40 protein-coding genes and 1 pseudogene are annotated in these 52,718 nt (G+C 58.0%); 31 read left to right on the forward strand and 10 right to left on the reverse strand.

The window, feature by feature from the left end:
* Positions 1–102, forward strand: a 102-nt coding sequence (locus EPN96_02895) for an IS1595 family transposase (protein TAL18078.1), incomplete at its 5' end; no start/stop codon positions are given.
* Between the two features lie 362 nt (positions 103–464).
* Complete coding sequence (locus EPN96_02900; GenBank protein ID TAL18079.1) at positions 465–2,018, forward strand: tetratricopeptide repeat protein; 1,554 nt, start codon at positions 465–467, stop codon at positions 2,016–2,018.
* 75 nt (positions 2,019–2,093) lie between these two features.
* Here the strand turns inward: EPN96_02900 and EPN96_02905 are convergent, their stop codons facing one another.
* Positions 2,094–4,418: an EAL domain-containing protein gene (locus tag EPN96_02905; protein TAL18080.1), complete on the reverse strand. Its 2,325-nt coding sequence runs from the start codon at positions 4,416–4,418 to the stop codon at positions 2,094–2,096.
* Between the two features lie 434 nt (positions 4,419–4,852).
* Between EPN96_02905 and EPN96_02910 the strand changes: the two genes are divergently transcribed.
* From EPN96_02910 to EPN96_02965, 12 genes are all read left to right on the forward strand, one after another.
* Positions 4,853–6,076, forward strand: a complete 1,224-nt coding sequence (locus tag EPN96_02910; protein TAL18081.1) for a hypothetical protein — start codon at positions 4,853–4,855, stop codon at positions 6,074–6,076.
* 319 nt (positions 6,077–6,395) lie between these two features.
* Positions 6,396–7,442 carry a hypothetical protein gene (locus tag EPN96_02915; GenBank protein TAL18082.1) on the forward strand — a complete coding sequence of 349 codons (1,047 nt, stop codon included), beginning with the start codon at positions 6,396–6,398 and terminating at the stop codon, positions 7,440–7,442.
* Positions 7,443–7,451: 9 nt separating this feature from the next.
* Positions 7,452–8,504, forward strand: a complete 1,053-nt coding sequence (locus EPN96_02920; protein TAL18083.1) for a DUF2334 domain-containing protein — start codon at positions 7,452–7,454, stop codon at positions 8,502–8,504.
* 11 nt (positions 8,505–8,515) lie between these two features.
* Positions 8,516–9,091 carry a peptidyl-prolyl cis-trans isomerase gene (locus tag EPN96_02925; protein ID TAL18084.1) on the forward strand — a complete coding sequence of 192 codons (576 nt, stop codon included), beginning with the start codon at positions 8,516–8,518 and terminating at the stop codon, positions 9,089–9,091.
* A 227-nt stretch (positions 9,092–9,318) separates the two neighbouring features.
* Positions 9,319–9,591, forward strand: a complete 273-nt coding sequence (locus EPN96_02930) for a DUF1844 domain-containing protein (protein TAL18116.1) — start codon at positions 9,319–9,321, stop codon at positions 9,589–9,591.
* A complete protein-coding gene (locus tag EPN96_02935) occupies positions 9,581–11,401 on the forward strand; it encodes a tetratricopeptide repeat protein (GenBank protein TAL18085.1) in 1,821 nt (606 codons plus the stop codon). The genes EPN96_02930 and EPN96_02935 overlap by 11 nt, the downstream gene beginning before the upstream one ends.
* A gap of 12 nt (positions 11,402–11,413) precedes the next feature.
* Positions 11,414–12,388: a DUF4388 domain-containing protein gene (locus EPN96_02940; protein ID TAL18086.1), complete on the forward strand. Its 975-nt coding sequence runs from the start codon at positions 11,414–11,416 to the stop codon at positions 12,386–12,388.
* Positions 12,389–12,433: 45 nt separating this feature from the next.
* Positions 12,434–13,207 (forward strand): hypothetical protein, encoded by a 774-nt coding sequence (locus tag EPN96_02945; GenBank protein ID TAL18087.1) that lies wholly within the window; start codon positions 12,434–12,436, stop codon positions 13,205–13,207.
* Positions 13,207–14,139 carry a hypothetical protein gene (locus EPN96_02950; protein TAL18088.1) on the forward strand — a complete coding sequence of 311 codons (933 nt, stop codon included), beginning with the start codon at positions 13,207–13,209 and terminating at the stop codon, positions 14,137–14,139. The genes EPN96_02945 and EPN96_02950 overlap by 1 nt, the downstream gene beginning before the upstream one ends.
* Positions 14,140–14,377: 238 nt before the next feature.
* On the forward strand, positions 14,378–15,652 hold the full coding sequence (locus EPN96_02955) for a S41 family peptidase (protein TAL18089.1): 1,275 nt from the start codon (positions 14,378–14,380) through the stop codon (positions 15,650–15,652).
* On the forward strand, positions 15,649–16,713 hold the full coding sequence (locus EPN96_02960) for a divergent polysaccharide deacetylase family protein (GenBank protein ID TAL18090.1): 1,065 nt from the start codon (positions 15,649–15,651) through the stop codon (positions 16,711–16,713). Before EPN96_02955 ends, EPN96_02960 begins: the two co-directional genes overlap by 4 nt.
* Positions 16,714–16,880: 167 nt before the next feature.
* Positions 16,881–18,149, forward strand: coding sequence for a serine--tRNA ligase (locus tag EPN96_02965; GenBank protein ID TAL18091.1), 1,269 nt, complete (start codon positions 16,881–16,883; stop codon positions 18,147–18,149).
* Positions 18,150–18,356: 207 nt separating this feature from the next.
* Here EPN96_02965 and EPN96_02970 read toward each other — a convergent pair whose 3' ends face one another.
* The 5 genes from EPN96_02970 to EPN96_02990 form a co-directional block, all read right to left on the reverse strand.
* A complete protein-coding gene (locus EPN96_02970; protein ID TAL18092.1) occupies positions 18,357–19,103 on the reverse strand; it encodes a hypothetical protein in 747 nt (248 codons plus the stop codon).
* Entirely contained in the window at positions 19,087–19,617 is a 531-nt protein-coding gene (locus EPN96_02975) for a hypothetical protein (GenBank protein TAL18093.1), read from the reverse strand. Before EPN96_02975 ends, EPN96_02970 begins: the two co-directional genes overlap by 17 nt.
* Positions 19,618–20,121: 504 nt before the next feature.
* Positions 20,122–21,372 (reverse strand): hypothetical protein, encoded by a 1,251-nt coding sequence (locus EPN96_02980; GenBank protein TAL18094.1) that lies wholly within the window; start codon positions 21,370–21,372, stop codon positions 20,122–20,124.
* A gap of 117 nt (positions 21,373–21,489) precedes the next feature.
* A complete protein-coding gene (locus tag EPN96_02985; protein TAL18095.1) occupies positions 21,490–22,650 on the reverse strand; it encodes an HD domain-containing protein in 1,161 nt (386 codons plus the stop codon).
* A 214-nt stretch (positions 22,651–22,864) separates the two neighbouring features.
* Complete coding sequence (locus EPN96_02990) at positions 22,865–24,379, reverse strand: tetratricopeptide repeat protein (protein ID TAL18096.1); 1,515 nt, start codon at positions 24,377–24,379, stop codon at positions 22,865–22,867.
* Between the two features lie 193 nt (positions 24,380–24,572).
* Here EPN96_02990 and EPN96_02995 point away from each other — a divergent pair, with 193 nt between their 5' ends.
* The 4 genes and pseudogenes from EPN96_02995 to EPN96_03010 all read left to right on the forward strand — a co-directional run bounded on the left by EPN96_02995 (position 24,573) and on the right by EPN96_03010 (position 29,201).
* On the forward strand, positions 24,573–27,155 hold the full coding sequence (locus EPN96_02995; GenBank protein ID TAL18097.1) for a leucine--tRNA ligase: 2,583 nt from the start codon (positions 24,573–24,575) through the stop codon (positions 27,153–27,155).
* Positions 27,152–27,643, forward strand: a complete 492-nt coding sequence (locus EPN96_03000) for a hypothetical protein (protein ID TAL18098.1) — start codon at positions 27,152–27,154, stop codon at positions 27,641–27,643. The genes EPN96_02995 and EPN96_03000 overlap by 4 nt, the downstream gene beginning before the upstream one ends.
* A complete protein-coding gene (holA, locus tag EPN96_03005) occupies positions 27,508–28,599 on the forward strand; it encodes a DNA polymerase III subunit delta (protein TAL18099.1) in 1,092 nt (363 codons plus the stop codon). Before EPN96_03000 ends, holA begins: the two co-directional genes overlap by 136 nt.
* Positions 28,600–29,039: 440 nt before the next feature.
* A pseudogene (locus EPN96_03010) lies at positions 29,040–29,201 on the forward strand (transposase).
* A 712-nt stretch (positions 29,202–29,913) separates the two neighbouring features.
* Here EPN96_03010 and EPN96_03015 read toward each other — a convergent pair.
* A complete protein-coding gene (locus EPN96_03015) occupies positions 29,914–30,579 on the reverse strand; it encodes a hypothetical protein (GenBank protein ID TAL18100.1) in 666 nt (221 codons plus the stop codon).
* Positions 30,580–30,669: 90 nt separating this feature from the next.
* Complete coding sequence (gene rsmI / locus EPN96_03020) at positions 30,670–31,536, reverse strand: 16S rRNA (cytidine(1402)-2'-O)-methyltransferase (protein ID TAL18101.1); 867 nt, start codon at positions 31,534–31,536, stop codon at positions 30,670–30,672.
* 254 nt (positions 31,537–31,790) lie between these two features.
* Here rsmI and EPN96_03025 point away from each other — a divergent pair, with 254 nt between their 5' ends.
* The 5 genes from EPN96_03025 to EPN96_03045 all read left to right on the forward strand — a co-directional run bounded on the left by EPN96_03025 (position 31,791) and on the right by EPN96_03045 (position 37,000).
* On the forward strand, positions 31,791–33,320 hold the full coding sequence (locus EPN96_03025; protein ID TAL18102.1) for an ATP-binding protein: 1,530 nt from the start codon (positions 31,791–31,793) through the stop codon (positions 33,318–33,320).
* Positions 33,321–33,389: 69 nt separating this feature from the next.
* Positions 33,390–33,758 (forward strand): hypothetical protein, encoded by a 369-nt coding sequence (locus tag EPN96_03030; GenBank protein TAL18103.1) that lies wholly within the window; start codon positions 33,390–33,392, stop codon positions 33,756–33,758.
* Between the two features lie 6 nt (positions 33,759–33,764).
* On the forward strand, positions 33,765–34,490 hold the full coding sequence (locus EPN96_03035) for a TIGR00730 family Rossman fold protein (protein TAL18104.1): 726 nt from the start codon (positions 33,765–33,767) through the stop codon (positions 34,488–34,490).
* 16 nt (positions 34,491–34,506) lie between these two features.
* Positions 34,507–36,456 carry a transketolase gene (locus tag EPN96_03040; protein TAL18105.1) on the forward strand — a complete coding sequence of 650 codons (1,950 nt, stop codon included), beginning with the start codon at positions 34,507–34,509 and terminating at the stop codon, positions 36,454–36,456.
* Positions 36,457–36,466: 10 nt separating this feature from the next.
* Complete coding sequence (locus EPN96_03045) at positions 36,467–37,000, forward strand: HDIG domain-containing protein (protein ID TAL18106.1); 534 nt, start codon at positions 36,467–36,469, stop codon at positions 36,998–37,000.
* Between the two features lie 74 nt (positions 37,001–37,074).
* On the opposite strand, the gene EPN96_03050 is transcribed toward EPN96_03045, so the two are convergent.
* Both EPN96_03050 and EPN96_03055 read right to left on the reverse strand, forming a co-directional pair.
* A complete protein-coding gene (locus EPN96_03050) occupies positions 37,075–37,623 on the reverse strand; it encodes a TlpA family protein disulfide reductase (GenBank protein TAL18107.1) in 549 nt (182 codons plus the stop codon).
* Positions 37,624–37,708: 85 nt separating this feature from the next.
* A complete protein-coding gene (locus EPN96_03055; protein TAL18108.1) occupies positions 37,709–38,305 on the reverse strand; it encodes a TlpA family protein disulfide reductase in 597 nt (198 codons plus the stop codon).
* Between the two features lie 221 nt (positions 38,306–38,526).
* Here EPN96_03055 and EPN96_03060 point away from each other — a divergent pair, with 221 nt between their 5' ends.
* From EPN96_03060 to EPN96_03095, 8 genes are all read left to right on the forward strand, one after another.
* Entirely contained in the window at positions 38,527–39,102 is a 576-nt protein-coding gene (locus EPN96_03060) for an RNA polymerase sigma factor (GenBank protein ID TAL18109.1), read from the forward strand.
* Positions 39,099–39,692, forward strand: a complete 594-nt coding sequence (locus EPN96_03065) for a hypothetical protein (GenBank protein TAL18110.1) — start codon at positions 39,099–39,101, stop codon at positions 39,690–39,692. Before EPN96_03060 ends, EPN96_03065 begins: the two co-directional genes overlap by 4 nt.
* Before the next feature lie 64 nt (positions 39,693–39,756).
* On the forward strand, positions 39,757–40,410 hold the full coding sequence (locus EPN96_03070; protein TAL18117.1) for a hypothetical protein: 654 nt from the start codon (positions 39,757–39,759) through the stop codon (positions 40,408–40,410).
* A gap of 61 nt (positions 40,411–40,471) precedes the next feature.
* Positions 40,472–42,109 (forward strand): hypothetical protein, encoded by a 1,638-nt coding sequence (locus EPN96_03075; protein ID TAL18111.1) that lies wholly within the window; start codon positions 40,472–40,474, stop codon positions 42,107–42,109.
* Between the two features lie 144 nt (positions 42,110–42,253).
* Positions 42,254–43,138, forward strand: a complete 885-nt coding sequence (locus EPN96_03080; GenBank protein ID TAL18112.1) for a hypothetical protein — start codon at positions 42,254–42,256, stop codon at positions 43,136–43,138.
* Positions 43,139–43,149: 11 nt separating this feature from the next.
* Positions 43,150–44,592, forward strand: a complete 1,443-nt coding sequence (locus tag EPN96_03085) for a hypothetical protein (protein ID TAL18113.1) — start codon at positions 43,150–43,152, stop codon at positions 44,590–44,592.
* Positions 44,593–44,609: 17 nt separating this feature from the next.
* The gene (locus EPN96_03090; protein TAL18114.1) at positions 44,610–49,448 is read left to right on the forward strand and encodes a hypothetical protein; all 4,839 of its coding nucleotides are present in this window, start codon (positions 44,610–44,612) and stop codon (positions 49,446–49,448) included.
* Between the two features lie 135 nt (positions 49,449–49,583).
* Positions 49,584–52,718, forward strand: a 3,135-nt coding sequence (locus EPN96_03095; GenBank protein TAL18115.1) for a CxxxxCH/CxxCH domain-containing protein, incomplete at its 3' end; no start/stop codon positions are given.

The raw sequence follows: 52,718 nt of genomic DNA on the forward strand, positions 1-52,718 counted from the left end.
TTTCACCTGTTTTTGAAGGAATGCGAATGGCGTTTCAATAACCCTGACCCAAAAGTTCAATTAGCTCAGGTAAAACAACTGGTTAGAGACTATTTAGGCTGATTATCTAGGACAGCCCCTTAAAAAAAGTGCCCAAAAAGTCGGCCCGGGAGGTTCCGCTCGCTCTACGAGCGACCGGTCGCTACGGCGGGGGCGTGAGGGGGCACCCGTTCGCTGCGCTCACTAAGACCCCCCCGCCGCCCTTCCGCCTCCGCTCCCTGCGTCACCTACGGGCCACGGGGAGGACGGAAGGATGGCTCGTCCAAAAACAAGTTAATGGAATGTTTTTGGACTCGAAGGCAAATTGTTTACAACTGTGGGTGCCGTAACAATCGTTCTGGCGCGGCTGCCCGGTCTTGCTGGCCCGAGCGGGTATTTTTTTATACAATGCACGGCTGTAATTAATGTCAGTGAAGGAGCCGCGCTTGCCGAAGTCTACGAAAGCCGCAGGATTTTTCGCCGGGTTTAAGACCGAGACGGGGAAGGCCGCGCTTCTTGCGCTGGCGCTTGCGGTGCTGACGGCAGTAATCTACGGTCAGACGGCGGAGTTTTCATTCATTTCGCTCGACGACATGAGCCATGTGTTCACCAACCCGCTTTTACAGGACGGCGTCACCTGGCAGGGGCTTAAAACCGCTTTCACCGATTACCGCAGCAATTTCTCCGCCCCTCTAACCATGGCGTCGTACATGGCGGATATTCAGGCCTGGGGGATGGATCCGGGTGCGATGCACCGCACCAACGCTTTTCTCTTCGGGCTGAACGCAATCGTACTCTTTCTCGCCCTCCGTTACGCCACCGGCTCTACCTGGAAGAGCTTTTTCGCCGCCGCGCTCTGGGCGGCGCACCCGCTTCGCGTGGAATCGATCGCGTGGATAACCGAGCGCAAGGATGTGCTGGCGGGGCTCTTTTTCATGCTGGCTCTGTGGTCGCACGCCGCCTTCGCAAAGACCGGCAAGCTGCGCTGGCAGGTTTCTACCTTTCTGGCGATGCTGCTCGGGGTGACGGCGAAGCCTGTCGCGGTGGTCATCCCCGCCGCGCTCCTTCTGCTGGATTTCTGGCCGCTGGGGAGGTTCTACGGGGAGGGCGACGGAATCTTCCTCCGGCGGGCCGGAAAACTGCTCCTTGAAAAGGCCCACCTCTTCGCCCTTTCAGCGGTCTTTGCCGGGCTCACCGTCTACGGCCAGACCGCGCAGTATTCCATCGAGTCCCAAAGGTCTCTTTCAAACGTTCTGGGAGCGTCGATCACCTATTGGAGGTATCTGGCGAGAACATTCCTGCCCGGAGAGATGGTGCTGGAGAACGCTCCTAAGTGGGCTCCGGATCAAATCGGTCTGGCCGCGCTGGCCCTAACGGGGCTTCTGGCGGTAAGCGTCGCGGCGTGGCTGCTCCGGAAGAAAAGCCCTGAGTTCTCCTTCGGCTGGTTCTGGTTTCTCGTGATCCTCACCCCCAACAGCGGCCTTATTTCCGTCGGCGTGCAGGGTTATTCCGACCGCTACTCCTACCTTCCGCACGTCGGCCTTTTTATCGGACTCGTTTGGGCCGCCGCCAGGCTTGGGAAACGGTATCTTCCCGATCCGCGCCTCGCCGCCCTCCCCGGAGCCCTCCTGCTGGCCCTTATGACGTATGCGAGCTGGAATCTCACCGGCTACTGGCAGGACACCCTCACTCTCTTTAGCCACGTAGACGAGGTGTACGAAGGCAAAAACGCGCTCGCCAAAAACAGCCTCGCGAGCGAATACGTCATCCGCAACGAACCGGAAAAGGCCCTTGCGTACTATCTGGAGGTCAGAAAGCTGAATCCCCACTACCCGTACCTGAAGTTCAACGTGGCGGTCGCGCTGCACAGGCTGGGAAGGGGGCAGGAAGCCCTAAGGGTGCTGGACACGGATTTGAGCACGAACGAAAGGGACAAACAGAGGGTGAACCTGCTGAGGGAAGAGATAATCAGGAGTATCGGAGAAGGGAAGAGAGGCTAATTGGAAAAATTAAGTATACTGAGTCATCCCCCCTCTCTTCAATAGATGCGTTACGCTACATCGCACCCTGCCCGGCTATACAAGATTGAGGCGGCGGTCTTCGCGGAGGAGTGTCTCCATCTCTTTCGTCGGCACGGGGCGGCTGAAGTAAGAGCCCTGTATCTCGTCGCAGTCCTGTTTGCGCATGAGATCAACCTGCTCCCTGGTTTCCACGCCTTCGGCGACGACTTTTAAATGCAGGCTATGGGACATGGCGATTATTGCCCTGGCTATCGCTTCGTTGTCGCGTTTGGTGGTTATGTCACGCATAAAGGACTGGTCTATTTTCAGCTTATCGAAGTGAAAACGCGACAGGTAACTTAGACTGGAGTAACCTGTGCCGAAATCGTCCATCGTAAGGCATACCCCCAGCCTTTTCAGCTCATCAAGTATTGCGGCGGCCTCGTCCGCGCCCCGCAGTACCATGCTCTCGGTTATTTCTATATCCAGGCAGCAAGGATCGAGACCGGTTTGCCGCAAAACGAGGTCTACCAGACCGGCGATGTTGATATGTCTCAATTGCCTGACCGAGAGGTTGACCGCGACGGGGATGGGCGGCAATCCTGCTTCCTGCCAGGCTTTGTTCTGAGCGCAGGCGGTCCTCAGCACCCATTCCCCTATGGGCTCGATCAGGCCGGTCTCCTCGGCAAGAGGAATAAAGTTTCCGGGAGATACAATGCCCAGCTCCGGGTTTCGCCAACGTACCAGGGCCTCCATGCCGGTTATTCTGCCGGTACCGAGATCGACCTTGGGTTGATAGAAAAGTATCAGCTCTTCACGTTCGAGAGCGCGACGCAAATGTTTTTCCATGGTCATGCGGGCAAAAGAAGTAACATTCATGTCTTCTGTGAAGAAACCGTAGGAATTGCGGCCCTGCTCTTTTGCCCTGTACATGGCCACGTCGGCGTTTTTTAGAAGCGTTTGCACGTCTTCGCCGTCTTTGGGAAAGATGCTGATGCCAACGCTGCAAGTGACAATGATCTCGTGCTCTTTTATCTTGATGGGCGCGGACACCTTTTCCAGTATCTTGGCCGCGATCTGCGGGATATGGGCGGTCACCTCATGCTGGGTGATGACCGCGACAAACTCGTCGCCTCCCTGACGGGCCACAGTGTCACCGGATCTGATGCAGCTCGTCAGGCGTTTGGCCACTTGTTGCAGGAGCAGGTCGCCGTGATCGTGGCCCAGGCTGTCGTTGATAATTTTGAAATTGTCGATATCGATGAAGAGTACGGCCACCTCCTGATGGTTTCGGTGCGAGACGAGAAGCGCCTGGCGGATACGGTCCGTGAGCAGGTTACGGTTGGGGAGATCGGTCAGTTCGTCGTGTGTTGACAGGTATTCCAGTTGCTCCTCGTATCGCTTGCGATCGGTTATGTCCTCCAGAGTCTCCATTACCGCTACCAATTCCCCTTCGGGGTTGCGTGCCGGAGCGGCTTTGAAATTGATGTAGCGCCTTCGCCCGTTGAGGTTCTCGAACCATTCCTCGGCCCGAAGACCGCCCGGTATGAAGCTGGATTTTTCGATGGAGCCGTATTGATGGTGCGAGGCCACAACGTCGCCGTCTGCGACCAAATCGGCCAGGACAGGCCTTTTTTGCACGTAAAATGCTTTCCACGGCTCATCAAGGCCCATCATCGCCTCCGCACGGACTCCGGTGAGCTCTTCACATGCCTTGTTCCATATAAGGATCTTGTGTTCCGGACTTATGACGAATAGGGGAACCTCGCTGGTCTGCAAAATATTTTCAAAGAACATCTTTTGTTCGGCCAAGAGCCTCTCTGCGGTTTTTCTCTCGGTGATGTCGTGTATTATGGCGATGAACATCGTCACCCCACCCTGGCTGAGCTTGCTTATCGAAACCTCGGTAAGGAAACATACTCCTCCCTTGCGGCAGCCGGTGGACTCCCTCCTCGTCGTGCCGCTTCTACCCGTCCCCTGCGCCAGAAAGGGGAAATCCCCGAAGCCGGGGATGATCCGGGTGATTTTCTGTCCCATCACTTCTCCCGGTGCGTAGCCGAACATTTTTTCGGCGGCAGAGTTCAGAGACTCGATGTTTCCCCGCTCGTCGAAATAAATCACCGCGTCTTCAATGTAACCCAGAGCGGCTTTGGTGCGGGCCACCTCCGTCAGGGCTTCGGTTCTTATCGGCATGACAATAAGGCGCCAGATGAAGGGAGCACTCAAAGTAGCCAGCAAGGCTGAATCGCCTAGACTCGACAGGTAAACGGAATCCTGCTCTACCAGGTGAGGGAGAAGCACCATTACGATTGACTCCGCCACCATTATTATCAAGAGCAGTTTGGTCAACAGCACCAACGGGTTAGGAGACCGTTGGTGAAGCACTGCATTTGTTTCCATAAAGAGCCTCCGGCCCTGACTTGTACCCCACGCATTCGGTCTCACCAACCATCAGTTAAACCATACCGCTAAATTCCGGCATGTCACGTTTCCCTTGATCGCCATGGGCGTTTGGAGTCAGCCAAGTCGCGTAGGATGAGCTTAAGCCCATCAACTCTACGTTTTTATTGATTAATTTGATGGGCTTAAGCCCATCCTATCAATCTGACCCAAAGTACATACCCTAGTTATTTTATTCTGAAGTGCTATTATTTATTTTGGCGGTAAAAGTAAGGTTGTAGAAGGCGGCTCAACTGTGAGGGCTCTGTTCGTGAAAGTCCCTATTGCAGAGGGCAGCTTACCATCTGAGCTATGGTGCCGCCTACCTTGCGGTGAAAAAGTGGGCGGTGCAATGTTGCTCCCTTGACGAAGGAGAAACAAAAGGAGGGGCGGATATGAGAAAAAAAATTAATATATTTGTGGCGTTATTTATTTGCATTATCTTATTAATGCTCCAAGGTTGCAACGAAAGGGTAAGCGTCCCTCCTTGGGAACAAGATAACAATCCTGAGGTAAAAATAACAGCAACACCACAAGTCGGTGGAAGTGGAATAGAATACTCATTAGTTCCTGACCAGTGCCCTAGTCCTTGCCGAGTCTATGTTCCCGTTGGAGCAGAGTTTGGCATCTCAGTGAATGCTTACAACCCCGGCGGAGTAAAGAGTTTATCAATATTGGCAACAAATGACGCCGATGGACAGATTCTCTATTCAGTTGAAGAAACATCCTCCCCAGATTCTAATAACAAAGTCCCAAAATCTCTTTTCATTATTGGCCATAATGGAGCGGGTGGTTTTGGCAACCAGAGAATACATTTTAAACTAGATAGCATGTCAAGTAATGTGACGGTAAAAGCGACTGCATTAAATTATAATGGCATGTCAACTACCATGATAGCTTACTATCGTCCTCTAGGGAGGATTAAGGCGACACTCGAGGTATCTAAGAAAATTATACAACCTGGCGAAGAAGTGAGGTTAACTTGGGATACTGAATATGCCCACTGGCCGATAGAGTTAGTAGATGCAACCCAAGGAATCTCGCTCAATCCGCCTAACGAATCACATTTTATGACTATCCATCCAAGCGCACCACAGACAAAATATGTTCTAAGGGCTAGTAATTTTATATATGAACATTGTGCCGCTGAGGATAAGATGACTTGTCCAGGTGCAGAACATATAGAGAAAAGTGTTGTTGTAGCTCAAGGAAGCCAACCACCGGATACCTCTCAAAACAATGAGCCGATACGTATTGAGCTCATAGGTCAACCCACGGCCCCTGGTATCAATATCCAAATTCGACCCTATAAAAGCGAACCATTCATGAGCACTGTCAAACTCCAGCAAATTGAGTTTCCGTTAGACAATATTAGTATCTTCTTGGTTGGAGGGATCAAGCTACCTAAGCTATACCAAACTACAAATGATTGCCTTGACCCTGCCAAGTACGTATATTTGCCTCCAGGCGGTCGCACGACACCGCAACAGATGAAGGAGGTCTATGGATCGGAAACACCAACGTTTTATTCTGGCAGTTATCTAATTGCCTGTGTTGAACCAAAAGATATAGACCAAAAAATTGATTCCGTGGGTGTGCTTATCACTCGTGCCCCTTGAAAATGGTTGGTAGATGTCGGTGCCGTGGTCGGATTGAGGAACGAAAATCCGACGCAACACATTGTATTTGTTGGATTTTCGCTATGCTCAATCCGGCCTGCAATTGTTATTGCCCTCGGCGGTTGGGACGGCCGTTTGAACAAGACCTCTCGCATAACGAAAAAAATCTGTTAAGTTATTCATAACGGAAGAGGTTTGACAGCGCCCGGCGGGCGTTTTCCCGAGGCCGGGACGGGGCCGGACCGGAAAATATTGACTTATCCGTCTTTTCGTGCATAATACGAAATCCTTTAAAGCGGCTGAAAGGCCCGGAGGTTTTTTGGATTCGAGGATAAGTGAAGGGGCAAAGAAGCCGGGCAGGTTAATGACCGCCCTTAGGCCCCTTGTGATAATTATCGGAATGGCGCTGGTCCTTTACATCGCCGCGCCCGAAAAAAGCATCCCGGTCGCCGAGCCGGAGGCGGCCGGAGTTCCCGTCGCAGCCGTAGTTTACGAGCCGCAAAGGGATTTTTTCGGTCTGCACCCCTCCGATCTCTGGACGCTCGACAAACTCGTCGCTTCCGTCTGGTCGAAGGTGGAGGACAAGAACGGCGTTCCGGGTTTCGCGCCCCTTTCGATTCCCAGGGGCATCGACGAACTCCCCGCCAAGAAGCGCAAATCTCTCTTCATCCAGTCCCTCATCCCCCACATCGTCGCCGCAAACGAGAAGATCTTCGAGCGCAGGCAAGGCCTGCTGGAGATACTTGGCCACCTCGAAAAGGGAAACGTGCTGGGCGAGGTGGAGAAGGTTTTTCTGGAGGAGAGCGCCAGATGCTACGAGATGGTCTCTTTCAGCGCCAGATGGCTTAAGAACGACCCGAAGAAGGTCATAAACGGCCTTTTGAAGAGGGTGGACGTTGTTCCCCCGAGTCTCGTCGTCGCCCAGGCCGCCAGCGAATCCGGCTGGGGGGGCTCGCGCTTCGCCATAGAGGGGAACAACCTCTTCGGCCAGTGGTCTTTTTCCCCGACCAAGGGAATCATCCCCGCCGGTCTCGACGCCGGAGCGAATATCTCTCTCGCAAAATACCCCTCCATAGCCAAGTCTCTGGATTCCTATCTCACGAACATAAACACCTTCACCGCCTACAACGATTTTCGGGAGATACGCCACAAGCTGCGGCAGAAGGGCGAAAAGCTCGACCCCGAGGCGCTGGCGCAGGGCCTTTTGAATTACAGCACCCGGCGCGAGGGGTACGTCTCGGACATACTGAAAATCATCCGCCAGAACGACCTTGCCCGCTACGACGATGCCTATCTGGTTCCCCTGCTGCCGCACAGCATCCCCGGCTCGGTGGCTGTCAGTGAGCACGGCTACCAGAATCTCTAAAGGTTCTTCTTGCGCGCCTTTGTAAGGGGTCTATCCTCCCTCATCCTCCTGTTTCTCTTCGCTTCCGGCGCTTTTGCGGGCGGGGACGTGCGCGTCCTCATTTATCACCGCGTCGGAGACAGCCGCTATCCCTCGACAAACGTCGCTACAGAGCTTTTCAAGACCCAGATGGAGTGGCTCCGGGAGGCGGGCTTCACCGTCATTCCCACCAAAAAGCTCGAAGGATTTTTGCTTCGGGGAGAAGATATCCCGGAAAAGAGCGTCGTAATCCATTTCGACGACGGCTACCGCTCCGTCTACCGCAACGCCTGGCCGGTGCTCAGGAAGATGGGTTATCCCTTCGCCGTGACCGTGCCGGTTTACCCCGTCGAGCGGGGGTGGAGCGACTACGCCACCTGGGGAATGCTCCGCGAGATGGCGAAGGACGGAGTGGAAATTGCCGCCCACGGCTCGGAGCACTCGCGCCTCGGCTCGCCGAAAAAGGGAGAGAGCGGGGACGGTTATCTGGCCAGAGTCCGCGACGAGGCCGAGGCTTCGATGAGGGTGCTGAAGCGGGAAGGATTCGATCCCGCCTGGATAGCCTACCCCTACGGCGAATTCAACGAGACGGTGACAAAAGCCGCGAAGAGCGCCGGGTACAGTTACGCCTTTACGCAGGACCCTGGCCCCGTCGCGCGGAACGTGGACAAATTCGAGATACCGCGCTTCGCGGTTGTCGGAGCGGTCTCCGATTTTGGCCTCTTCAAGGAGAGGATGGGGTACGAGCCCCTCGTACTCAAGAGTTTCGACCCCGTTCCGGGAACGGCCGCGGGCGGGAGGGTGAAAGGGTTTTCGGCGGCCGTCGAAAGCCCTGAAAAATACCTTCCCGGCGAAGTAAACGTCTTCCTCAGCGAGGCCGGAAGGCTGAAGGCTTCCTTCGACCCCTCCACGGGGATTGTAAAAGCCGAAGGAGCGGTATTGACGAAGCGGATAAACAGGTTGATTATTACCCTTAAATCGAGAACCTCGGGCCGTTACGCTTTCGCTTCCCGGCTGGTTCTCAACCCTGAAAAAAACGATTAAAGAGGTTGAAAATGAAGAGAATTCTGTCGGCGGTCCTTTTCTGTTTCCTTGTCTCCTCCGTTGTCTTCGCCGCGGAAGGCGCAAACCCGAAGGTAGCCCTCGATACCAGCCACGGCAAAATAGTCATCGAACTCTATCAGGACAAGGCTCCGGTCTCGGTGAAGAACTTCCTCGATTACGTCGATTCGGGTTTCTACGATTCCACCGTCTTTCACCGCGTCATCAAGGGCTTCATGATACAGGGCGGCGGGTTCACCGCCGATATCACCCCAAAGAGCGGCCAGAAGCCCGCGATAAAGAACGAAGCCGGTAACGGCCTTAAAAACCTGCGCGGAACCCTCGCGATGGCCCGCACCGGAGTCGTAGACAGCGCCACAAGCCAGTTTTTCATCAACTCCGTCGACAATGCGTTTCTTGACCACAAGAACGAGTCTGTGCAGGGCTTCGGCTACGCCGTCTTCGGGAAGGTAATCGAGGGGCTCGACGTGGTGGACAAGATTTCCAGCGTGCCGACGGCGACGGTCAAGGGGTTCAAGGATGTGCCGTCGCAGGAAGTGGTTATCAAGAAGGCAGAAAGGCTGAAATAGGACCGGCTTCCTCTTTCGGCGAAGGGCGGCGTTGCGCCGGATACGTTCCGGATTCAGTAAGGGCGCATACCCGGTAATCCGGCGGCCTTGTAAAGGCCCTTCCGGTGTGCTACCCTGACTGGGTGGTAAAATGCCGTAAAATCAGGAAATTCCGGCTTTTTTGAACGCTGGAGGGCAATGTGTCTCCGGACAACGACGCTTCTGACAGGGATACAAAAAAGGGTTCTTTGCCGCCGGCTGATTTCTCCGGTTTCATCGTCAGCCTCGCGCAGGCGGCCGCGATACACCTCGGAGAGGTTCCAGACCCCTCCACGGGCGTAAAATCGCGCAATATCGCCCAAGCCCGTTACTCCATAGACCTTCTGGACATGATCGCCGAAAAGACCCGCGGCAATCTCGACACGGAAGAGCAGATGCTCATCGAACGGCTCCGCAGCGATCTGAAGATCATGTTCGTGCGGGCTTCCAAAAGCCTGGCCGGGGTAAAAAGTGAGCCATAAGGCGGCCGGAGGAGCCAAAATCAACCGAATCCGGCTTAACTGGCTGAAACCGGCTTTGGTTATGGCGGCTCTTTTCCTCGGAGCAAACGCCCTTGCGCTGCCGGCGGAGTGGAAGAGACTCGCCGAGGACCCCGGCGACGAGGCGAAGCTCGCCCTGGCGATAAGCCACGAAAAGGTGAGGGGCGGCTTCTCCGACATGGTTCCCCTCGCCAACGCCTTTCTCGAAGAGGCGAAGTCCGCGCCGTCTCCGGAGATAGCGGCGAAGTATCTCAAGGGAGCCGTCCTTTGCGCCCCCTCGGAGCCTCTGGTTCACGCCGCCACCCTTAAAAACGCCGTCGCCCTTTCGGACTGGGATACCGCCTTTCGCTCCGGAAAGCACCTTTTCGACACCCTCTGGTCCGACCCCTGGTTTCTTATCGCCCTGCCGGTCCGTCTTTCTCTCGCCTTTTGCCTTGCGGGCACGATAGCGGCGGCAGGTTTTCTCATAACCCTTTTCCCCTACTATTTTTCGATATTTTTCCACGATTACAGAGATCTCTTCCCCGTGCGGTTCAGGCGGTACCTGCCTAACGCTTCCCTGGCCCTCGGGGTTTCCGTGGTGCTTGCGTTCGTGCCGGGGATACTGGCGCTCTTTTTGCTGGCGGCTTTCCTTATCGCCGTCTACCTGCCCAGAAAAATTCTAGTCCTCTTCACCGCGGTCCTTGTCGTTTCGGTCCTCTCCCTCTCCGTGCTGAATTACACCGCGCGCCTTACCGGAGCGCCCGGGGAGAGAAGCTTTCTGCTTTACAGGGTTTCCAAGGGGGATTTCGGGAGCGACCTCGAAAGAGAGGTGGCGGCCGCTTTCTCCGAGAACGAGTCCGAAAGGATGCTTTTGGATTCCATTCTCGCAAGAAGAAGGGGCGACCTGGATTCGGCGCTTCAAAGCGCGCGGTTCCTTTTGATTAAAGAGCCTGAAAACGACCTTGCCCTAATGTACGTCGGCAACATACTTCACAGGCAAAAAGACCCCGTCGGCGCAATAGGGGTCTACGAGGAGGCCGTAAAAGCCGCACCTGATAACTGGATGGCTTTCTACAACCTTTCGATGCTCTACACGCTGCGCCTGAATCTCGTCAACAGCCAGACGGCCATGCAGGCGGCGGAGGCTCTCGACGCCAGGGCCATGCAGAAGTATGAGATAAGCGCGCCGGTGATACCGGGAGAGATAAACCTGGCCGAGCCTCACCTGCCTGTCAGCCTCATCTACAGCCAGCTTTCCCGGCCGGTGGAGACCTCCGGCTGGCTTTCCGACGCCTGGCGTCTCTTCGGCGTCTCAAAGTTCAAATTCACACCCTATTATCTCGCCGGACTCATCCTTGTGGTGATGGGGCTCGCCTGGGGGGCGAATCGCAGCCGTCTTTCGGTGCGGTGCATAAGCTGCGGCTCGATAAAGTGCCAGAAATGCCACCCGCGCGGCAGGTCGCCGCTCCTTTGCGACGCCTGCTGGTCGCTTAAAAACGCTTCAAACATGGATGAGACGAACTTAAAGAGAAGACGCGAGGCCGTGCAGGCCTGGACCCGGAAGTTTTCGAGGTTCAGGAAGGCCGGTTCCATCCTTTTTCCGGGATTCAGCAGGTTCATCGCCGAAGGAGGAGGGGTTTTCAACGTTATCCTCGGCCTCGTCTGGGCGTTTTCCCTGGCCTGGTTCCTCTTCTCCCTGTTTGCCCCGCTTCCGGTTTATTTCTACGGCGCAGCCTCCTTCCCGTGGGGCGCTTTCGTCATACTGACGCTTTGCCACGTCATTTCCATCCGCACCGGCGAACGGCTCTAGAGGTAAAAAGCCATGTCCTTTGAAGGCTCACTGGAATCATTCGGAATAGGCGAGATATTCCAGCTCATAGCCAGTCAGGCCAAGACGGGCGTCCTGGAGATAACCACGGAAGAGGGTTCCGCGATAATCCGCTTCGTGCGCGGCCAGATCTTCGACGCAATCCCGCCGACCAAGGACCCAAACAGCGCCATCGGCGTGATGCTGGTGCGGGCGGATCTGATCACCAAAAAGCAGCTCGATTACGCGCTGGACCTCCAGCACAGGAATCTGAGGAGGCTCGGCGATACCCTCATCAGGATGGGAGCGATACGCACCAGCGAGTTTCAGGCGATGCTGGCCCTCCAGAGAAGGGAACTGGCCTTCGGTTTCCTTCGGCTCCGGCGCGGCCATTACAAGTTCACCCCCTCGGACGTGGATTACGAGGAGGGAGTCGATACCCTGATGAACGTCGACGCCGTCCTCATGGAGGGGTCAAGGCAGCTTGACGAGTGGCCTGCGGTACTGAAAAGAATTCCCTCCGACAAACTCGTCTTCAGGGTGGTCGAGGGGAAGACTCCTCCCGAAGGGTCGCCCGAGGAGGACGTAGAAGTCTTCCAACTCGTCAACGGCGAGCGCACGGTAAGAAAGATTATCGACGTAAGCAGGCTCGGGGAGTTCTCCGCCTGGGATTCCATGGCCAACCTCTATGACGGCGGTATCATAGAGGCGGTGCGCGAAACCCGCGCGGCCAAGCCGCAGGCGGAAAAAAAGCCCGTCAAGCTGCTCGAAGCCACCTTCGCGGATACCGCCCTCTCGGCCGTGGCGCTTTTCGCCACCCTCTTTTTTCTCGCCACCGCCATCTTCAGGGGAGGTCTCCTCAACCTCTCCATATTCTCCATACCTGTGGACGCGGCGAGGGAGTACCATTCGCTCGAAGCCAGAAGCCTCAACTGGAGCCAGAGAATGCCGGCGAAATATCCCCCGGCGAACGTTCCCGAGCGCAAGTAAAACCAGCTTGTCTGACGGCGCAGGGACGCAAGAACCCCACCGGACATGATAACCGTAGCCGAAAACCTCACAGTAACCGATCCCCGCGTGCAAAGGGGCGTCCTGGAAAGGGACGCCGGTCTCATAGCGGCCGTCGCCCGCGAATGCGCCGGGACCGACTTTCTGGACGTGAACCTGGGCCCCGGCTCGCGCGACTTTGCCGGGAAACTCGACTTCGTACTCTCGGCCCTTGAGGGTGTCTGGGAGGGCGGCATCTTTATCGATTCCACCGACGCGAAGCTCATGGAACTGGCAGCGAAGAGATGGGGCGGCCCGGTGGTGCTGAACGGCTACGCCGGAGGAGGCGGCAGGGAAGGGGTTCTTGAGGTATCCGCCCGGTACGGTCTGCCTCTGGTGATTTTCCTGATGGACAAAACCGTTCCCGCGAGCGTCGAAGAGAGGCTCGCCCTTCTGGCCGTCCTCGTCGGCAACTGCCAGAGCGCGGGGATACCCCTTGAGAGGATTATAGTGGACCCGGTGGTCGCCCCGATGGGGTGGATGGACGGTCAGGCCAGAAACGCCGGGCTCATCGAAGTCCTCCGGCAGATTCCGCAGCTTTTCGGCGAGCAATTGCAGAGCATCGTGGGCCTCTCGAACCTCGTCACGCGCTCCACGGGGGGAAAGAGGGTGGATTTCATGATGGAGGTCTTCCTGTCCATGACGGCGGGGGCGGGACTTACCCACGTAATGCTCGACGCCCGGAGCGAGAGTCTTCTTCGCACGGCAAAGGCCATTTCCGTTCTCAGGGGGGAGCGCGCCTTCGCTCCCGGAGAATTCTGATGGCCCTTTTTGCGTCGGTCGATCTCGGCTCAAACACCTTCCGCCTTCTGGTTGCCGAAACGGAATCCCCCTCCCGCCTGAGAACAGTTGAAATCAGGCAAAAGGTGGTGAGACTCGCCGAAGGGCTGGCGAAAAGCGGGATTCTTTCGGAGGAGGCGCTTTACCGCGCGCGGGAATGCCTGAAAGAGTTTTCCGGCTTTCTCGACGGCCTGGGAGTAAAAAACCGCGTGGCCGCTCTTGCCGCCTCCGGGAGAAGGGCGGCGAACGGCGAAGAATTCCGCGCCGAAGCCGAAAGGATTCTCGGCGGAAGGGTGATAATTCCGGCTGGAAGGGAGGAGGCTCTGCTCTCCTTCAGGGGCGCCCTTTCGCTCTGCCCGGATTTGGGAGAGGAAATTCTCTTTCTGGACATCGGGGGCGGCTCCACCGAAATAGTGCGGGGAAAGAAGGGGGAGCAGCCCCTTGCCGAGAGCGTCCCGGTAGGCATCGTAGGCTTCTGGGAGGAGCTCGGCCTCCCGGAGACGCTGAAATCCGAAGACAGGAAAAAACTCCTGGAGGCTGCGCGTCTCACGGCCTCCGGTTTTCCGCCGGGGGAGGTTTTCGGCGTGGATTTTCGCCGGGGAAAGCTCGTCGCCAACGCCGGCACCCCCATGACGCTGGCTGCCCTCTTCGCGGGCGCCGATATATCCAAAGCCGGAGCTCTCAGCGGCGCCGAAATCCCGCTCGCCTTTGTTTCCGCTACCCTCGTTTCCCTTTCAGGGATGAGAAGCGAGGAGCGAAGGGCGCTAAGGGAGATGGAGCCGGGCAGGGAAGACCTTGTCCTGGGCGGTATCGCCCTCCTTATCGCACTTATGGAGCGCTACGGAGCGGAGTCTTTTGTCGCGAGCGACGGGGGGCTGGCGGAGGGGTTGCTTCTAAATGCTTTTGCGGAGTAAAACTGTTTGGGTCCGGCTTCCTCTTTCGGCGAAGGGCGGTGTCGTTTCTCGGGCGCGGGTCTTGGCGTATAAACGATACTGCCTGCGACCGCGCGCCCTGCGGACTCCTTGCCCTTCACCGAAATAGATTGCCGGAAGAATAATCTTCCCATTGCTGACATCGTTTAACTCGGTCCTATAGCGTCGTCTCGGTCAACCAGTTGAACGATGATTTCTTACGGAAAGAGAAAACCTCAAATTGTCCGGTTCCCGTAAAAAGTTTTTCTTAATCCTCCTCGTTCCCGCTCTCGGAGCCGCCCTAGCGGGCGGCGCTTCGCTGGCGGGCTCAACCGCGTTTCGCCAGAAGCCGCCGATGGAGATGCCGTCGGGACCGCCGCTTGGCCTTGAGCTTATCGACGAGGTGATGGAGATAGCCCGGAGCCAGTACGTAACCGAGCCCGACAGAGGCAAGATGGTGCGCGACGCGCTGGCGGGAATGGTCGGCGGGCTCGACCCCTATTCCGCCTACCTGACCCCGGAACTTCTGGACGAGGAGGAGGGGTGGATAGATGGCTCCTTCGTGGGCATAGGCATAGAGGTCGCGCCGGAGGGAAGGGGCATCACCATAATCACCCCGATAGAAGGCGGTTCCGCCAGGAAGGCGGGAATACTGGCCGGTGACGTTATCGAGGAGATAAACGGCGACCCGGTGGCCGAAATGTCTTACGACGAGGCTATGGTGAAGCTCCGGGGGCCGGAGGACACCAGAATCGATCTGGGCATCCGGCGGGGCGAGGAAGAAAAGCTCAGAAACTACAAGCTCGCCCGCGTGAAGATAAACCTGAGGAGCGTCTACCTCGAAAGCGCCGGAGGAGTTGACATTATCCGCCTTACCTCCTTCCAGCGCACGACCGTCGAAGAGTTCACGAAAGCGATTGACGAGCTGCGCGAAAAAGGCGGGCTGAAGGGGCTGGTTCTGGATCTTCGGGACAATCCGGGCGGGCTGGTCGATCAGGCAGTCAAGGTGGCCGATATCTTCCTGAAAGAGGGAACCATAGTCTCCACAAAGGGAAGGGTCGAGCGGGAAAACGCCCTCTACGTCGCGAGGCGGGAGGGGAGCGAGCCTGACTGGCCGCTTGCGGTAATCATAAACAGGGGGTCGGCGTCGGCGGCGGAGATACTCGCGGGAGCGCTCAAAGACAGGGGAAGGGGGCTGGTCACCGGGGAGAAGAGCTTCGGAAAAGGCAGCGTCCAGTCGATAATCGACCTCTCCGACGGCAGCGCCCTCCGGCTCACCACGGCCCACTATTTCACCCCTTCGGGAACCTCCATCCACAAGAACGGCATTCCACCCGACGTTGTAGCCCAGTGGCAAAGGGGCGGCGAGGACGCTCCGGGGGACTCCTCCGAAAGTTTTGAGGGCGCGGGGAATTTCAAGGGCTACGACCTTGAAGGCGACCCCCAGCTTAAAACCGCCGTGACTCTCCTTCTGGAAGGGCGCTGCCCCACCTTTGAAACGGCCTGGGTACAATGAAAACGGGAAAGAAAAAGAAGGGCGGGGCAAGGCCGAAAAAGCGAAGGGGCGGAAGGTTCCTGAAATTCCTGCTTTTCCTCGCGCTCGCCGGAGCCGCGCTCTACTTTTCCTCCGGCTACCTTAAAGGTCTCTACGTCTCCGCTCTTCAGCGCGACGTGGAGGATATAGTGGGGACCCTTACCGACGACGGGATACTGCTTGACGTTGGCGACGAGAAGGCGGCCGGGGAGATTGTGGACGGCCTGAAATCCATTCAGCGCCGCTCCTTCGGGCTGATGAAGGTGAGGACGGGCAAGCCCCGGCCAAACCGCGTCTCGGGCTTTATCGAGTTCGGCAAGAGTTCCTACGGCTTTTCGATAATCATCGAGGGGAAGAGAGTTTACGAGGGAAAGCCGAAACTCGCGGTAATCATCGATGATATGGGCGGCAGTTTCGAGCGCGATAAAAAGTTCTTCGACCTCGGAATACCCGTCACTCCGTCTGTCCTGCCCTTTCTCAGGAGCAGCGAGGCCACGGCGAAGCTGGCGGCGCAGAAGGGGCGGCCCTTCCTCCTCCACATGCCGATGGAGCCAAATCCCAAAACCGAGGCGAACCCCGGCGAGGGAGCGATTCTAAAGGGAATGGGGGAGCAAAAGACCCGCGAGCTTGTCGGCGCGGCGCTCTTGTCCGTAAGGGGCGCGGCGGGGGTGAACAACCACATGGGCAGCAGGGCCACGGAAGACGAGCAGGTCATGGACTACCTTATGAGCGAGCTTTCCGTGCGGGGGCTTTTCTTCGTGGACAGCCTCACCACGGGGGGAAGCGCCGGGGCGAGGTCGGCGAAGCGCTACGGAGTTCCCTTCTCCAAGCGGGACGTTTTTCTGGACAACTCGCAGGAGGAAGAGGCGATAGGCGAGAAGATAGAAGAGGCGGTGGACATCGCCCTCCGGACCGGCAGCGCCATAGCCATCGGCCATTCCCACGATTCCACCCTCGAAGCCCTGCGCAGGTGGACCCCGATGATAAAGAGCGCAGGCGTAGAAGTGGTAACGGTAGACCGGCTTGTAAAGGCAGATAATTAGGAGGTTGTTTAAAACGACAGCCGAAATCCTTGACTGTAAAAACCTCTTTCCTATATACCATTTGCGGCTCCCTGTTTGCCTTTCCACCAAAAAAACAATCAGGGCTGCTTGAAAAACGTCGCTCGCAGCAGTTTTTTGAGCAGCCTCTCAAAGGCGGAGAATTCACCATGCTTCCCATAAAACTGATCAAAAGCGAACCCGAAAAACTTCGCAAGGCGCTCAAGGACCGCAATAACGATTTCGACCTCGACGGCCTTCTGGCGCTCGACGCCGAGAGAAGGGACATACTCGGCGAGCTGGAAACCCTCCGCAACCGCCGCAACGTGGTATCCAGAGAGGTCGGCAGGATTAAAAAAGAGGGCGGCGACGCGGCGGCCCTTCTTGAAGAGATGAAGGGCGTAGGCGAGAGGTCGAAGGCGCTTGAGGAGCGGCTCAGGGAGGTCGAACCCCTCGTCAGCGACGCCATCGAGAGGATTCCAAACATCCCCCACGTCAGCGTCCCCGCCGGGGCCGACGAGAGCTGCAACGCCGTCGCCCGCTTCTGGGGCGAGCCGGGGAAGTTCTCCTTCGAGCCGAGGCCCCACTGGGAAATAGGCGAGGGTCTCGGGATACTAGACTTCGAGCGAGCCGCGAAGATTACCGGGGCGCGGTTCGTGGTGATGAAGGGGCTCGGGGCGCGCATGGAGCGGGCGCTGATAAGCTTCATGCTCGATCTGCACACCCGGGAGCACGGCTACACCGAGATGCTGCCGCCCTTCATGTGCAACTCGAAGGCGATGCGCGGCACCGGGCAGCTTCCGAAGTTCGAGGAAGACCTCTTCAAGCTCCGCGACACCGACTATTACCTCGTTCCCACCGCCGAAGTCCCCGTGACCAACTACCACATGGACGAGGTGCTCGACGAGGCGCAGCTAACGCTCAAGTACACCGCCTACACCCCCTGCTTCCGCGCCGAGGCCGGCGCGGCGGGGCGCGACACCCGGGGTATGATACGCCAGCACCAGTTCGACAAGGTCGAGCTGGTCAAGTTCTCCCACCCGGACAATTCCTACGCCGAACTGGAAAACCTCACCGCCAACGCCGAAGAGGTCTTGAAGAGGCTCGGGCTTCCCTACCGCGTCGTCGCCCTCTGCACCGGCGATCTCGGCTTCTCCTCCGCAAAGACCTACGACATAGAGGTCTGGCTCCCCAGCCAGAACACCTACCGCGAAATCTCCTCCTGCTCCAACTTCGAGGATTTTCAGGCGAGGCGGGCCAACATCCGCTACCGCCCCAAGGGCGGCACAGGGACGGAACTCGTCCACACACTCAACGGCTCAGGCCTGGCCGTGGGCCGTACCCTCGTCGCCATTCTCGAAAACTACCAGCAGGAGGACGGCAGCGTGATAGTCCCGGAGGTACTCCGGCCCTTTATGGGAGTGGACGTAATCAGGTAGACATGGCTTCGGCTTTTGCCGCGGGGCGAAGCCTGCCCTCGGAATCTTTTACCGGGGGTCGCTTCTCGCTCGCGCTCTTCGCCCGGCGGCAAAAATCCTGTGCCGTAGGTAGAAATAGTAAGTAGAGGGTTGGCTCGGCCCGTCGATACGATAAAATCTTGATTGTGTAATGTTATAGTTGCGGCGACCAGAAACCATAGAACATGGTTAATGTTGTATTGAGTCTGAGAGTAAATGCACCCCGAGGAGTCTTCGCACCGTTTTTTCGCGTTCTATCCCTATGCGTTTTTTAATATTATCATACCGACCAATATAAGATTTAATGAGCCCGTCTATTATAGGGTCTATATGTTCTATTGCTTGTCGATCTGTGCAAAATGAGTACTGGTTTCCCCATCCTTTAATAATATTGTTTACATGGTATAGGGTATCAACAAGTGTCGTACGGTTTATTGCTAAATTAGCAGGGTTCTTGCGCATATCAGCAATGCTATTATTGAATAGGTCGGTTACTGTTTTTACCATCCTAGCTCTTGATTCTCTTGATGGTGCGATAAGACCCGGTGCTATTTCGCAACCCAGAAAGCGAAACTTTTTACTTGTGGCCCCACACTCTGTTTTCGATCTATCATCAAGGCCATACGCCTCTAACCCGTGCCCTTGCAATATTTTAAGTGCTTTGTTGTATGCCTTATGTCCATCATCCTTACTTTTAGCAAGTATTATAAAATCATCGACATATCTAAGGCAGGCTACATTGTCTTTATTCATTTCTATGTCAAAATCATGAAGTAAGACATTACCCAAAAATGGAGACAAACAACATCCTTGAGCGACTCCAATTTCATTTATGGGAAAAAGGTTTGCATTTTTGCCAAGTTGGTCAAGATTAGACAATTCTGTAGTGATGGCGTGCTCTAAGAGCACCAAAAATTTTTCATCGTCCGGTAGTATTTTTTTTTAAAACTTCCAAAACGGTAGGCTTTGGAATCTTGCAAAAAAATGATTTTATATCGGAACGAATAAAATAGGATGCACCATCTTGGACATGACGGTAGGACGACAGAACAGCGTCCCTAGTTGATATTTTTTGATCTGGTATCTTTATACATCCAAAACTGGTTTTTACATCTATATACTTTTGTACTTCTTTCCTAGATTGCAAAACATCTAATATAGCTCTTTTAACAACCCTATCTCCAATTGTGCTTATTACTATTGGTCTAAGAGATTTTTCCCCAGGTTTTTTAATCGTAACCCCTTTTGAGGGGGAAAATTCATACTGATTTTTCCGTAGGTTATTAGAAATATCATTCAAATTTTTTATAAAATTTTGCTCGAATTTTTTGACATTCTCTTTTGTTTCTTTTGAAGAGCCTTGGCTAAGTCCGTTTTCACGGACTACCTTCCACGCTTCATAAAGTAAACTTTTATTCTTAATTTTTGTGTATAGAGGATTTTTAGACAAGAAGCACTCTCTGTGATACCGAGCCCTATCGATTAACTCACGGCTCAGCTGTTAGAAAGCTTCACCCTGAGGGGGTACCTACTTGAGGCACTTCCCACCCGAGGCTCGATTTCTGAGTCTCGGAGCATTCTCGATGTTGTGCGACGCGTTGCTGCGTCCCGCTCCATGAGGATGCCAGAATGACACTTGTCCTATAACATAATTTTGGATGGAATGTCAAGTATTGTGGTCGACCACATACCTACCCCCAAGATGTTGTAGAGCAGTGGCTTTGCCAAATGAAATATAAAGATGAAACTCACCTGCTTCGAGTGTTTAATCGCTCAACCACAACCTACGCTCGTATGACTTTTCTCCGCCGTCGGATATGACTCCCGGCGCGGTTTTCCGTTCCCGGCAAGGAATCCCGCAGCGAAAGGGCGAGCCAGTAGCAGCGCTACGGCGAGCCCTTGAGCGAGGACATGACGAAGCCGGGGGCGGAAAGGATGCGCCGGACTAGAAGGGTTACATCTCCCACGGATACTGGAAAAAGACGCTCGGCTGGAACCCTTCATGTCCCGTAGCCAAGTCCACCCTGTAGATAAGGCCCGAGCCGGTAACGAGGCGGATGCCGGTTCCGTAAGCGGAGCGGGAGATGTCCCAGAGGTCGCTCCGAAGGTCGGCGACGGAGCCTATCTCGTAGAAGAAGGCGATCTGGATCGCGGTGCGGATGTCCTTCATGATGAAGATGTTAAAAGGCGTCCGCTCGTCGGTGAGGTTCCAGCGAAGCTCGTTGCCTATGAACTCGGCGTGCGCGCCCCTGTAGCGCCCCTCGGGGTAGGCGCGGAGCCTGCCGTACCCTCCGAGGGCGGTCGCGGTTCCGAAGGTGTTTTCCGCCACGATGTTGTCGATGTACTGCTCGCACTCTTGCCTGTCGGAAAGGTCGGTTATCGAGCCGCAGTCAAGTCCCTGTTCGTCGGCGATTACGGCGGGATCGGTCTCTCCCTTGCTTATTACGTAGGCGTCGGAGCGAAAGTAGTTGAGCACCCAGGTGCTTCTCTTCCCCAGCGGCAGGTAGCCCGTAGCGTTGAAGTCGATGAAGTAAAAATCCGGCCCCGAGTCGCGCGGCGGATTGTGCCAGTAACTCGATTCCAGCCGCAGGCCCCTTCGCGGGTCGGTATAGTCGTCGGTGAGATCGACGCGAGCGCCGTAGATGGCCGTAGTGATGTGCTCCTTCGGGGTACCCTCGGCTTCTATTATTACGTCGCCGTCCCGGTCGCGCACGGCGCTGAGGCGGGTTGTTCCCGCGTAGTAGCCGAGGTAAACCTCGAACCTCCTGTCCGCGAAGGTCGCCGTCAGACGCGACCCCCCGAAGACGGAATCCCCCAGTTCCGCGAGCACGTAGTCGTTTTTTTCGGTATCCATTCCGCGCTTGGCGTAGGACTGGATAGTGGCGTTACTGAGGTGCGCCGCGCCGAGGTCCAGAATCAGGCGCTCTTTTACAAGCTCCACGCTGTTTATGCCTAGGGCTTCCCCGTCAACGTCTCCCGCGAAAAAGGTTCCCATAAGGTCGGTGGTCGAGCCCCCTACGTTGGTGGTGGCTCCCAGGACCCCGTAGCCGGAGCCTATTCCCGGCAGGTCGAAGACGTAGGGAAATATCGCGTAACCGGAATCGTTCGAGTACTGGAGCCGCCGCCTTTCGGGGTATATGCCGGGGTCGCAAAAGGCCGTCGAAGCCGTCAGGGCCAATAATACTCCGATAACCGCGTGTTTCATCAAGGCTCCGGGATTCAAACTTGCGAAAGAAGAAAAGACGGGCGGCAATCACATGATCGCCGGAATGAAGAGTAACGCCAGGGGGGAATTCACAAAAGACTTATTTTCGGCAGGCCGTCAACCGCACAGGACTCCCGCAGATTTCATTTCAACCTTGTCGAGGCTTAAATCTTCTTTCGCCGGAGGCTGGACGGCGCTCTGGAGCGCTGCCGGAACCGGGTCGTCCTGATGCTGTCCTATCCTTATCAGGTTGAAGGCTTTTTGCCGGGCCAAAAAAGCGTCGGCAATCCGTGGGTCGAAGGCGGTTCCCCTTCCTTTCGCGATGATGCCGATGGCTTCCTCGTGGCTCATGGACTTCTGGTAACAACGGTCCGAGGTGACCGAATCGTAAACGTCCGCCACGGAAACGATGCGGGCTGAAAGCGGAATATCCTCCCCCGCCAGCCCTCTCGGGTACCCGGAGCCGTCCCAGCGCTCGTGGTGGTTGAAGGCCACCTCCTTGCCCAGAGTGAGAAAGCTCCTCTCAGTGAGTTTGTTTTCGATGGCGCCGAGGGCTTCTCCCCCGAGGGTGGTGTGGATCTTTATCGCCTCGTACTCCTTCGGAGTCAGTTTGCCCGGCTTCTGGAGGATGGCGTCGGGGATGCCGACCTTGCCGATATCGTGGAGAATTGAGGAGAGGCAAAGGTCCTCCACGTAAACCGGGGTGATGTAAGAGCCGAAATCAGGGTGTTTCGTCAGCTCCTCGGCGAGCACCCTGCAATACTCCTGTATCCTGTCCAGATGTTTTCCCGTCTCCTCGTCGCGGAATTCGGCCAGTTTGGCGAGCCCCAGAATCGTCGCCGTGCGGGCGTGCTTGAGCTTTAGGAGCGAGTCGTAGAGCTCTCGGTTGAGTTCCTTTGTCTTGCTGTAGGAAGTTTTGAGCTTGTCGTGCTGGATGCCGACGAAAAATCCTACGATAAGAAGAAAGCTTCCCCATCCGATGAGATGCGCGAGAAGATAGGCGTTAGTCGGCGGAAGCACGAACTGGGCGGGGTATAGTATCGTATACAGCGCCACCAGAAGGACGCAGAAGAAAGCGCCGAGAACGGAAAAACGCAGGCCGACGTAGTAGCCCGCCAGCACCACCGGCAGGTAAAAGAAATTTATGAAGGCTACCTTGTTTGGGAGAAAGTAGGTGATGACCATTACCGAAAGCAGGGTTATGAGGACGAACAACTGCTCGAAGTTGCCGCGTATGTAGCGCTTGACTCTGGGGAAGTACCTTCTTTCGTAGCTCATCGGGCTTTCCCCCGGTTCGCTCCCGCGAAGGCACCGGCAAAACAAAAAGCGCGGTTCCCCGTTGCACCCGTTTCACATGACTTCTTCGCGATAGTTATCTTTGCCATACTTTAGACTATCGCCGTTTCCTCCGATGGCAACCTCGGCACCGGCAATGAGCGAAAAATCACCATGAGCCAACCGTTAAGCCGGACCGAGAGAGGTCCCTTCCGCCTCATCGCCCTGGCTTTTCCGCCCTTGCCCTCATCACCGTCGAGATCATGCTGCGCACGGCTGCGTTTTGCGGATTGGCGGCGAGCTCAAGCCGTAGCGCTTCGAGCGCCTCGTCGTATCTGCCGAGCTTGTAGAGGGCGTAGCCCCTGTTGTGATTCAGGGAAGGAAAGCGCGGCTCGACCTGCCTGAGACGGTCAAGCTGCGAAAGAGCCGTCGCCGGGTCGTTGCCGTAGAGGCTGGCCGTGGCGAGGCAGTTCAGCGCCAGCGCGTTTCTTCCTCCGTAAATTTCGTCGATATGACCGAAAAGAGTGTAGGTGTTCTTCCAGTAGCCCGTAAAAGTGACGCTGGCTACGGCGAGAACGGCGACAAGCGCCGCGCCCGGCAGGAGCAGGTTTTTCTCGCTGAGCCTCACCCTTCTTGCGAGGTGCGCGGTTCCCCACACAAAAGCAATCGCGAGGCCGATGTGGGGGAGGTAAGTGAACCGGTCGGAGAAGGACTGCATCCCCGCGGGCACTATCCCGCTGTTGGGAAAAAGCAACAGCAGAAACCAGAACCAGCCAAAGGCGCCTTCGGGTGCCCGCCGCCGGAACCTGAAAGCCAGGAAGGTGATCGCCACAAGAGAGGCGAAAGAGACGATCGCCGCAAGCGCTCCTGCCGAGGAGGTGGGGGTGTCGTACTGGAGAATCAAGTCATTGGGAAAGAAGGTTCTTCCGAGATATTTCCAGTACGCCGTCGCGGCGTTGGCCAGCCCGTAGGAAAACTGGTATTCATGCACCTTGGGGTTGTTTATCAGCTGGTTGTAGAGGGTGATTGCGACGAAAGAAAACGAGAGGGCGAAGAGCGGCGCCTTTTCAAGTAAAAGGGTTTTGAATCCCTGAAGTTTTTTCTTCCCATCCTCCGTGGTGAAGCGCCCCAGGGGCCAGAAATCGAGCAGCAGAAGCGCTACCGGCAGAACCACAAGAATCGGCTTTGAAAGAATTCCCAGAACAGCGGAGATGATCAGGGTGGCGTACCAGCCGGGGGTTTTTGTGCGCGTATAGAGAAGATACGACCAGAGCGCGAGGATGAAAAACAGCCCCGAAAGCACGTCCTTGCGCTCCGTCACCCAGGCCACGGATTCGACGCGGAGGGGATGCATCGCAAAGAGGGCCACGGCGAAAAAGCTCCTCCGCGTAGAGCCTGTGGCCGAGCGGAGGAAGAGAAAAAGGAGGATGACGCTGGCGAGGTAGAGGATTACGTTCGTCCGGTGGAACACTCCGGGCTCGGGGCCGAAGAAGCTTACGTCGGCCATGTACGACAGCCAGGTCAGGGGAATCCAGTGGCCGCCGTAACCGGAGGAGAAGGAGGTCTTTACGCTTTCCCATCTGAGCCCGCCGGTGACCAACGGGTTTTTGGTTATGTAAATATTGTCGTCCCAGGTGAGGAGCTCAAACCCCGTCGTCCGCCAGTAGACCGCCAGAACCAGCGCCGCCAGCAGAGCCGCGAATATCGCCGTCGAATGTTTTTTAAAGGTCATGGTTTCACCCGGTTATCGTGAGCGCCGACAAAGGCTTCACCGGACTTTAAAACATTTACCGGGCAACGTACAATCATTCCTCTCCGGTCCGTGATAACCGTAGCGAACCCCTTACCTTTCTTGCATGGATTTTTACCTTGTGCTACCGTCCGGCGGGTGGTTTTAATCCGCTTTCGTCAAGGAGTCATGGTCGATGGACCTTAGATATCATCCCGGAGAGATCGAGGTTAAGTGGCAGGAGAAGTGGGCGAGGGAGAAGACTTTCGCCGTCACCGAGGATCCTTCCTACCCCGAAGATAAAAGATATTACGTCCTCGAAATGTTTCCTTACCCCTCCGGCAAAATCCACATGGGCCACGTCCGCAATTACACCATCGGCGACGTGGTGGCGCGCTACAAGCACATGAAGGGCTTCAACGTCCTCCACCCGATGGGGTGGGACGCCTTCGGCATGCCCGCCGAGAACGCGGCGATAGAGCGCGGCATCCACCCCGCGAAGTGGACGCGGGAGAACATCGCCTACATGCGAAGCCAGCTAAAGCGCATGGGGTTTTCCTACGACTGGGACCGCGAGCTTGCCACCTGCGACCCGGAGTATTACAAGTGGGAGCAGTGGCTCTTCCTGAAAATGCTGGAAAAGGGCGTCGCCTACCGCAAGAAGACCTCGGTCAACTGGTGCGTGAAGTGCGCGACGGTGCTGGCCAACGAGCAGGTAGAGCAGGGAGAGTGCTGGCGCTGCTCGACTCCGGTAATTCAAAAAGAGCTTTCCGGCTGGTTTTTCCGCATAACGGACTATGCCGAGGAGTTGCTTGCGTGCATCGAGAAGCTGGGCGAGGGGTGGCCGGACAACGTGCTTGCCAGCCAGCGCAACTGGATTGGCAAATCCTGGGGCTCCGCCGTCAGCTTTCCCCTTGTGGGTCGCGAAGGGGCGATAGAAGTATTCACCACCCGCCCCGACACTCTCTACGGCGTCACCTTCATGAGCCTTGCAGCAGAGCATCCGCTGGTCGAGGAGCTTGTGAAGGGGACGGAGCGCGAGGCAGAGGTAATGGGGTTTGCGAACAGGGTGCGCAACGAAGACAAGATCAAGCGCGCCGCCGAGGATTACGAGAAAGAGGGCGTCTTCACCGGCGCTTACGTGACCAACTCTCTCACCGGGGACAAGGTTCCCGTCTACGTCGCCAACTTCGTGCTGATGGATTACGGCACCGGCGCGGTCATGGCCGTGCCCGCCCACGACCAGCGCGATTTCGAGTTCGCGAAAAAGTACGGCTTGCCTATTAAAATCGTCATCTCCCCGGCGGACTCCGTTCTCGACCCCGCGACGATGACGGCGGCCTTCGAGGACGACGGAATACTCGTAAACTCGGCGCAGTTTTCCACCATGAAAAACCGCGAGGCGATGGACGCCATAACGGCCTACCTCGCCGAGCAGAAGATGGGCAAGCGCACGGTGAACTACCGCATCCGCGACTGGGGTATCTCGCGCCAGCGTTACTGGGGCGCGCCGATACCGGTAATCCACTGCGAGAGCTGCGGCGTCGTGCCGGTCCCCGAGAGCGAGCTACCCGTCCGCCTGCCGGAAGACGTGGATTTCCCCGAGGGGCGCGTCCTGCCGCTGGCGGATATTCCCTCCTTCTGGAAGACGAAGTGCCCCAAGTGCGGGAAGGACGCTCGCCGCGAAACCGACACGATGGACACCTTCGTAGAGTCTTCCTGGTACTACACCCGCTACGCCTGCTCGGGCTTCGACGGCGGGATGGTAGACCGCCCCAAAGTCGATTACTGGCTCCCGGTGGACCAGTACATCGGCGGGGTAGAGCACGCCGTCCTCCACCTCCTCTACTCGCGCTTTTACACCAAGGTGATGCGCGATATGGGGCTCGTGAGCTTCGACGAGCCCTTCACCAACCTCCTCACGCAGGGAATGGTCTGCAAGGAGACGATGAAGTGCGCCGAACACGGCTGGCTCTTCCCCGAAGAGGCTTCCGCCGAGGGCAAGTGCATCAAGTGCGGCAGCCCGGTAGAGCGCGGGCGCACCGAGAAGATGAGCAAATCCAAAAAGAACGTCGTCGATCCCGAGGCCCTTATCCGCGATTACGGCGCGGACACCGCGCGTCTCTTCAGCCTCTTCGCGGCCCCGCCGGAAAAGGGTCTGGACTGGAGCGAGCAGGGAGTCGAAGGCGCGTCGAAGTTCCTCCGCAGGGTCTGGAGGATGGCGGCGGAAAACAGCGAGTGGCTCACGGCAACCGCCCCCTTCGCGGGCGGCGAGCTTTCGGGGAAAGCCCGCGAGGTGCGAAGAAAGACCCACGAGACGATAGTGCGCGTAACCTCCAACATCGAGGACCGCTTTCACTTCAACACGGCCATCTCCGCGATGATGGAGCTGGTCAACGAACTGGCGGACTTCCAGCCCGCCGACGATACGGCAAAATCCGTCTTCCGCGAGTCGATCGACACCCTCCTTACGCTGCTGAGCCCGATGGTCCCCCACTTCTCGGAAGAGTTGTGGTCTGGCCTCGGCAACAAGGCCCCCCTTCGCGACGCGAAGTGGCCCGTCGCGGACGAAAAGGCTCTGGTAAAGGATTCCGTGACGGTGGTGGTGCAGGTAAACGGCAAGGTGCGCGGCAGGGTCGAGGCGCCCGCCGGGGCAGGGGAGCAGGAGGTCACCGCCTCCGCGCTGGCCGACGACAACGTCAACCGCTTCCTCGAAGGTCTGACGGTGGTGAAATCCGTCTACATACCCGGAAGGCTCCTGAACATAGTCGTGAAATGAGAATTTTCATCATTCTGCTGACCGCGGCGGCGCTCCTTCTTCCGGCGGGCTGCGGCTACCGGCTGCTGGGGTCGGGGAAACCCGGCTGCGACGGGCTTTTGATGGGCTCGGTGGACGACCTGACAAGGGAGCCGCTCTTCGGCCCGCTTCTGCGCGCCTCCCTCTCCTCGGCGATGGTCGAGCGGGGCTGCGAGGGCGACGTGACTCTCGACGTCACCCTCAAGGGCTTCAAAAACGAAGCGAAGGCCTTCGTCGCCGGGGATTTCGCGAGGGAATACCTTCTCTCGGTCACCGCCGATTTCACCCTCCGGCGCGGAGAAAAGATTCTGGCGAAGGAAACCGGTATAGAAGCCTGGCGCGAGTACTACGCCGGAGAGGACGTGAACGCCACGAACGCCAACAAAGACAAGGCGCTCCGCGACCTGGCCGACACCGCCGCCGACAAGATAATCCGCCGGGCTTCCCTAGCGCTGGGGCTTGGGCGTTGAGTCCCTCGCCCGTTGTCTTCATCCACGGCGAGGAATCCTTTCTCGTAGACCGGGAACTCAGGTCGATAGAGGCCGCCTGCGGGATAACCTCGCAGGAGGACATGAACCGCCAGGTTTTCGACGCCTCCGAGAAGGACCCCGCCGAGATTATCTCCTCGGCCCGGACCATGCCCTTCCTGGGGACCGGGAAGCTCCTCATAGTCAAGAACGCGGGCAGCTTCACCGCCTCCCAGTGGGAGACCTTCACCCGCTACCTCGAACACCCCAACCCCTCGACCACGCTGGTTTTCATAATCGAGAAGGTGGACAAACGCCTCACCTTCTTCAAGACGCTGAAAAAATTATCAAGAGAGGTCGAATGCAAGCCCCCGGCGGATTCCGAACTTCCGGGGTGGACTTCGAGGATGGCGAAGGAAGCGGGGCTGGAGCTCGATTCGAGGGTCGCGCAGTCGCTCGTCATGCGCGTGGGTAACGACCTCCAGCTCCTTTGGCGCGAGATACTCAAGCTCCGCTCCTTCGCGGGCGACAAGCGCCTCACCGTGGAAGACGTGGAGCAACTCGTCGGGGAATCGCGGGGAACCACCGTTTTCGCCCTCACCGACGCCATCGGGGTGAGGGACCTCCGGGGCGCGATGGGAGCGCTCCGAAAGCTCCTCGAACTGGGCGAACCCCCGGTGCTCCTCCTCTACATGATAGCGAGAAACTTCAGGCTACTGGCCAAAGCCCGGCAGATTAAGGACGAGGGGAAACGGCTTTCGCCCGGAGAGGTTGCCTCGAAGATGGGCGCCGCGCCCTTCGTCGCCAGAAAGGCGATGGATCAGGCAGTCAATTGGCCAAGGGAGCAGATCGAGAAGGCTTTCAGGGCGCTTTTGCTGGCGGATGTGGAGTTGAAGAGCGGGGGAGACGAGGAAGTTGTGGAGAGACTGGTCATCGATCTTTGCGCCAAGAAACGCTGAAATATCCGGCGCATCCTTTCCTCCCCCGGCGTCGTCATGTCCTCGCTAGTGTCCAGTGCGGCTAGTCCCTACCGATTCGGACGCCGCTTCATCCCGAGCCGCGTTGTCGCTCATCGCCCGAAGAGAGCCTGCTATTCGGGCTCTTCGCTTCTAGCGGCTCGGGCGAATCGACGCCCTCATTGCCGGAAGCTACTAGCCGCACTGGACACTGTAGGCTCGCCCTCTCTCTGCGGGATTCCTCGCGGGGAACGGAAAACCGCGCCGCTAAATTCTAAAGACTGCCGGAAGGCGAAGGATAATTTTCCACGCCGCACCCGTCATAAAATTTACGGCGTCATTCCCGCGGATGCTAATGGGATGGTCGCCCCTTTCCTGAACGGCATCTAAGTGCCAAAGTGGTAGATGTGCATCACCACTTGAAAGAGAAAGGGGCGACCGGGATGAAGGTTACGACAATTGGCATTGATTTGGCAAAGAACGTTTTTCAGGTCCACGGGGTAGACGGCAGCGGCAAGACGGTTCTGAGAAAGCAGTTGAAGCGCGGCAAGGTGCTTGAATTCTTCGCGAATCTGCCGCCTTGCCTTGTCGGGATGGAGGCTTGCGGCAGGAGTCTGGGCGCTTCTGGCGTTTGGCAGGAGCTACGAAGCCGAATATCAAGCGGAAGCTGCATAAGGACGAAAACGGAAAACGAAGGAACTCCCAACGGTTGCGAAGGCGTTAGAGAAGTTGATGGCAAAAAGGTAAGACCAAGGGCGACCATATAGGGAATTCAGTGACTTTTGTGTGCTTCGCAGGTTTTACAGCTGGCGGGGCTTTGCGCGCCCCGCACCCGCGCCCCACTTTTTGTCGAGAAAGTGGGACAAAACTCGGCCCGGAAGGAGCCGCTCGCTCTACGAGCGACCGGTCGCTGCGGCGGGGGCATTGCGTTACCATCGGCCAGGGATGCTGCATTCGTGCCACGCTTCATCCCGAGCCGCGTTGTTGCTCATTGCCCGAAGAGAGCCAAAGCTATTCGGGCTCTTCGCTTCTAGCGGCTCGGGCGAATCGCGGCACTCTGTGACGACGCCTCCCTGCCGGATGGTAACGCTGGGACACCCGTTCGCTGCGCTCACTAAAACCCCCCCGCCGCCCTTTCCGCCTCCGCTCCCTGCGTCACCTACGGGCCACGAGGGGAGACGAAAAGAAGGCTCGCCGATAAGTGAAATTACATGAACTTATCGGCTCGAAGGTAGATTGTTTACAGCTATTGTTATTGTTTGGTGTCGCTACGCTCCACCCAACCACAGCTACAAGGCTCTTCCACGGTCTTCCGTCTTAGAAGACGTACCCGATGGTAAAAGCGTGAGCGACGAAAAAGGCTTTGCCCTCTTTATCCTTGAGGTAGTCGTAGTAGTAAGCCCAGGCAGGGATGAGTTTGTAGCGCAAGGTGATGGCTCTCCCCTCGCCCAGCCTGTACCTTGTGTCCGCGAAAAGGTCGAGGCCGATGATTTCGCCCGCGACCGATATTCTGTTACTGGGATCCGATTCGTCCTCTACATGGACGTTTCCCATGCCGACCAGCAGGCCTCCGCCCAGCGACTGCTCAAACCCCCTCGTTTTTAAACCGAAGCCGCCGCCGGTGAACCTTCGCGCCAAGTCGAGGGAAAGCGTAAAACCGCTTACGCGCGCCCACCCGGCGTCGGCGTGCAGGCTGCCCAGGTCGGTTATGAATGCTCCTCCGTCGTACAAAAACGACCCCCTCCAACCGATCACCGGGGCGGGGCCGAAAGCCGCACTCCCGCTTTCGGACCACCTTCCCTCCTTCTCGTTGTTGACGTAGGCGCTTTCTCTTCCCGAGGTAAACAGTTGTACGCCGCAGTATAACTCGTGCGTTTTCGCGATGACCTCCGCACGGGCGTTGGGAGAAAAAAGCAGGATGAGAACGATTAGGGTTCCAGAAAATCGCTTGGTCCGTGAACCCAGGATTCTTTCGTCGCTCATTAAGACCTCCCTTCTAGAACAGTATGGTCAGTTTGAGCGGAGTGAAAAACGACAAATTCACCTATATGAATTGCCGGATTTTCACGTCGTTCAATCTGGCCTACGTTTCTTTATCCCATTCAACCTTGAATATAGCTCTTTCACCGGGACGCCGAAGCGGGCGGAGAGTTCTTTGGCGGCGGCCTTGAGGGGTGCGCCGGAGGCGACGGCCTGTTCCATGGCGCTCTCCAGGGTTTCTTCTTCTTCGGCGGAGATTTCGCCGGTGTTTCCGCGCACTCCCCAGACTACTTCGCCGCGCACTCTGACGGGCCCCTGAAGCTTTTGGATTATTTCAGAAATCGGGCCGTAAAAGAACTCTTCGTATTCCTTGGTCATCTCGCGGCCGAGCGCTGCGGTGCGGTCGCCGAGGATTTCGAGGGCGTCTTCAAGGGTTTCGAGGATGCGGTGGGGGGATTCGTAGAAGACCTGCGTCTCTTCGCGCCCGTGAATCTTCTGAAAGAAGTTCCTCCGCTTGCCCCTGCGGTTGGGGGGGAAGCCGTGGAAGGTGAAGGCATCGGTGGGCAGGCCGGAGGCGGACAAAAAGGCGGTCAGCGCCGAGGGGCCGGGGACGGGGATTACCTTCAGCCCCGCCTCTCTGGCGAGGCGCACTACGTCGAAGCCGGGGTCGGAGATGCCGGGGGTTCCCGCGTCGCTGAGAAGGGCGATCTTTTCTCCCCTGCGAAGTCGTTCCACCAGCTCTTTGGCGCGCTCCTTTTCGTTCCAGTCGTGGTAGGAGACGAGGGTTTTTTTGAGCTTGTGGTGCGACAGCAGGCGGGCGGTGTTGCGGGTGTCTTCGGCGGCGATTACGTCCGCCTCGCCTATGATTTCCAGCGCGCGCAGGGTTATGTCCCCGGGGTTTCCGAGGGGCGTCGCTACCACTGCCAGAGTGCCTCTAGGGAAGATTTCATAGCTTTTCATGGATGGGAGGTTACCACATCGGAAGAAAAGAGTGAAAAGAAGGCTTTCCAATACGCTTCGGATTGCTGGAAAAACGTCGCGAGAACCCCGGTTTCGAGGAGACGCGGAGCAGACAGTAGCAGCGCTACGGCGAACCTTGAGCGAGCACGCGACGATGAAAACGGGGTTCGCAGCAGTTTTTCCCCATCCTCAACACTTGACCTTTATTTTTCTTTTAAGTAGGGTGACGGCGTTGGGAACGTAAAGGAGGGGGGATGCTTTCCAGTATTGTTTCCGGGGGCGTTCTGGGAGTAGAGGCCTACAGGGTTTTCGTGGAGGTGGACGTGGCGCGTGCGCTGCCCTCCTTTTCGGTTGTGGGTCTCCCGGACGGCGCTGTAAAAGAGAGCCGCGACAGGGTCCGTGCGGCGATAAAAAATTCCGGCTTCGCCTTCCCTCAGTACAGGGTGACGGTGAATCTGGCTCCGGCCGACGTGAAAAAAGAGGGGGCGGGGTTCGATCTCCCCATGGCCCTCGCTGTGCTGGCGGCCGACCCCGATTCGGGTTTTACCGCCGACCCGTCGGTGCTGGTCGTCGGCGAGCTTTCGCTCGACGGCGCGGTGAGGCCGGTGAGGGGAGTTCTGCCTCTGGCGGTAAGAGCCCTCGCGGACGGTCTCTCAGGTATAATGGTTCCGAGGGAGAACGTCGCCGAGGCCGCCGTCGTAAGGGGTCTGGAGGTATACCCGGCCGATTCGCTCTCCCAAGTTGTCGAGGGGCTGAAGACGAAGTCCCTTTCGCCGGTGCGCATCGACACAGGTTCGCTCTTTAAAAAGGCCTCCGTCCACTCTGAGGATTTCTCCGAGGTGAGGGGGCAGGCCCACGCCAAGCGCGCGCTTGAAATAGCGGCGGCGGGCGGCCACAATATGCTCATGGTGGGCCCTCCGGGGTCGGGCAAGACGATGCTGGCCAGAAGGATTCCGACGATTCTCCCCTCGATGACGTGGGAGGAGGCGGTCGAGACCTCAAGGATATACAGCGTCGCCGGGCTTCTCTCCGGCGAGATGCCGCTGATGGCGGCGCGGCCCTTCAGGTCTCCGCACCACAGCGTCTCCGACGCGGGGCTCATCGGCGGCGGGGCCAACCCGAGGCCTGGCGAGGCTACCCTTGCCCACAACGGCGTACTCTTTCTGGACGAGCTGCCGGAGTTCAAGCGCAACATTCTTGAGCTACTGCGCCAGCCCCTTGAAGACGGCACCGTAAATATAGTAAGAGCCGTAGGCGCGGTGACCTTCCCGGCGCGGTTCATGCTGGTGGGGGCGATGAACCCCTGCCCCTGCGGGTATCTCGGGGACGAAAAGCGCCACTGCTCCTGCCCGCCCTCGGCGGTGGAGCGGTACGCTTCGAGAATAAGCGGTCCCCTGCTCGACCGGTTCGACATCCGCGTGGAGGTCGGCGCGGTGAAATACCGCGAGATAGCCCACGAGGACGGTGCGGAGGAACCCTCCTCCGTGATACGGGAGAGGGTCGAGAGGGCCAGAGCGGTGCAGGCGAAGAGACTGGCCCCCCACGGCATCTACAGGAACGCCGAGATGGGCGCGACCCTGGTCCGCAGGATGGCCAAACCCGAGACAAGCGCCGGGGCGCTTCTCGAACACGCGATGGACCGTATGGGGATGTCGGCGAGGGCCTATTCGAGGACACTGAAGGTGGCCAGAACGATAGCCGACCTCGACGGAAGAGTTGAAATCAAAAGAACGGACGTGCTTGAGGCGCTCTCCCTGAGAGGCGCTTCTGGCGCAAGAAACTGAAACGGTAACATGGTATGCTGACAACCATAATTTCTGAACGCAACACCTGTCTTGCGCTTGAGGGATAAAATGGCCAAACGCAGGATTCTGCCCGGAATCGACGTAGTTTACGACGCAGAAGAGCTCTCTTTCCGCTGTGACGGAGAGCAGATCGAAGACATGGAATTCACCTGGGAGGACCTCAAGGACCCGGCGCTTCTGGCTGAAGTCGCCGAGGAACTTGCCGAGTATCTCGACGAGGATGCCCAGGACATCGACAACCCTGTGAGCCTCATAAAGTCTCGCTTAAAGCAGATAAGACGCTCGCAGACCGCCGACGAGACCACCGGAGAGGACGAAGAGCCTGTCCGCGACGTTGACGAGGAGGATGTCGAGTCCCACATAGCCGACGACGAGGACGAGGATGAGGACGAAGATGACAACGACGAGGACTACTAACCTCCCATGAATGACCGCGACAGGCTTCTGTCACACTTTGTCGAGCGCCGGGCCAGCCCCGACAGGCGCAGGGAAACCGAGTACCAGTACGCCATAGACGAACTCCGCAGGGGCGATACCTGGCGGATGTTCCGGATAATGGGCGAATTCGTCGATGGTTTCGAGAAACTCGCGGGCATGGAAGGCGCTGTGACCGTCTTCGGCAGCGCCCGCACGACAAAGAGATCCAAGTGGTACAAGAAGGCCCACGAGATGGGGGTCAAGCTGGCTCACGCGGGAGTCCCGGTTCTCACCGGCGGCGGACCCGGCACAATGGAGGCTGTCAACAGGGGAGCCTTCGAGGAAGGCGGTCTCTCGGTAGGGCTGAACATAGAGCTTCCGCACGAACAGCACCCGAACCCCTACCTGACGCGGACCATCACCTTCCGCTACTTCTTCATCCGGAAGGTAATGCTGGTGAAGTACTCCTGCGCCTTCGTCTGCTTTCCCGGCGGCTTCGGAACCCTTGACGAGTTCTTTGAATCGCTTACATTGATACAGACGCAGAAGATAGCGAAATTCCCAGTGATAGCGATCGGCAGCCACTACTGGAAGGGCCTTCTCTCGTGGATGGACAAGGGGCTGGTCAAGAAGGGGCTGATTGACGCCGAAGACCTTTCGGCCATAACGATAACCGACGATATCGACGAGGCGGTGGAGCTTATAAGACGGGTCTCCATTGCAACCGATTGATCTGGAGCGATAGAAGATGTTGATTGGCAAGGGATTCAAGGAAGAGGAACTTTCCGGCCACAACGTGCGGGAGATACGCAATCTCGCCCGCCAGGTGCGCACGGACATCCTCAAAATGGCCCAGCTCGCGGGCGGCTGGCCCGTCGGCGGCTCGCTGTCGGTGGTGGAGGCGCTCCTTACCATAATCACCGGCGCGGACATCGACCCCGCCGATGCCGACAACCCGAAGCGCGACCGTATCGTCGTCTCCCAGGAGCAGGCGGTTCCCGCCTATTACGCCGCGCTCGGCAGGATGGATTTTTTCGATCTGGACGACGCCATCGGGCTTTTCCGCAAGGCCGGCTCCATCTTCGAGGGAAGGCTTGAGCGCTCGGTTCCCGGCGTCGAATGGGGCGCTGCCCCTCCCGGGCAGGCTATCTCCGTAGCCTGCGGCCTCGCCCTCTCGGCGAGGTGGCAGGGCCACAAGCCCAACATCTTCGTCCTCATGAGCGACGAGGAGCAGCAAAGGGGCGAGATAGGCGAGGCGAGGCGGTTCGCCAAGAAGTACAGGCTCAACAACATCACCGCGGTGATCGACGCCAACAACGTGCAGGTCGCGGGCAAGACCTCCGAGGTAATGCCCCAGAACGTCAAGTATGAATACATCGCCGACGGCTGGGACGTAATCGAGATAAACGGCCACGACCCGGCGGAGCTTTATCAGGCCGTGCGGCGCGCCAGCCAGATACAATCCACCCCCGTCCTCGTGATAGCCAACACCACGATGGGCGCGGGCGTCTCCTTCATGGAAAACCAGCCCGAGTTCTATTCCAGGGGTCTTACCGAGGACGAATTCAACGAGGCCATACGCGAGTTAGGTGAATCCCCCGACCTCACCGAGGCCCGCGACTACAGGACGGCCTTCGGGGATTTCGATTTCGACATCTCCGCCCCGGAGCCGGAAGCCTGTACGATAGAGACCGGTTTCCCAAGGACCTACGCCGCCGGTTCCGTCCTTTCAAACATCGACGCCCTCGGGGCGGCCCTTGTTGACGTGGGAGAGGAAAGCTCGAAGGGAGGGCGCAGCGCCCTGGCCGTCTTCGACTGCGCCCACGGGACGCAGACCGGCCTTGTCCCCTTCGCCCAGAAATTTCACGACAGGTTCCTTCAGTGCGGCCTTTCCAACAGGGCCGCGGCCACCGTTGCCGCCGCGATGAGCATCGACGGGGTCTGCGCCCTGCTGACCGATTTCGGCATACACTCGATAGGGGAGGTCTACGGCCAGCTTCGGAACGCCGACCACAACCGGACCAGCCTCAAAATCGTGGCGACCCACCTGGGCCTCGACGCGGGCTCCGACGGCAAGGGTCTGCACTGCATCGACTACATAGGAATAATCTCCAATCTTTTCGGCTACAACCTCATCCTGCCCGCCGACCCGAACGAAACCGACCGCGCCTTGCGCTTCATGCTGGCGCAGCCGGGGAACTGGGTCCTGGGGATAAATTCCTCGACGGCAAAGATCATAACCGACACCGAGGGGAACCCGGTCTTCGCCGGAGCCTACGAGTTCAAGAACGGCGGAGTGGTGCAGGTGCGGCCGGGAGAGGGCGGGGTAATCCTCTCCACAGGCCACATGCTCCCCAGAGCTCTCAAGGTCTGGGAAACCCTCGACGGTGACGGAATGGCTCCCGAGTTGCTCCACATCCCCTGTCCGCTCTCCATAGACAGGGACTGCTGCGACGAGGAGCCGCTGCTTCGGGCGCTCCGGAAGGGCAGGGTGATAACCTACGAGGATCACAACGCCAACACCGGCCTTGGCGCGCGCGTGGCCAACGTAGTGGCGAGGCGCGGAATCTCCTGCAGGCTTCTGACGATGGGCGTAACCAGATATTCCCTCAGCGGAGACTCGCGTGAACTCTACCGGCTCGGCGGCCTCGACCCCGAAAGGGTCGCGGCGGCCTCGAAGAAGTTCCTGAAGCGTTGAGGAACCCCCCATGATCCCCGACAGGGCTCGCTGCCTCGAACTCATGGCCGAGGAGGGGATGCCGCCCCACATACGGGCGCACAGCGAGCAGGTGGCCAAAGTCGCCCTCGCAATAGGAAAGGCGCTCCAAAGCGCCGGTGAAACCGTCGATCTGGCGCTCATCGAAGCCGGTGCGCTCCTCCACGACATCCGCAAAATCCACTCCATAAACGACGGCGGCAATCACGCCCGTCAGGGCGCCGATTTCGTGACCTCAATCGGCTTTACCGAGCTTGCCCCCCTTGTCCTTCGCCACGTCAACCTCGGCGAGTGGGACCCCAAGGGCAGGGTGGACGAGGCTGAGATTATCAACTACGCGGACAAGAGAGTCCGCCACGAGGAGATAGTCAGCCTCGAAGAGCGGTTTGTCGATCTTCTGGAGCGCTACGGTGTCTGCGAGGGCTCCAGGACGCGGATACTCAGGCTTCGGGAGGAGATGGAGATGCTCGAAGCCAAGATTTTCGCGAACCTGCCTTTTAACCCCGAAGCGATCGCGGACCGGTAGGACAAGAGAAAACAGGCAACAAAAAAGGCTTTCCGCCGAAACGGAAAGCCTTTTGAATTTTAAGGGGGGAAGATTTACTTCAGCGCGGCCTCCACCTCTTTTTCGAGGGCTTCCTCGGTGGTATTTCCGACGTGGGCGAAAGAGACCTTGCCGTTCTTGCCTATAATGATAAGCGAGGGGGTGCCGCCCACGCCGTAGGCGTCGGCGGTGAGGTACGCGGCTCCTTCCACCTTCTCCCAGAGTACCTCGAAGCCGAAACCCTTCATGTTCATCAGGGCGTCCACGTTTTTCTTGCGCTTGGGGCCGTCGAGGTTGATGGTGTAAACGTCGAGGCCCTGCTCCTTGTACTTCTTGCCTATCTTGTCCACCAGGGGGAGCTCTTCCTGGCAAGGCCCGCAGAAGATCGACCAGAAGACCAGCATAACGGCTTTTTTGCCGAGCAGGTCCTGAAGGGATACGGAATTTCCTTTCAGGCTGTCGAGGGTGAAGAGGACGGGATCCGAATCCTTCTTGATGAGGTTTGCGGCTCCCTCTTCGGCGGTGACGGCAAGCGCCGAGGTTGCGGCGAAAATTAAAACCGCCGTCAGAGCGGCAAGCAGTCGAAGTGACCTTGAAAATTTCATCAAACCTTAACTCCTGAAAAAATTAAAGCACCCAAAAAAACGGCACGGCGCAAGGCTTCCAAAAGCCCCGCCGTCACCGGTCAGTCTACTTCCCGATGGCTTTTTTGATTACGTCTTCGATTGTCTTTTCGTCGCCGGGCTTGTAGCCGACGTGGTAGAAGAGGATCTTCTTGTCCTTGCCGATGATGATGGTGGTGGGAAGGACGCTTACGCTGTAGAGGCCGGCGACTTTCCGCTTTTTGTCCAGAATGATCTGGTACGGCAGGTCCGGGAACTGCTTCTTGACGAAATCCTGCACGCGCTTGGCGCCGAAACTGTCGAGGTCCACGCCGATCGTCACCAGGTCGTCCGGGAACTTTTTTTGGATTGCGGCAAGGTGAGGCATCTCCTGCACGCAGGAGACGCAGTAGATGGACCAGTAGTCCAGCATGATCACTTTTTTGCCCAGATAGTCGGAGAGGTTGAGTTCCCCTTCGTACAGGAGCTGTTCGGTGAAAGTCGGGGCCAGCGTACCTACTTTTTCACTCTCCGCAGCGACGCAGACGGAGATATTGACCAGCAGGAAGAAGGCTAAAACAAGCGGCATCACAATTACACGACGCACAGATCTCCTCCAAAAATAAAAGGTATCATCCCCATAATATACAGAGTGGCGCGGCCTAAATCCATAGAAGATTGACATTGCGCAAACTTATCCGCGTCCGGCGCAATTTGAATTTGACCTTTCTGCGGAAACGGCAGATATTTTGTATCAGCCGAAGGTTATTGTCAAACAAATCACGCGGGAGTTACTATCGGCATCGCATTCGGCAAACTTTACCCGCGCACTAAAAAATTATATTCCGGGATAATCCCATTTCCACGGCGGCTTTCGGTTAGCGGCGGTTTTCAGGGAAACTCTATTTGACGGTTGAAAATTTAGCGGACATAGACGCCGAGCTGGCCCAAAAGGCGCTTAAAGGCGACAAAAGGGCATTCGCGACGCTGGTCGAAAAATATCAGAGCGCCATCTACGGCTATGCCCTGCACTTTTTCCGTCATACCGACGCCGCCGAGGATATCGCGCAGGAAACCTTTCTTCGGGCTTACCGTTTTTTGCCCACTTACGATCCCTCCCGCAAATTCGTAACCTGGCTTTATTCCATTGCGAGAAACCTCTGCATAGACAGACACCGCGACAACGCCAGAAGGGATCTTGTCCCCATCGACGACATCGCGGAACTGGAAATTACCTCGACCTCCTTCGGCGCTGATCCGCTACGCACGCTGGAGAGCAAGGAAGACAAGGAGGAAATTCTCGCCGCCGTGGCGAAACTGCCGGAAAAATACAGAACCCCGCTTATTCTCTGCTACATGGAGGAGATGTCCTATCAGGAGATAAGCGAAGTTCTGGGAATATCTTTGAATAATACAAAAATCCGGATATTCAGGGCAAAGAAGATACTCCTCGAATATCTCGGACTTACGGAGCACCAATGAGCAGGAAGAAATACCTTTTGGGGGCGGTTTTCCTTTCGGCCCTGATAGTATGGGTATGGGCGCCCGTGGCCAACTCCTCCGGCGCGAAGCCGCCCGCCGCCGAAAATACGGCTAAAAACCCAAAAGATCCGCAGGCGCTCTGGGTTTACCGGCAGTCGATAGCGCTGGGGGTGCCCGAGACCGAACTCCTTACCCTCGCGGAGGCCTGCCGCGACCAGGGGTTCACTACAGCCGAAACGAGGAGGGTGCTGGGGCTCATCGCCAAGGCCAAACTCTCCGGCCTTCCCCACGAAGACCTTCTGGCGAAGCTGCGCGAAGGGCTCGCCAAAAAGGCCGGGGCCGAGGCGATAGACGAGGCCCTTTCCGCCAAGGCCAAAACCCTGAAGCGTTCCAAGGACCTCGTCGATTCCATGATAATGGAGGGGTGGAACGTGACCGATTACAATCTGGCCATAAAGATAGTCGCCGACGCGATGGACGCGGGCTCCACGCCCCAGAACATCCTTTCGGTGGTTCGCGGAGACAAAAAGAGACCCGAGGGGATGCCCGACGTGAAAAAAGTTTTTCATCCCCTTGAGCCCGGCGAGTAACAAAAGCAAAGCCTTGCCGTATATAAGATAGTCCGTGAACCAATCCTTGATTCAGGAGTCAGACATGCAGTGCAAGGACATTGAGGCTTTGTGGGTTGCCCGCCTTGACGGAGCGGTATCCGCCGATCTGGAATCGGAGATGGGCGTGCATATCGACGGATGCGAAAGGTGCAGGAAATTCGTGGCTTCCATGGAGAAGCTCGAATACGCCCTTGAGGTTATCGGCGACGAAAAGCCCGAGGCTCCCCCCTTCCTGAAGGCCAGAATAATGGCCCGGCTGGAGGAGGAGAGGGCGCCCCTCGGTTCCCGCATTTTCGGTTGGCTGACGGCCCCGCGTCTTATCGCCGCCTCTTTGGTGGCCATAGCCTTTTTCGGAGGGCTGGCCACTCGCGAGATGATGCTCAGGAGCCCCCTAAAGGATTCTCTGGCGATGCAGAAAGTCGCTTTTGAGTTCGAGGCCCCCAACGCCAGCAACGTAAGTCTTGTCGGCGATTTCAACGACTGGGGGCTCAGGGACGTTCCTATTTCCGCCAACCAGTCGGGCGGAAGATGGGTTTTCGAGGTCAAGCTCGTGCCCGGGCGCTATCAGTACGCTTTTGTAGTGGACGGGAAAAAATGGTTGCCTGACCCCAAGGCCGCGGGTATTATCCCCGATGGTTTCGGGGGGCAGAATTCGGTGCTCTACATACAGGGCGGACAAAAGCCGACCCTGTTGTAAAGCCCCTTAAAGCTCAGGGCCGCGGGGCGCGGTTTTTATGGCTACACGAAAGAGAGGGAGCATGAAAAGCCGTCGGAGCAATGCGGCCGTTACCGGACGCGCCGGACTTTTCCTTAACGTGTCCGTGCTCTTGATTGCGATGCTTGCTCCGGGGGCAAAACCCGCCTTCGCCAACCGGCAGATCGCGGGGAATCACAACTTTGTCGTCCTCGGCTCGACCGCCTCCGGAATCTGCGACGTATGCCATGCCGCCGGGGGAGGCGCCCAGGGTACGCAGGGGCAGGACAGCAGCCTTCGCGTTTTTAGGTTTCCCGGAGCCGACGATATAGCGAGATGCTCGGGCAACTGCCACTCCGCGCCTAACTACCCGATAGAAGGCATAACCGTCAGCGCTCCGCAGCCCAACCACCTCGCTCCGGTTCCCGCCAACCAGCCCAGATGCTTCAACAACACGGTGGGGTGTCATCTCGCCGCCACCTACTGGGACTGCCTTCTGTGCCACAACCAGACCTTCATGCAAAACACCTTCGGGCAGGCCACCGGCAATGACAGCGCCCTCAACGCACCCGGCATAGATAAGTTCAGGGCGCTGGCGAGCCACAAGCACACCACCACCTACGCTGCCCCTTACGACAACGCCGCGAACAACTCCTGCCTTAAATGCCACGGCATGTCGGCGGGTACGGCTCACCCCGGCGGGGCCACGGACAACACCGGAGTGCTTGTTTACCCCGACAGCGTCGCGGGTCACGCGGCAGGGGAAGCGATAATCCCGTCGAGTCCGACCGATCCGGATTACCACGAATATCAGGATTTTTGCCTCTCCTGCCACGACGGCAGGGCCGACGCGGGCGTCCCCGCCGCGATACAGCTCAACGGCGCCAGCGTCCCGGCCATGCCCAGGTTCGACTACAACGAAGAGTTCCTGAGCGGCGGGAGCAGAACTTTCCCGAGCAATCCTCCCTATCTCGCCCTTTCCGCCACTTCTATGGCCAATTACCCCGCGAACAATTACTTTGAAAAGAACGGCCACGGCCGGGCAACGAGCTTGGGCGGCTCGGCCATGAATCTCACCTGCCTCGAAAAGGCGGGCACGGGCACGGGCTGTCATTCCGTCCACGGCACGGCAAACACGGTGCTGCTGGACGACGAGGGTTTCGTCGCCTCCACTCCCCCCGTTGATACGATAAGCGAGCTTGGCAACAACGTCTGCATGACCTGCCACCCGAGGAACATTCTGGGAGCGGGGACCGGCATCTCCAAGTTCCACTCCTGGCTGGGGACCGGGGGAGTGCTTCACGCGGGCCCTGTGGAAAGCACAGTCGTCTGGGGAAGCGCGGCCAGCGACGCGAACATGGAAGTCAACGACCCCGGAACCCAGGTGCCGTCGCCCACCTGGTACCCTAACGACAACGCGAGGATACTGCCCTTCTACGCCCTGCCCGCCACTTTGGCTACCAGCCGGCTTTACTACGTGACGGGGACGAACAATTTCGTCGATAACATGTCCGTCGCCTGCGTTACCTGCCACGATCCCCACGGGACGTCGGATTTTTATCAGGGGTATAACGCCGACACCGGAACTTGCATTAAAGATGCGGCCGGCAACTGTTACCAGACCGTCGCGATGCTCAGGAAGTTCATGTCCTCCATAGATTTCGGTGACCCTCTTTGCAGTGAGTGCCACGTCGAGCCCTGAGCGCCATTTTGTTGTTACTCGTTTAAAAATTGGGGTGAGAATTTAAGGGGTAAATGTTAGAATAATTAACTGTTATTTAACGCTCTTTCCCCGAACCTTGAGTTTTTCGGGCGAGGGGTTGGGCGAATCGCAGTGGAAGGCGTAATGAAACTGCACAAAACCTGTCAATGGATAGCGGTGGTGTGCCTTGCTTTGGGCGCATCTTTTGCTTTTCCGCGCCTTGTTTCCGCGGCGGATAAAGCCAAACCCTCCGATACTCCGGCCGCGGAAAAGCCGCTTTACGCCGACCTTGAGGGGCAGGTGGTCGACGAAGGGGGCAATCCCATCCCCGGAGTCGTAGTCAACCTCCTTTACGAGACCTCCCTGGCCGACGAGAACGGAAAATTCCGCTTCCAGAAGATACCCACCATCCATACCTCCGTCGTATCCCTGCAGGTCGCGAACGACTCCGGCATGGTAATAGGCTGCACCTCTTTTGACATACCGGTCCGTTATTATCCCGTCGCCGCCAGCGAGGGAGACAGGGTCGACGTGGTCATCGCGGAGCCCGGAGTGGACACCTTCGTGACACTCAAGCTAAAGAGCGTAACCATTGACAAGGTGAACGATTACTGCTCGGCCTGCCACACGAAGAATCCCTGCGTCGAGACCACCACTTTCGGCTCCATGATCAAAAAAGACGACAAGAAGCTGCGTGGACTCATCGTCAAGGAATCGGAGCTACCGAAGGTTCGCGAAAACTTCATGAAGCTCGGCCTCTCCAAGGACAGTTACAGATATATCCGTCATCAGGATACCCATCCCGATAACTTTGAAATGAACCAGGCAGTGGCGCAGACAGGCGAAAGGGCGGGACTCTTCAAGCAGCCCGAAAAACTTAAAATGCGCGTTATCAGGGAAAACAATCAGACTCGCCACTACGTTATCTGCGACTCCTGCCATACGCGCCATCTGGCTACGGAGCAGCGGCAATTCGTAGTCATGGCGTTTGATGAAGAGAGCCAGCTCTGCTATCAGTGCCACAATTGAGATTTGACAAGATGAATAGATTTTCAGGCCGGGCTCTTTTGTCCGCGGCTGTGCTTGCGGGTTTTTTGCTGTCGGGGTGCGTGCCTGCTCCCGCGGTCGTCAAGGAAGAGAAGGTTCCTGCGAAGGCGGAAGCGCCGGTTGAGGCGAAACCGGTCAAACCGGCGGCGGCGGTCAGGCCGACGGTTGTAATGCCCCCGCCTCCGCCCGAAAAGAGCGACGCCGAAATTCTGGAGGAGGCCAAGCTCCGCGCAGCCGCCTTGCGGCCCGTGGTCGATGCCGAGATAGCTATGGTCAGGCCGGGCCCGATACCCGAGCCGGAAGTCAAAAAACCTTCCGCTCCGGTGAAGGAGACGCCCGAGCCGGGCGCGCAGAGGCTCCGGAAGCCTCCGCCGACGGTCGAGCAGTCCCCGGCCCCCATTGCCGCGGCGGTCGAAGCCGCCGTCACGGTAGCCGCCGCGCCGGTGGAAACGAAAGCCGCGCCCGTTACGGCCGCCCCGGCGCCGCAGGACGCGAGTCCGGCCAAGGGCAACGGAAGTAACTCCAACGGCGGGGTTTTTACCTCCGCCGAAGCGCCCGCGCTGACTTCCGTGGCGTCCTACACCACCTCAAACGGCCTTCCGGAGAATCTGGTGACGGCCGTCTACGTGGACGAGAGCGACGCCTGGGTGGGCACGAACGGGGGAGGGGTGGCGAGGTTCAACTTCGCCGAGAACAACTGGATCATCACCAAAAAGGTCGATGGCCTCATTTCGGATTTCGTTACCGACATCGCCAAATACAAAGGGAGGATTTTTGTCGGGACCGACGTGGGGATTTCAATCTGGGACGGCATCGCCTGGCAGAACAAGCAGACGGAAGACAAGCTGGAGCTTGCCAACTCCACCTTCGCCCCCGGCGAAAACACGCTTTGGCTGGCCGCCCGGAACATGCGCGGCGGGCTGCTTGAGTTCGACGGCGAAAAGTGGCTGAACAGGTCGAATATCCGCGCGGGAGTCATCCTGAACAACGTTTCGGCGATGGCCTTCGATAAAAAGGAAATATGGCTGGGCACCACCAGCAGAGGCCTTTACGTTAAAAGAGCGAGAGACTGGGAAATTTTTTCGGTTACCGAAGGAATTGCAAGCAACTTTATATACTCGATCGCAGTAAAAGAAGATAAGGCCTTTCTCGGAGGGTGCTGCGGTCTCAGTTATTACGACGGTTCGCGCTGGACGATCTTTGACGTTCCCGACGGGCTTTCCCATTCCACGGTTAACGACGTCGTTTACGACGGCGCAATCGTGTGGCTGGGAACGAAGAACGGGCTTTGCGCCTACAACGGGGAGGAGTTCACCAGCTATTACGCCGAAGACGGCGTATTGGTAGACAACAGGGTGACTTCGATTTTTGTTCGGGGCGACGAACTGTGGATCGGCACAGCCGGTGGTCTGAGCCGCCTTAAAAAAGGCGAATGATGAGTGGAGTGAAAACCTTGACGAAAAACCTTCTTTCCGGATTCGTCACAAGGGTGATCCCGCAAGTGTTTTTTGCAGCCGCAGTCGCGGCTATTGGTGTTTTATGCCTTCCCTTCGACGCCCTTGCGGACCATTCGCTGGACAACAAGTGCGTGGCCTGCCACACGCTCCGCTCGACGAACGTGGTTCCCGGGTCGCGCAACGTCCTTTTCGACCGCGTCAACGACTTTCTCTATCAATCGGAATGGTATTGCGGCGCCGGAGTCTGGGGGAACCTGCTTACCACCGCTTCTACGCCTCTGGATTGCAGTTACTGTCATGAAGTCGACGTCGCTTTCGAGATACAGATAGCCAAAGGCGGCAAGAGAAACGTCGGCATCGGCGTCGGCTCCGCCCACCCGGTTGACGTTCTCGGCGACGAATACACCTACGCGGCGAACATCCGCATAGTCTGCAACGACTGCCACAACGGCGCGACCCCCGGCACCCTCGTCCCGGAAACGCTCTGCACCAAAAGCGCGACCGACGGCTATCCGAACCATCAGAACATGGTCATAGGTGCCGGCAAGGCGCTGCCGGGAGCCAACAACCTCACCGACAATCCGCCGAGGCTCAGCCTCCCCTACGGAACGGACGTGGACTGGACGAAGGCCACCTTCGTTGCCGCCGACGTTCTCTGCTTTATCTGCCACGACGCGAGCGATTCGACCAATCCTCCCTACTCCGGCGCTTCCCTGATCGAGTCGGGGATGAAGAACATAATGGCGGATTACAACCGCACCGGAGGGGGCCACAACACGCCGAATTCAGGCACGGGAGTCGGCAATGTCGCCAACAAAAAGCTCGCCTGTTACCACTGCCACGACCCCCACGCGTCAACGGATCCGCCTCCCACCGGTACGGCGAATAACGAAGCTCTCATCCTGAATCTCGGCGGTATCAACAAGGCGTATCCTTACGGCGCGCCCGGGGACAACGACTTCACCGCCAGCGGTTACATCGCCGGCGGAACCGCCAACGGCGACGTAAAGGTCTGCGCACAGTGCCACAACGGAACCACCAAGGTCGAAAACGTCGCCGTGATGCAGTGGAACCTTGCATTTCCGGGCAACTACAAGTTCGCCTTCCATAAAAACGCCCACAACGGCGCGACAAGCTGCCTTACGAAAAACGGCGGATGCCACCAGTCGCCGCACTACAACAACACCTACGCCTGCCTCGACTGCCACTCCTCCAACACAACCTTCGGCACACAGACAAACGCCAAGCTGCTCGCGGTAAACAACGTCGGCAGCGAGCTTGACCTCCTGAACGGCATAAAGTCCAAGCACAACCTGAACTACAACCCGGCGCTGCCGCTGAACGTCGTTGCGAACAACGGCTGCCTGGCCTGCCACAACGTACCCGCCACCCTCCCCAATGACGGCAGAATAGTCGCGCTTCCTAACGGAACCACTTTCGCACCGCCGACTACCCCGATGCCCAACTGGCAGAGCCTTGTCGCCTACGACGACTTCTGCATCGGCTGCCATGACGGGAGCGTCGACGCCGACGAAACCATGAGCGGGCTGAAGGCTCCCCGGGTTGAGAAGTATTTCAGAAACGGAGGCCACGGCAATACCTCCGCTTTCGTCTCCGCCAACCGGGCCGCTAAAATTCCATGCCTGCAGTGCCACGTCTACCATGGTTCCACAGCCTTCAAGCTCCTTCCGGGCAATGTCCAGACCATTGACGGGAAGGGCAAGGTGGTCAAGGGTTTTGACTACACTCCGCGTACGACAGGCACAACCTTCACTTTGGGTGGGATGCACGGGACAGAGCCCAACACGACCCGCCTCGACTACACCGATTACACCCTGTCGGGTTCCTCCAACAACGGTCGCCTTACAAACGACAACCGCAAGGCGTGGAAGTTCGCCGACTATACCAATTCCAATCCCTGGAGCACCTACTACGAGTCCACAGGAAACACCCCACTGCCCACAGATCCCGCAGGCACTGAGGTCAGCTTCGGCACCTCGGGCGACATGCTCGACCCGGCGAAGGTCCCCTGTGGCAGCAACGCTACCAACGCGCCCAAGCTCGGTTTTTGCAACGCCTGCCATTTTTCCAACAATTCAACCGACGGCACCGTCGACACCTTGGGCTGGGTCTACACCCACGAAGCCGATCAGGGCGGTGACGACTGCTCCAGCACGCTTTACAAATCAACCCTTGACATGCACAAGGACTGCTCAGAGTGCCATGACCCCCACGGCTCGGGTGACGCCGGCAGCAACAATCCAAACTGGTTCATGGTGCGCGGCAAGATAGCCACAGGCTTCGGGACAGGCTCAGGCGACTGGGATACGTATAATGTAGTATTGGACAGCCCCGCGGGGGATCCGGACGGCATCTTCGCGGGTCCCGACGGACTCGACGAAATCGACGCCGACAACCGCGACGACATCTGCGCGGTTTGCCATACCACCACGGATCACAACAACAGGGCCGGGGCGGAAATCACACCCCACCCCGAGGGCGGCGACTGCACGATCTGCCACGACCACGGCGGCACCAAGGGGGCTCCCTTCACGGGCAACCAGGCCCTGCTCGGTTTCCCGATCGACATGCAGCCGGGCTACCCGATCTGCTTTGACTGCCACGGCGGAAACGAACCCGTAGCGGGAGACAAGCCTTACGAGGCTTCCGACGGCGTCGCCAACATGGTCAACTCCACGCAGTACAATACCTACGGCCACGGCCTCGACACCGCTTCCCAATACCCCGCGCCGAACCGGCTGGGCGCGCGCAACAGCGGCGCGGGTTACACCGACGGCACCTCGACGCTCCCGACGGAGTGCACGGTGTGCCATGACGACTCCACTGCGCATCTGCCAAAAGCCTCATCGAATCCCTACCGCCTTATCCCGGCGTACGCCGCCAACACCGACGGCCTCTGCAACACCTGCCACGGCGTCAGCGGCACGGCCTCCAGAATCAACATGCATATCCACTCCAGAGCGATCATGGTCGCCGAGGGTTACGGCGGCGTCAGCGCGACCTGGCCGGGTACGAATTACGCTTTCAAATGCGTAGACTGTCACGATCCGCACGGCGACAACCCCAACGTTTTCATGGTGAAAAGTCACATAAGCGCTCCCACCGCGGCGGGCGACACCTCCTTCGGGTCCAACCAGTACGGAACTCCGCAGGACAAGCCTAATATATCGCCCGTGCTCTTCGACGACGTAGACCCCACCGACGGAAGAGGGCCGGGCTATCCCATACTCCCTGGCCCGCCTGGCGGCATCTGCGAGGTCTGCCACAACCAGACGATTTATTTCAAGCGCGATGGTTCCGCCAATGAGACCCACATGCTGGCGACCCGCTGCGCGACCTGCCACAAGCACGAGGACGGCTTCGCTCCAAGCGCTTGCAACGGCTGCCACGGTTTCCCGCCCGAGCCGGGAACCTGCACCCCCTCGACCGCAACGGAGCAGAATTACACCGGCGGCGGCGGACCTCACCTCGATCACGTAAGGCTTCTGGCCGCGAAAACCGGAGCGGAATTTCCCGCCGTCAACAATTTCGACGCCGTCATGCTCTGCGACCCCTGCCACGGCGACGGCTCGGGCTCCAACAACCACAACGACAGCAACAAAGGCATAGGTTGCTGGGATCTCGCGACCTCCAGAGGCTTCGTGAATATCCGGGGCCGTTCGCTGGCCGATTCCTGGGGAGTGGGCGCTTCCTACGGCGGCTCGGCGTTGCCCACGACTCCTTCGGCCACTTCGATGGACACTGCCGATTCGGCGTGCAAGACCGTCAACTGCCACGGCACGGACGCAAGCGACAATACGGGCAACGTCGTCAACTGGAACCTTGGAGATTACTCCACCGAGGTCTCGGGCCATTCACCCCCCTCCGCCGCCAGCGACGGGCAGAATCTTTCCAAGGTCTGCAAGGGTTGTCACGACAGGACCCCGGCGAACATAAAAATATGGGACGACGCCGCGACCCCGGCGCTCAAATACGGCCCCGCCGGTTCAGGCGCGACAGCTACCTACAACGACGACAAGATAGTGGTTGCCGACAACTATTTCGCCACGCTCAGCGGCTATTCTCGCGGCGGCCACGGCGACCCGAAGATACAGCTTGAAGACCCTCTGGTAAATTCCGACACCAGCCACGTTACGCCGATAGACTGCACCTCCTGCCACAATTCGAACAGCGTTACCACTCCGCATTTTCCGGCCGCCGCCGCAAATTTCCAGCGGCTTTTGAACACTCTGCTTGAGGATTCCAACCATACTTCGGGGCTCTGCAGCGAATGCCATTCCAACACTTCATATCCCGGCCCCCCCGGAAACCTCGTCCATCACCCCAGCCATACCGGGACTAAAGACGCTCCGGCGGCTCTTGTCGTCCCCAACGTCTCCCAGGAGATAATGAGCAATATCGACGGGACCTTCAACTGGGTAGAGTGGTTTACGGACAGGTGGGAGCAATCCCGGTACGGAGCAGGCGGCGTGGTGGGGACTTTCACCTATGACGCCAATCCCGACAGGGCCATCGACTGGTGGGACGGCAACCCGGGCCAACTGAACATGAGCCCCACGGTGCCCCCCAAGTTTCTGAGGAATCCCTTCAACGGCGGCAGCGTGGCGCTGCCCCTGGAGAAATACGTTGTCGGCACAACCAGCACAAACCCCGCAAACGCCAGCAACAGGGTGATTTGCGTGACCTGCCACAATCCTCACGGCACGGATCTGAGGGTTTTCGTCACGACGGGCGGAGATTTAACTCAAATTCCCGACAACAATATGTTGCGCTTGAGAGAGAGTGATAATACATTATGCCATGGTTGCCATTAGGCGCATCTTATTCAGGCAGGGTTTGCATACCCGAGGGGAGTTCCCGGCGGTCTTGACCGCGTAGGGATTTCTCCGTTTTGGTTATTGATTCTGATTCAGGAGCGGTAGTTTTATGGGTGCAGCAGGAGACATGAGATGAAGACGAAACTGGCTGTTTTCGCGGCGGTGGCCATTGCGTTTCTGGCAGTGGCTGTGACGGGTGAGCAAGCTTACGCTACTCACTACCCCAACGGCTCTTTGTGCTACGACTGCCATGCAGTCAGCCGTTCAAGCATACTGAGCGGCACAAGGCTGATAAGGCGATCTCCGAAGACGACGGAGTTGGGATGGACCACCGGCTCGGCGCCGTGTCTCTTCTGCCACGAGTCCCACGCGGTTTCAGTCGCCCCGGGAGCCGACATGGTCCCGGTGGACGAGCTGTACAGCGACCAGACCCGCTCCAAGCACAGGGTGATAAAGAATGGCACGACGGGCGGAGACGCCGACTTCGACTGTACGGACTGCCACAACAACGCCGTAAGCTACGTATCGCCGGTCGGAGGCAACGCCAACGTTCACGGCGTCGATGCCCTTACGGGTGATTACACCTGGCAGCAGAGCATAGATATCGATCCGGACCTGCCGGTGGTCAACCCGACCGATCCCTACCAGACCTGCGCGAACGTAAGCTGCCACAATCCCAATGGAACGACCGTGACGCCCGTAGGAACCCGCTTCGCTCCTCCGTCGCACAACTACACCTACATGGTAACGGTAAACGGCGGGCCCGCTCCCGACTCCTGCGGAGATTGCCACGGCACCCACGGCTCACCCGGCGCCGCCTCGATACTTACCCTCCGCGAAGACGGGACCTCTTCCGACAGCGCGGCAAACCTCAGCCCCTACGTCACCGAGGCAAATTGCGGCCTCTGCCACAACGCGGACGACGGCGGAGTGGCAAGCGTTTACGAAACCAAGGGCCACGGCGGAAACGCCTACGCCGGTACTACCGGCTACACAAAAACCATAAACCTGACCTGCAACTCCTGCCACGATCCGAACACGCCCCACGACTTTCCAAACCGTCTGAACATGCGTTTTAATATGCCCTTAAAGACCGCCAGCACTTCTGCTCTCACGGGGAAGAATCTGCAATCGGTCTGCACCAACTGCCACCAGGCGCACCCGAACCACCAGAACGCCACCGGTTGCCTCGATTGCCACGACCCGCACGGTCAGAATCTCGGCGCCAACATAATGATGGTGCGGGAGAAACTTCCCTTTGACGCCAACGGCGACAAATACTTCACCGCCGCCGACATTGGCTCTACCGGCAATCTGGTTAAAGATACAATGGTATACGCCAGATCGGGCAGCCGCGACACAGGGGGAACCTTTAACTACTGGCCAAATAATGCGCTGGGCTACAGCGGTTCATCCAATGGTGTCTGCGACAACTACGACTGCCACTCGAATAGCGCCAGTCCGCCGGAGAAAGCCGTCTGGCCCTTTTCCACATGGGCGCCCGGACACGCCGGCGGCGTAGTTGGCGTCACAGTGGGTGAAAATTGCGGCAGCTGCCACGCTCACAAGGCAACCGACGGCTGGGTTCCCGGCGCCGCCGTATGCGGCTCCTGCCACGGCTACCCCCCCAACGGCACAGACCAACTGGTCGACAACCCCGGCGCGATTGGTTTCCACGCTCTCCACAACACTACTCTTGCCTACGGTTGTTCATCCTGCCACTCCGGCAATATCCATAATGATCCTTCAAAGCCTGGAGGCGCTTGGACGTCTAACACCGGCATACCGATTCCCTCCGCCTATGTGGAGGTCGATTTTTCAACAAATTTCAATCCTGCTGCGGCTTCCTACGTATCGGCCAGCAAGACCTGCTCCGGTCTCGTCTGCCATAACCCCGACGACAACTCGATTTACCCGCCCACAGGGAAAACACTCCGAAACGCCACCGCTGTGGACAAGGTGCCTGACTGGGACGCGGGCGTCACAATAGACACCTGCCAGGGTTGCCATGCCGATTCGGCTGTCGGAAACTCGCACAGGCGCCACGAGGCCGCCTCTCCCACCGGCTACGGATTCAGTTGCCGCGTGTGCCACTCCACGCTGAATGCGTCCACCAACTCCTATTCAGGTACCCACGCCGACGGCGACATGGACCACGACGTTTCACTCTTGGTCATGAACCTCGACAACGCGGGAGCAAACTTCACAGGCCTAACCGGAAGCGCGGCGTACGTCCCCGCCTCCAAGACCTGCACGAATCTTTACTGCCACGGCGTTTACACCGGCAATACGCCCGCCGTGACGCCGGACTGGGACGCCGTGACCGGCGGAGCTTGCGGCAACTGCCATAGCAACACGGAACTGTCCACCGGCGCGCATCAGGTTCACACCCTCGATACTACCTATAATACAAACTGCAAAATCTGCCACGTTAGCGTAACCGCCGACGGCACCACCATCGCCGACACCACACTCCACGTCAACGCTTTGGCTGATATTTCCTTCGACACCTCGGACGCGCGCATGGACGTGGCCGACACGTACAGCCTCGGCGCAAGCTCTTCGCTCGGCGCTCCCTACGGCACCTGCACCAATCTTTACTGCCACGGCACGTACACCGGCAACACCCCGGTGGATACGCCGGACTGGGCGACAGCGACGACCGCGGATTGCGGCGACTGCCACAGCAACACCACCATGGCCAGCGGCTCGCACACCGCCCACGTCGACAACGCTACGTATAATATCTCCTGCAACCTCTGCCACAACACGGTCACCACGGACGACGGCGTCACCTTCAACGCCGCCAGCTACGGTACGCGCCATGTTGACGGCAACGTAGACGTTGAATTCAACACAGCCAACCCGAAGATCGCCGCTACGACGGCTTATTCGATCAACAACTCGATTATCGACGCCACCTACGGCACCTGCGCCAATACCTACTGCCATTCTACGGGCGCGGTTGCCTCACCGTGGACAAACACTTCCATAACGTGGAACACCGCCTCCACCTGCGCAAGCTGCCACGCGACCACACCCGCAACCGGCAGCCATACAAGCCACATGACCACGACCACCAGCGCCGGCGGCGCCTGCACAGATTGCCACACGGCTGAAACTGATTACGTCAACCACGTCAACCAGACCAAGACCATAAAGGCGACACTGACCTTCGCGGCCAACAGCTGCTCCACCAACGCCTGCCACAACAACGGCAAGAACGCCGCACCTCGCACCGCTTACACGTGGGGCACGGCCATAGGC

It is taken from the genome of bacterium (assembly GCA_004322275.1).
In the GTDB taxonomy this organism is placed as follows: domain Bacteria; phylum Desulfobacterota; class Deferrisomatia; order Deferrisomatales; family BM512; genus SCTA01.

What these genes read in the sequence shown, in the direction of transcription:
- EPN96_02995 (TAL18097.1), top strand. Translation starts at nt 24,573, where the DNA reads ATGGACCTTAGATATCATCCCGGAGAGATCGAGGTTAAGTGGCAGGAG.
- EPN96_02950 (TAL18088.1), top strand. Translation starts at nt 13,207, where the DNA reads ATGGCCCTTTTTGCGTCGGTCGATCTCGGCTCAAACACCTTCCGCCTT.
- EPN96_03025 (TAL18102.1), top strand. Translation starts at nt 31,791, where the DNA reads ATGCTTTCCAGTATTGTTTCCGGGGGCGTTCTGGGAGTAGAGGCCTAC.
- rsmI (TAL18101.1), bottom strand. Translation starts at nt 31,536, where the DNA reads ATGAAAAGCTATGAAATCTTCCCTAGAGGCACTCTGGCAGTGGTAGCG.
- EPN96_02940 (TAL18086.1), top strand. Translation starts at nt 11,414, where the DNA reads ATGTCCTTTGAAGGCTCACTGGAATCATTCGGAATAGGCGAGATATTC.
- EPN96_02925 (TAL18084.1), top strand. Translation starts at nt 8,516, where the DNA reads ATGAAGAGAATTCTGTCGGCGGTCCTTTTCTGTTTCCTTGTCTCCTCC.
- EPN96_03070 (TAL18117.1), top strand. Translation starts at nt 39,757, where the DNA reads ATGCAGTGCAAGGACATTGAGGCTTTGTGGGTTGCCCGCCTTGACGGA.
- EPN96_02910 (TAL18081.1), top strand. Translation starts at nt 4,853, where the DNA reads ATGAGAAAAAAAATTAATATATTTGTGGCGTTATTTATTTGCATTATC.
- EPN96_03040 (TAL18105.1), top strand. Translation starts at nt 34,507, where the DNA reads ATGTTGATTGGCAAGGGATTCAAGGAAGAGGAACTTTCCGGCCACAAC.
- EPN96_02990 (TAL18096.1), bottom strand. Translation starts at nt 24,379, where the DNA reads ATGACCTTTAAAAAACATTCGACGGCGATATTCGCGGCTCTGCTGGCG.
- EPN96_02985 (TAL18095.1), bottom strand. Translation starts at nt 22,650, where the DNA reads ATGAGCTACGAAAGAAGGTACTTCCCCAGAGTCAAGCGCTACATACGC.
- EPN96_03045 (TAL18106.1), top strand. Translation starts at nt 36,467, where the DNA reads ATGATCCCCGACAGGGCTCGCTGCCTCGAACTCATGGCCGAGGAGGGG.
- EPN96_02905 (TAL18080.1), bottom strand. Translation starts at nt 4,418, where the DNA reads ATGGAAACAAATGCAGTGCTTCACCAACGGTCTCCTAACCCGTTGGTG.
- EPN96_02965 (TAL18091.1), top strand. Translation starts at nt 16,881, where the DNA reads ATGCTTCCCATAAAACTGATCAAAAGCGAACCCGAAAAACTTCGCAAG.
- EPN96_03055 (TAL18108.1), bottom strand. Translation starts at nt 38,305, where the DNA reads ATGTCAATCTTCTATGGATTTAGGCCGCGCCACTCTGTATATTATGGG.
- EPN96_03080 (TAL18112.1), top strand. Translation starts at nt 42,254, where the DNA reads ATGAAACTGCACAAAACCTGTCAATGGATAGCGGTGGTGTGCCTTGCT.
- EPN96_03075 (TAL18111.1), top strand. Translation starts at nt 40,472, where the DNA reads ATGAAAAGCCGTCGGAGCAATGCGGCCGTTACCGGACGCGCCGGACTT.
- EPN96_03085 (TAL18113.1), top strand. Translation starts at nt 43,150, where the DNA reads ATGAATAGATTTTCAGGCCGGGCTCTTTTGTCCGCGGCTGTGCTTGCG.
- EPN96_03030 (TAL18103.1), top strand. Translation starts at nt 33,390, where the DNA reads ATGGCCAAACGCAGGATTCTGCCCGGAATCGACGTAGTTTACGACGCA.
- EPN96_02945 (TAL18087.1), top strand. Translation starts at nt 12,434, where the DNA reads ATGATAACCGTAGCCGAAAACCTCACAGTAACCGATCCCCGCGTGCAA.
- EPN96_02960 (TAL18090.1), top strand. Translation starts at nt 15,649, where the DNA reads ATGAAAACGGGAAAGAAAAAGAAGGGCGGGGCAAGGCCGAAAAAGCGA.
- EPN96_03035 (TAL18104.1), top strand. Translation starts at nt 33,765, where the DNA reads ATGAATGACCGCGACAGGCTTCTGTCACACTTTGTCGAGCGCCGGGCC.
- EPN96_03065 (TAL18110.1), top strand. Translation starts at nt 39,099, where the DNA reads ATGAGCAGGAAGAAATACCTTTTGGGGGCGGTTTTCCTTTCGGCCCTG.
- EPN96_02980 (TAL18094.1), bottom strand. Translation starts at nt 21,372, where the DNA reads ATGAAACACGCGGTTATCGGAGTATTATTGGCCCTGACGGCTTCGACG.
- EPN96_03000 (TAL18098.1), top strand. Translation starts at nt 27,152, where the DNA reads ATGAGAATTTTCATCATTCTGCTGACCGCGGCGGCGCTCCTTCTTCCG.
- EPN96_03015 (TAL18100.1), bottom strand. Translation starts at nt 30,579, where the DNA reads ATGAGCGACGAAAGAATCCTGGGTTCACGGACCAAGCGATTTTCTGGA.
- EPN96_03050 (TAL18107.1), bottom strand. Translation starts at nt 37,623, where the DNA reads ATGAAATTTTCAAGGTCACTTCGACTGCTTGCCGCTCTGACGGCGGTT.